Source organism: Flavobacterium selenitireducens, from assembly GCF_014748335.1.
Lineage (GTDB): Bacteria > Bacteroidota > Bacteroidia > Flavobacteriales > Flavobacteriaceae > Flavobacterium > Flavobacterium selenitireducens.
Map to the genome: position 1 here is coordinate 288,358 of NZ_JAAVIY010000002.1, position 57,671 is coordinate 346,028.

Annotated in this window: 55 protein-coding genes and 1 tRNA gene (2 of these 56 only partly in view); 22 read left to right on the forward strand and 34 right to left on the reverse strand. The window is 48.8% G+C overall.

Annotation, left to right across the window (positions count from 1 at the left end):
- From HC229_RS04795 to HC229_RS04820, 6 genes are all read left to right on the forward strand, one after another.
- Positions 1-50 (forward strand) — tRNA-Leu (locus tag HC229_RS04795) (it extends 30 nt beyond the left edge of the window).
- 443 nt (positions 51-493) lie between these two features.
- Positions 494-2,611 (forward strand): sigma-54-dependent Fis family transcriptional regulator, encoded by a 2,118-nt coding sequence (locus tag HC229_RS04800; protein ID WP_191019325.1) that lies wholly within the window; start codon positions 494-496, stop codon positions 2,609-2,611.
- Between the two features lie 245 nt (positions 2,612-2,856).
- Positions 2,857-3,606 carry an SDR family oxidoreductase gene (locus HC229_RS04805; protein WP_191019326.1) on the forward strand — a complete coding sequence of 250 codons (750 nt, stop codon included), beginning with the start codon at positions 2,857-2,859 and terminating at the stop codon, positions 3,604-3,606.
- A gap of 326 nt (positions 3,607-3,932) precedes the next feature.
- Positions 3,933-4,406, forward strand: coding sequence for a carboxymuconolactone decarboxylase family protein (locus HC229_RS04810; RefSeq protein WP_223845523.1), 474 nt, complete (start codon positions 3,933-3,935; stop codon positions 4,404-4,406).
- Positions 4,403-4,582: a hypothetical protein gene (locus tag HC229_RS04815; RefSeq protein WP_191019327.1), complete on the forward strand. Its 180-nt coding sequence runs from the start codon at positions 4,403-4,405 to the stop codon at positions 4,580-4,582. Before HC229_RS04810 ends, HC229_RS04815 begins: the two co-directional genes overlap by 4 nt.
- Positions 4,583-4,695: 113 nt before the next feature.
- Complete coding sequence (locus tag HC229_RS04820) at positions 4,696-5,367, forward strand: succinate dehydrogenase cytochrome b subunit (RefSeq protein ID WP_191019328.1); 672 nt, start codon at positions 4,696-4,698, stop codon at positions 5,365-5,367.
- 85 nt (positions 5,368-5,452) lie between these two features.
- Here HC229_RS04820 and HC229_RS04825 read toward each other — a convergent pair whose 3' ends face one another.
- Both HC229_RS04825 and HC229_RS04830 read right to left on the reverse strand, forming a co-directional pair.
- Positions 5,453-5,884: a DUF3828 domain-containing protein gene (locus tag HC229_RS04825; RefSeq protein WP_191019329.1), complete on the reverse strand. Its 432-nt coding sequence runs from the start codon at positions 5,882-5,884 to the stop codon at positions 5,453-5,455.
- A gap of 4 nt (positions 5,885-5,888) precedes the next feature.
- On the reverse strand, positions 5,889-8,030 hold the full coding sequence (locus HC229_RS04830; protein ID WP_191019330.1) for a glycoside hydrolase family 97 protein: 2,142 nt from the start codon (positions 8,028-8,030) through the stop codon (positions 5,889-5,891).
- Between the two features lie 398 nt (positions 8,031-8,428).
- Between HC229_RS04830 and HC229_RS04835 the strand changes: the two genes are divergently transcribed.
- On the forward strand, positions 8,429-10,411 hold the full coding sequence (locus HC229_RS04835; protein ID WP_191019331.1) for a tail fiber domain-containing protein: 1,983 nt from the start codon (positions 8,429-8,431) through the stop codon (positions 10,409-10,411).
- Here the strand turns inward: HC229_RS04835 and HC229_RS04840 are convergent, their stop codons facing one another.
- Together HC229_RS04840 and HC229_RS04845 are read right to left on the reverse strand one after the other, a co-directional pair.
- Entirely contained in the window at positions 10,412-10,660 is a 249-nt protein-coding gene (locus HC229_RS04840) for a hypothetical protein (RefSeq protein ID WP_191019332.1), read from the reverse strand.
- Between the two features lie 24 nt (positions 10,661-10,684).
- The gene (locus HC229_RS04845; RefSeq protein ID WP_191019333.1) at positions 10,685-11,683 is read right to left on the reverse strand and encodes a GntR family transcriptional regulator; all 999 of its coding nucleotides are present in this window, start codon (positions 11,681-11,683) and stop codon (positions 10,685-10,687) included.
- A gap of 100 nt (positions 11,684-11,783) precedes the next feature.
- On the opposite strand from HC229_RS04845, the gene HC229_RS04850 reads away from it, so the two are divergent.
- The 8 genes from HC229_RS04850 (at position 11,784) to HC229_RS04885 (ending at position 18,409) form a co-directional block, all read left to right on the forward strand.
- A complete protein-coding gene (locus HC229_RS04850; protein ID WP_191019334.1) occupies positions 11,784-12,836 on the forward strand; it encodes an aldose epimerase family protein in 1,053 nt (350 codons plus the stop codon).
- Between the two features lie 2 nt (positions 12,837-12,838).
- Positions 12,839-13,921, forward strand: a complete 1,083-nt coding sequence (locus HC229_RS04855) for a glycoside hydrolase family 53 protein (RefSeq protein ID WP_191019335.1) — start codon at positions 12,839-12,841, stop codon at positions 13,919-13,921.
- 87 nt (positions 13,922-14,008) lie between these two features.
- Entirely contained in the window at positions 14,009-15,106 is a 1,098-nt protein-coding gene (locus tag HC229_RS04860) for a glycoside hydrolase family 53 protein (protein WP_191019336.1), read from the forward strand.
- Positions 15,103-16,302: a galactokinase gene (gene galK / locus HC229_RS04865; protein ID WP_191019337.1), complete on the forward strand. Its 1,200-nt coding sequence runs from the start codon at positions 15,103-15,105 to the stop codon at positions 16,300-16,302. The genes HC229_RS04860 and galK overlap by 4 nt, the downstream gene beginning before the upstream one ends.
- 154 nt (positions 16,303-16,456) lie before the next feature.
- Positions 16,457-17,512 (forward strand): UDP-glucose--hexose-1-phosphate uridylyltransferase, encoded by a 1,056-nt coding sequence (locus HC229_RS04870; RefSeq protein WP_191019338.1) that lies wholly within the window; start codon positions 16,457-16,459, stop codon positions 17,510-17,512.
- A gap of 85 nt (positions 17,513-17,597) precedes the next feature.
- Complete coding sequence (locus tag HC229_RS16595; RefSeq protein WP_223845524.1) at positions 17,598-17,798, forward strand: response regulator transcription factor; 201 nt, start codon at positions 17,598-17,600, stop codon at positions 17,796-17,798.
- Entirely contained in the window at positions 17,795-18,040 is a 246-nt protein-coding gene (locus HC229_RS04880; RefSeq protein WP_191019340.1) for a hypothetical protein, read from the forward strand. The genes HC229_RS16595 and HC229_RS04880 overlap by 4 nt, the downstream gene beginning before the upstream one ends.
- A gap of 30 nt (positions 18,041-18,070) precedes the next feature.
- A complete protein-coding gene (locus tag HC229_RS04885) occupies positions 18,071-18,409 on the forward strand; it encodes a hypothetical protein (protein WP_191019341.1) in 339 nt (112 codons plus the stop codon).
- Between the two features lie 7 nt (positions 18,410-18,416).
- Here the strand turns inward: HC229_RS04885 and HC229_RS04890 are convergent, their stop codons facing one another.
- The 16 genes from HC229_RS04890 to aspS form a co-directional block, all read right to left on the reverse strand.
- Complete coding sequence (locus HC229_RS04890; RefSeq protein WP_191019342.1) at positions 18,417-19,787, reverse strand: NADH-quinone oxidoreductase subunit N; 1,371 nt, start codon at positions 19,785-19,787, stop codon at positions 18,417-18,419.
- Positions 19,788-19,801: 14 nt separating this feature from the next.
- Complete coding sequence (locus tag HC229_RS04895) at positions 19,802-21,238, reverse strand: complex I subunit 4 family protein (RefSeq protein ID WP_191019343.1); 1,437 nt, start codon at positions 21,236-21,238, stop codon at positions 19,802-19,804.
- A gap of 3 nt (positions 21,239-21,241) precedes the next feature.
- Positions 21,242-23,143 carry an NADH-quinone oxidoreductase subunit L gene (gene nuoL / locus HC229_RS04900; RefSeq protein WP_191019344.1) on the reverse strand — a complete coding sequence of 634 codons (1,902 nt, stop codon included), beginning with the start codon at positions 23,141-23,143 and terminating at the stop codon, positions 21,242-21,244.
- Between the two features lie 6 nt (positions 23,144-23,149).
- Entirely contained in the window at positions 23,150-23,470 is a 321-nt protein-coding gene (nuoK, locus tag HC229_RS04905; RefSeq protein WP_191019345.1) for an NADH-quinone oxidoreductase subunit NuoK, read from the reverse strand.
- A complete protein-coding gene (locus tag HC229_RS04910; protein ID WP_191019346.1) occupies positions 23,470-23,985 on the reverse strand; it encodes an NADH-quinone oxidoreductase subunit J family protein in 516 nt (171 codons plus the stop codon). Before HC229_RS04910 ends, nuoK begins: the two co-directional genes overlap by 1 nt.
- Positions 23,985-24,524, reverse strand: coding sequence for a NuoI/complex I 23 kDa subunit family protein (locus tag HC229_RS04915; RefSeq protein WP_191019347.1), 540 nt, complete (start codon positions 24,522-24,524; stop codon positions 23,985-23,987). Before HC229_RS04915 ends, HC229_RS04910 begins: the two co-directional genes overlap by 1 nt.
- A gap of 230 nt (positions 24,525-24,754) precedes the next feature.
- A complete protein-coding gene (gene nuoH, locus HC229_RS04920) occupies positions 24,755-25,807 on the reverse strand; it encodes an NADH-quinone oxidoreductase subunit NuoH (protein WP_191019348.1) in 1,053 nt (350 codons plus the stop codon).
- On the reverse strand, positions 25,807-26,850 hold the full coding sequence (locus tag HC229_RS04925) for a 2Fe-2S iron-sulfur cluster-binding protein (protein ID WP_191019349.1): 1,044 nt from the start codon (positions 26,848-26,850) through the stop codon (positions 25,807-25,809). Before HC229_RS04925 ends, nuoH begins: the two co-directional genes overlap by 1 nt.
- A 71-nt stretch (positions 26,851-26,921) precedes the next feature.
- Positions 26,922-28,286 carry an NADH-quinone oxidoreductase subunit NuoF gene (gene nuoF, locus HC229_RS04930; protein WP_191019350.1) on the reverse strand — a complete coding sequence of 455 codons (1,365 nt, stop codon included), beginning with the start codon at positions 28,284-28,286 and terminating at the stop codon, positions 26,922-26,924.
- Positions 28,261-28,815, reverse strand: coding sequence for an NADH-quinone oxidoreductase subunit NuoE family protein (locus HC229_RS04935; protein ID WP_191019351.1), 555 nt, complete (start codon positions 28,813-28,815; stop codon positions 28,261-28,263). Before HC229_RS04935 ends, nuoF begins: the two co-directional genes overlap by 26 nt.
- 14 nt (positions 28,816-28,829) lie before the next feature.
- Entirely contained in the window at positions 28,830-30,065 is a 1,236-nt protein-coding gene (locus HC229_RS04940; RefSeq protein WP_191019352.1) for an NADH-quinone oxidoreductase subunit D, read from the reverse strand.
- Positions 30,066-30,067: 2 nt separating this feature from the next.
- Positions 30,068-30,598, reverse strand: coding sequence for an NADH-quinone oxidoreductase subunit C (locus HC229_RS04945; protein WP_191019353.1), 531 nt, complete (start codon positions 30,596-30,598; stop codon positions 30,068-30,070).
- A 3-nt stretch (positions 30,599-30,601) separates the two neighbouring features.
- Positions 30,602-31,159 (reverse strand): NADH-quinone oxidoreductase subunit B, encoded by a 558-nt coding sequence (locus HC229_RS04950; RefSeq protein WP_269808147.1) that lies wholly within the window; start codon positions 31,157-31,159, stop codon positions 30,602-30,604.
- A gap of 74 nt (positions 31,160-31,233) precedes the next feature.
- Complete coding sequence (locus HC229_RS04955; protein ID WP_191019354.1) at positions 31,234-31,599, reverse strand: NADH-quinone oxidoreductase subunit A; 366 nt, start codon at positions 31,597-31,599, stop codon at positions 31,234-31,236.
- A 314-nt stretch (positions 31,600-31,913) separates the two neighbouring features.
- The gene (locus HC229_RS04960) at positions 31,914-32,111 is read right to left on the reverse strand and encodes a cold-shock protein (protein WP_191019355.1); all 198 of its coding nucleotides are present in this window, start codon (positions 32,109-32,111) and stop codon (positions 31,914-31,916) included.
- Positions 32,112-32,233: 122 nt separating this feature from the next.
- Entirely contained in the window at positions 32,234-33,988 is a 1,755-nt protein-coding gene (aspS, locus tag HC229_RS04965; RefSeq protein ID WP_191019356.1) for an aspartate--tRNA ligase, read from the reverse strand.
- Positions 33,989-34,543: 555 nt separating this feature from the next.
- Between aspS and HC229_RS04970 the strand changes: the two genes are divergently transcribed.
- Positions 34,544-35,524 carry a TlpA family protein disulfide reductase gene (locus HC229_RS04970; protein ID WP_191019357.1) on the forward strand — a complete coding sequence of 327 codons (981 nt, stop codon included), beginning with the start codon at positions 34,544-34,546 and terminating at the stop codon, positions 35,522-35,524.
- Positions 35,525-35,690: 166 nt separating this feature from the next.
- A complete protein-coding gene (locus HC229_RS04975) occupies positions 35,691-36,032 on the forward strand; it encodes a toxin-antitoxin system YwqK family antitoxin (protein ID WP_191019358.1) in 342 nt (113 codons plus the stop codon).
- 45 nt (positions 36,033-36,077) lie between these two features.
- On the opposite strand, the gene HC229_RS04980 is transcribed toward HC229_RS04975, so the two are convergent.
- From HC229_RS04980 to HC229_RS05015, 8 genes are all read right to left on the reverse strand, one after another.
- Positions 36,078-37,640 (reverse strand): PepSY-associated TM helix domain-containing protein, encoded by a 1,563-nt coding sequence (locus HC229_RS04980; protein ID WP_191019359.1) that lies wholly within the window; start codon positions 37,638-37,640, stop codon positions 36,078-36,080.
- Between the two features lie 5 nt (positions 37,641-37,645).
- Positions 37,646-37,930 carry a hypothetical protein gene (locus HC229_RS04985; RefSeq protein WP_191019360.1) on the reverse strand — a complete coding sequence of 95 codons (285 nt, stop codon included), beginning with the start codon at positions 37,928-37,930 and terminating at the stop codon, positions 37,646-37,648.
- Positions 37,930-38,265, reverse strand: coding sequence for a hypothetical protein (locus HC229_RS04990; protein ID WP_191019361.1), 336 nt, complete (start codon positions 38,263-38,265; stop codon positions 37,930-37,932). Before HC229_RS04990 ends, HC229_RS04985 begins: the two co-directional genes overlap by 1 nt.
- A gap of 72 nt (positions 38,266-38,337) precedes the next feature.
- On the reverse strand, positions 38,338-40,818 hold the full coding sequence (locus HC229_RS04995; RefSeq protein WP_191019362.1) for a TonB-dependent receptor: 2,481 nt from the start codon (positions 40,816-40,818) through the stop codon (positions 38,338-38,340).
- A gap of 281 nt (positions 40,819-41,099) precedes the next feature.
- A complete protein-coding gene (locus tag HC229_RS05000) occupies positions 41,100-44,285 on the reverse strand; it encodes an efflux RND transporter permease subunit (protein WP_191019363.1) in 3,186 nt (1,061 codons plus the stop codon).
- A 12-nt stretch (positions 44,286-44,297) separates the two neighbouring features.
- Entirely contained in the window at positions 44,298-45,362 is a 1,065-nt protein-coding gene (locus HC229_RS05005) for an efflux RND transporter periplasmic adaptor subunit (protein WP_191019364.1), read from the reverse strand.
- 4 nt (positions 45,363-45,366) lie between these two features.
- Complete coding sequence (locus HC229_RS05010) at positions 45,367-46,707, reverse strand: TolC family protein (RefSeq protein ID WP_191019365.1); 1,341 nt, start codon at positions 46,705-46,707, stop codon at positions 45,367-45,369.
- Positions 46,708-46,714: 7 nt separating this feature from the next.
- Entirely contained in the window at positions 46,715-47,308 is a 594-nt protein-coding gene (locus HC229_RS05015; protein ID WP_191019366.1) for a TetR/AcrR family transcriptional regulator, read from the reverse strand.
- A 150-nt stretch (positions 47,309-47,458) separates the two neighbouring features.
- Between HC229_RS05015 and HC229_RS05020 the strand changes: the two genes are divergently transcribed.
- Both HC229_RS05020 and HC229_RS05025 read left to right on the forward strand, forming a co-directional pair.
- Entirely contained in the window at positions 47,459-48,427 is a 969-nt protein-coding gene (locus HC229_RS05020; RefSeq protein ID WP_191019367.1) for a polyprenyl synthetase family protein, read from the forward strand.
- Positions 48,424-48,780, forward strand: a complete 357-nt coding sequence (locus HC229_RS05025; protein ID WP_191019368.1) for a hypothetical protein — start codon at positions 48,424-48,426, stop codon at positions 48,778-48,780. The genes HC229_RS05020 and HC229_RS05025 overlap by 4 nt, the downstream gene beginning before the upstream one ends.
- Position 48,781: 1 nt before the next feature.
- Here the strand turns inward: HC229_RS05025 and HC229_RS05030 are convergent, their stop codons facing one another.
- The 3 genes from HC229_RS05030 to HC229_RS05040 form a co-directional block, all read right to left on the reverse strand.
- Positions 48,782-49,210: a hypothetical protein gene (locus tag HC229_RS05030; protein ID WP_191019369.1), complete on the reverse strand. Its 429-nt coding sequence runs from the start codon at positions 49,208-49,210 to the stop codon at positions 48,782-48,784.
- A 132-nt stretch (positions 49,211-49,342) separates the two neighbouring features.
- Complete coding sequence (locus tag HC229_RS05035) at positions 49,343-50,134, reverse strand: glucose 1-dehydrogenase (RefSeq protein ID WP_191019370.1); 792 nt, start codon at positions 50,132-50,134, stop codon at positions 49,343-49,345.
- Between the two features lie 236 nt (positions 50,135-50,370).
- Positions 50,371-50,943, reverse strand: coding sequence for a hypothetical protein (locus HC229_RS05040; RefSeq protein WP_223845525.1), 573 nt, complete (start codon positions 50,941-50,943; stop codon positions 50,371-50,373).
- A 115-nt stretch (positions 50,944-51,058) separates the two neighbouring features.
- Between HC229_RS05040 and HC229_RS05045 the strand changes: the two genes are divergently transcribed.
- From HC229_RS05045 to HC229_RS05055, 3 genes are all read left to right on the forward strand, one after another.
- On the forward strand, positions 51,059-53,833 hold the full coding sequence (locus tag HC229_RS05045) for a 2-oxoglutarate dehydrogenase E1 component (RefSeq protein ID WP_191019372.1): 2,775 nt from the start codon (positions 51,059-51,061) through the stop codon (positions 53,831-53,833).
- Between the two features lie 86 nt (positions 53,834-53,919).
- Complete coding sequence (odhB, locus tag HC229_RS05050) at positions 53,920-55,173, forward strand: 2-oxoglutarate dehydrogenase complex dihydrolipoyllysine-residue succinyltransferase (RefSeq protein WP_191019373.1); 1,254 nt, start codon at positions 53,920-53,922, stop codon at positions 55,171-55,173.
- 618 nt (positions 55,174-55,791) lie between these two features.
- A complete protein-coding gene (locus HC229_RS05055) occupies positions 55,792-55,992 on the forward strand; it encodes a hypothetical protein (RefSeq protein ID WP_191019374.1) in 201 nt (66 codons plus the stop codon).
- A 71-nt stretch (positions 55,993-56,063) separates the two neighbouring features.
- Here the strand turns inward: HC229_RS05055 and HC229_RS05060 are convergent, their stop codons facing one another.
- The 3 genes from HC229_RS05060 to HC229_RS05070 form a co-directional block, all read right to left on the reverse strand.
- Positions 56,064-56,963, reverse strand: a complete 900-nt coding sequence (locus tag HC229_RS05060; RefSeq protein ID WP_191019375.1) for a DUF4476 domain-containing protein — start codon at positions 56,961-56,963, stop codon at positions 56,064-56,066.
- A gap of 131 nt (positions 56,964-57,094) precedes the next feature.
- Positions 57,095-57,598, reverse strand: coding sequence for an STM3941 family protein (locus HC229_RS05065; RefSeq protein WP_191019376.1), 504 nt, complete (start codon positions 57,596-57,598; stop codon positions 57,095-57,097).
- A gap of 16 nt (positions 57,599-57,614) precedes the next feature.
- Positions 57,615-57,671, reverse strand: partial view of a retropepsin-like aspartic protease gene (locus HC229_RS05070; protein ID WP_191019377.1) — the end only. The gene runs 390 nt beyond the window's last position; 57 of the gene's 447 nt are visible here — the last part of the coding sequence; its start codon lies off the right edge, out of view; the stop codon is at positions 57,615-57,617.

Sequence of the window (57,671 nt, forward strand, 5' to 3'; positions counted from 1 at the left end):
GTCTCAAACACCTGTGGGAAACCGTGCCGGTTCGAGCCCGGCCCCGGGTACAAAACCTCCTTTTTGGGAGGTTTTTTTATTTGGTGCGGGCTCAAACCTTTTTAGGTTGCCGGCCAAAACCTCCTTTTTGGGAGGTTTTTTTATTTGGCGCCGGCTCAAACCTATTTAGGTTGCCGGCCCCGGGTACAAAACCTCCTTTTTGGGAGGTTTTTTTGTTTGGTGCGGGCTCAAACCATTTTAGGTTGCCGGCCAAAACCTCCTTTTTGGGAGGTTTTTTTGTTTGGCGCCGGCTCAAACCTATTTAGGTTGCCGGCCCCGGGTACAAAACCTCCTTTTTTGGGAGGTTTTTTTGTTTTGGGCTGGGTCAAACTTTTGGGTTTACGGGATCAAAGCAACCGCACCAACTCTCATCCTATTTCCGTAAATTAGTGCCGCCGATTCTTCCCCAACGCATTTCCAAACAGCACGTTATCAATAAGTCGGCTTTCCGTTTATGGACAAAAAACAGAGGACAACGCAAAAGAACGCAACCGATAATTCGTCACTTGAGCAGCAAAGTCTCATTTTGCTCGACCTGGCTAAGGACATCACGAAAGTCCGTGAAAAGAACGATCTCATCATCCTTTTTACGAAGCGGATCAGGGCGTTTTTCGAGTTCACGCACACCATCGTCACGCTTATCGATCCCAAAGACGAAACCTACACACCGTTTCTTCTCGACAATGAGCGTTCGCCGATACGCGATCACGACGCATACGACGGTTTGACCCAATCACATTTCAACCTCAACGAACCGTTCATAAAAGCCGTCCTGGCCTCCGACGGGCCTGTTTCATTTTACCTCAACGATGTGATGGACCAACCTCAAAGCCCTTCTTTTCTCAAGGTCAATTACGATAGGGGCGTGCGTGAAATTTTGATGGCGACACTCTGGAACGAAGAAAAACCGATGGGTTTTATCCACATTTACTCAAACAACACCAAAACCTTTACGGAGGAGTTCCGAAACATCATCAAAGGAATTGCGCCCCAACTTTCCGTGGCCGTGTCGAATATCATCAAGAACGAAGAGCTTCAGAAAAAAGAATCCGAAAAATCCTTCCTGCTCGATTTCAGCCAGGACGTCGCAGCCGTACGCGATAAGAACGATCTCCAAGCGGCGGTACGCAATGCGTTGTCCAAACTCAATTCGTTGCGTGGTTACGTCATCCGAAAAATCAACGACGACAACCAAACGATGAGCACGTATCTTTATGACACAAGTTTGGAAATATCAGATCAGGCGCTGCTTTCCGAAGTACTGCAATCGAAGTTTCCGATAGACGACGGCCTGCAAAATCGCGTATTGGAAAGTTACATTCCGTTGCTGTTCAACATCGATATCGAAATCAACAGAGGCGTTACTTCGAAATACCTCAAGCTTTGGAAGCAAGTCGGATTTCGCAGTCTCGTAGGCATTGCGTTGCGTCACGCAGATGTCAATCTCGGGATTCTCTGGCTCGCCACGGACGAAGTCAACGTCCAGCTCCTGAAAGGAATCTGCGCCCAGATCTCGACGGCGATGGCAAATATCATCGCCAACGAAAAAGTGCTGCTTTACAAACAGCAACTCGAACAGGAAAATGTCTATCTCAAAGAGCAAATCAAGAGCATCTACAACTTCTCGGACATCATCGGGTCAGGGGAGGCGATGCAAATCGTATATCGCCTGATGTCGCTTGTCGCCGATTCAAATTCTACCGTGCTCGTCCTCGGAGAAACCGGGACAGGAAAGGAGCTTATCGCGCGTGCCGTCCATAACGCATCTCCGCGAAAAGACCGTCTGATGATCAAGGTAAATTGTGCCGCAATGCCTGCCAATCTTATCGAAAGTGAACTTTTCGGACACGAGAAAGGCGCGTTCACAGGAGCTGTCGAACGCCGGATCGGAAAATTCGAATTGGCCAACAACAGCACGCTTTTTCTCGATGAGATCGGAGAAATGCCGCTCGAGGCCCAGGTCAAACTATTGCGTGTGTTACAGGAGCGCGAGCTCGAACGCGTCGGCGGCAAGGACACGATCAAGGTCGACGTCAGGATCATCGCCGCCACCAACCGCGATCTCGACGAAGAGGTCAAGGCGGGCCGCTTCCGGTCCGACCTTTTTTACAGGCTGAACGTATTTCCTATCGAACTGCCGCCTTTGCGCGACCGCATGGAAGACATCGAGGCACTTGCAAATTTTTTCGTGTCCAAATACAACAAGAATTCGGGCCGCCACATCACGCGCATTTCGCCGGCGGCTTTCCAGCAATTGCGCAGTTACCTTTGGCCGGGGAATGTGCGCGAACTTGAGCACCTTATCGAACGCAGCGTACTGATGGCTTCGGACAATACGTTGCGGGAAGTTTATATCCCGAAGCGGACGGATTCCAATACGGTCAAACCTCAAATTTTCGACCGTACCTATGAACAAATGGAGCGTGATTTCATCATATCGACGCTTAAGCGCTGCCGCGGAAAGATCTCCGGCCCGGGCAGTGCGGCCGAGGTGCTCGACATTCCCGGCAACACCCTGCATTCCAAAATGAAAAAGCTCAAAATCGAAAAAGCCGATTACTTCAAGGCGTAATTTCCGATCGATATACCCGAATCCCGTTTTCCTCGAAGACGGGATTTTTTTGTGACATCCTGTAACGGCCCGCTTTCCTCAAATAACGTGATGACAAAAGTGCTTTCACTGAATAAAGTGAAATCTGACAAAAAGCAATTCAGTTAAATAAATGATTGTCAATGTGTTACTTGGGTGGCACGGCGTTTGGCTTATGGGAAGTAATCAATGCGAAAATCGTATCACAACTTAAAAACAATGAAATCATGAAAATTTTAATTATTGGGGCGACAGGCCTTATCGGAAGCAAAACAACCGCAAAATTGCGCGAGCTGGGACACGAAGTGATCGCCGCGTCGCCTTCAACCGGAATCAATACCGTAACCGGCGAAGGTTTGGCAGAAGCTGTCAAAGGAACCGACATCGTCATCGACTTGTCCAATTCACCCTCGTTCGCAGACAAAGACGTCATGGAATTCTTCGAGACTTCAGGAAAGAACCTCCTTGCCGCCGAAATAAATGCCGACGTAAAACACCACATCGCCCTTTCGGTCGTCGGGACAGACCGTTTACAGGATAGCGGCTATTTCCGCGCCAAGCAGGTACAGGAAGATCTGATCAGAAAATCGGGCATTCCGTTTACGATCATACATTCCACACAATTTTTGGAATTCCTTGGCGGAATCGCCGCTGCCATAAAAGAAGACACTTTGACGCTTTCGACGGCTAAAATCCAACCCATCGCAGCCGAGGACGTCGCCACCTTCGTTTCCGAGATCGCGCTCGAAAATCCGGAAAACGGCATCGTGGAGATCGGCGGGCCGGAGCGGTTTGCCTTGGCGGAAATCATGCGACGATACCTCAAAAAAACAAACGATCCACGCGAAGTGAAAGCCGATGCGAACGCGCTGTATTTCGGGGCCAAAATTGATGACCTGACGTTGGTTCCCGACGACGACGCACAACTCGGTAAGCTCACTTTCGAGCAATGGTTTCCGAACCGCCCACAAAAATAACCAGGCACTGTTGTCCGTCCTAACGAAGATGACGGATGCCAGGTTGCCGAGGCGGTTGTAAACGGGCTTGCACTTTCCATCCGTTCGTGCATTCGGATAGCCCAACGTCGGACGCATTATCCGTGCGAAAATCCGGCCAACAACACGGCAATAGGCGGACAGCGAAACGCCATACTGAAAATCAAGAAAATGAAGACAAACGACGCAATGGAGTGCGCAGCTCCCACAGACAACAATCAACAGACAACGATCAACAGACAACAACCAACAGACAACAACCAACAGACAACTATCAACAGACAACAATCAACAAACACCATCATCTTATGCAATCAAGACTTAATTTTTTCGACAAAGGGAAAGACGCTGTGAAACCACTCTTCGGCATCGGTGCATACGTAGCCAAATCTTCAATTGAACAACCATTGCGCGAGCTTATCGATGTTCGCGTCTCCCAAATCAATGGTTGCGCGTACTGCCTCGACATGCATTACAAAGAAGCGCGCCATCATGGCGAAACCGAGCAGCGTTTGTACGGTCTGAGTGCCTGGAAAGAAGCGCCTTACTATTCCGAACGCGAACGGGCGGCCCTTGCTTTTGCCGAGGCGATTACCACAAAGCCATGTATCAGACAAAGTATACGAACTCGCAATCGCTCAGTTTTCCGAACAGGAACTTGTCGACTTGACGATGGCGGTGACGGGAATCAACACCTGGAATCGCATTATGATCGCGTTCCCGACAGCCGTGGGCTCGTACAAAGTAGGTCAATTCCATTAATCCAAAACACGAAGCGATGAACTTTTTGAATTTTTTGATCCAGAAAAGCGTCCTGAAGCCTTTTAGGAGCGAATTCGGGCCGGATCACCTCGTGCCTGCCCACCATCACGACGCGACCGAGGGTTGTGAGTATCTCGAAGAAACCGTGCACATGTACGAGGATGATTTCGAAGCCACCGAATTCGGTGAATATTGACTGCAAACTCTAATATTTTAAATCATGCAAGAATTTCTAGTAGTGGTCCACAGCGATTTCACAAGTACCAATCGGATATTCGGGCCACGCCTTTTTTGTTAAACATCTGAATTATGGGATGGTTCATTCGACTTGTTACGAGTTCGGTCGGCAAGAAAATCACGATGGCGTTGACGGGTTTGTTTCTGATCAGTTTTTTGGTGGTGCACGCGGCCGTCAACGGGCTTATCTTTTATAACGACGGAGGCGAAACGTTCAACATAGGCGCGCATTTCATGGGAACGAATCCGATAATACGCACGCTCGAAATCGTGTTGGTCCTCGGTTTCCTGATCCATATTTTTCAGGGATTGTACCTTTGGAAGAAGAACCGCAATGCGCGTCCGGTGCGATACGCATACTCAAAACCGGTTCCCCGAACTACTTGGTACAGTCGCAGCATGGCGTTGTTAGGCACGCTGATCTTGTTGTTTCTGATCGTTCACACTACGAATTTCTGGATTCCGAATCGAGTCAACCAATTCAAATACGGGAAAGAATTACCTCTTTACGAAATGATGCTCGAGAAATTCAGCAATCCGTTTGAAGTCATTTTGTATGTCCTGGGATGTTTTTCGCTTTTCTGGCATTTGCTGCATGGCTTTTGGAGCGCGTTCCAGTCGCTCGGACTTTTGCACTACAAATACAATGGGCTTATTAATTTTTCGGGAATCTGTTTCGCGATTTTGATACCGTCGATTTTAGCATTGATGCCGGTCTCGATGTATTTCGGATGGATAAGGTAATGTCCGTGACGAACGATTTTATGTGAACGAAGCGGTGCATATTTGTCAAACCAACAAAAAAGCCCCTTCGAAAAGAGGCTTCATTTCAATCGGTTTTGACGCCGTCTATTTTAAACGTTTTTCCTTCTTTGGCGACGATGGGACGTATGAGCGCTTTGTCGTCCTCAAAACCCATGTCGTAGGTAACGCGGAAGATATTAAACGTCGCCGCAGGTTCGATCGTTAGCGTCTTGAGCCATTCGATGTCGAATTCCTGTGCGCTTACGAACAGGTCGTAATCCAATTCTCCGGACAATGTCGCGTATTCCTTGAGGAATTTCGTCGTCAGGTACTTTTTGAGGATCGCCTGGACTTGTTTCGCATCTACAGGTTCCTTGGCATTCGCGGTGATATACTCCGTGTAAAACGCTTTTAGCATATCGGTTTTGGCTTTTTGGTCGCTGGCTTTTTGTGCCGATGCGCTTCCCGAAACCATGATTCCGACAAAAAGAAAAACGGCAGAAATATAGTGTCTCATCCGATTATAGTTTTTTGATTCCTTTTGAGTTTTCAGACGTGGCCGGAACGATCGAAATCGCATATCCGCCGCCGGCAGCAACCCATTGCGACAGTTTCGATTTGCTGTTTACAAGTACTTTCCGTATCGCATACGACTGCGGATTCGTCTTGAAATGCGCATCTTTCCCGTCGGAATAAATCGTCGCCACATAACTTTTTCCCTTGTCGAGGAAATCGAAGTTGATTTTTGACGTCCTAGCCTCGTTTCCGCCGACACTTCCCACGAACCAATCCTGTTTGCCTTTTGCTTTTCTGGCCGCCGTCAGGTATTGACCCGGTTCGGCTTCAAGGTATTTCGAGTCATCCCAATCGATCGCGACGTCCTTGATGAACTGGAACGCGTCGAGGAAACGGTTATAATTTTCCGGCAAATCGGCCGCCATCTGCAAAGGCGAGTACATCGTCACGTAAAGCGCGAGTTGGTTGGCGATCGTAGCGTTTACGTGTGAGTTGTTGTCCGGATTGAGTTTTGTCAGGTCCATCTCGAAAATTCCCGGCGTGTAATCCATCGGGCCGCCGAGCAAACGCGTGAACGGAAGCAACGTAACGTGATTCGGCTTTGAGCCTCCAAACGATTGGTATTCGGTTCCCCTTGCGGATTCGTTTCCGATGAGGTTCGGATACGTTCTCGCAATTCCCGTCGGACGCACCGCTTCATGAGCGTTCACCATGATCTTGTAATCTGCAGCTTTTTCGATCGCATATTGGTAATGGTTGACGATCCATTGGCTGTAATGGTTTTCGCCTCTTGGCAATATATCGCCTACATAGCCCGATTTCACGGCATCGTAACCGTTGTCGTTCATGAATTTATACGCTTTGTCCATATGTCTTTCGTAATTCCTTACGGACGAAGACGTTTCGTGGTGCATGATCAATTTGACGCCTTTCGATTTCGCATACGCATTCAACGCCTTGACGTCAAAGTCAGGGTAAGGCGTCACGAAGTCAAAAACGTAATCCTTGGAATGACCGAACCAGTCTTCCCAACCTTGGTTCCAACCTTCGACGAGCACGCCGTCAAACCCATGTTGAGCCGCAAAATCGATGTGTTTGCGCACGTTGGCGTTGTTGGCGCCATGCCTTCCGTTTGGTTTCAGTTTCGTGAAATCGGTTTTGCCGAGCTCGACCGTCGGAATTTCGTCGGTATACGCCCAAGAGGATTTGTTCGTGATCATTTCCCACCAAACGCCGACGTATTTCACAGGATGTATCCACGACGTATCCTCGATTTTACACGGTTCGTTGAGATTATAGGTCATTTTGGACGCTACGATATCGCGGGCGTCGTCACTGGCGATGATCGTTCGCCAAGGAGAGACGCAAGGCGCCTGCAAATACCCTTTGTCGCCTTTCGCATCGGGCGTAAGCCATGAAGTGAAGGTGAAAGTTTTCGGGTCGAGGTTGAGGTGCATCGTCGAATAATTGATAAGCGCCGCCTCGTGCAGGTTGATGTAGAGCCCGTCTGAAGATTTCATCATCAGCGAGGTTTGCACGCCCGTGTTCGAAAACGAAGTTTGGGACAGATTTGCCGTCACCGACTTTTTCATCAGACTTTCGATCTCAGAGAGTTTCGACGTCGTAAAATCGTATTCCTGGGTGTCGTAATCGCCTGGAATCCAGAATGCTGTGTGGTCACCGGCCATCGCGAATTCGGTCTTTTCTTCCTTGATCACGAAATACGTGAGGTTTTTTTGGGTCGGAAACTCATACCGAAAACCCAACCCATCGTTGAACAATCGGAAACGCACGATCATGGAGCGGTCTTTCCCGTTTTGCTTGAGCGTCACGGCCAACTCGTTATAATGGTTCCGGATTGCTTTCACCTCGCCCCAAACCGGTTTCCAGGTTTCGTCGAACGTGGCGGTTTTGGAATCGGAAACCGCAAAATCGTTGAGAAGCGATTTGTCGTCTTTCTTGAGTTCGAGCCCCAATTTACTCGTCTTGACAATCGCTTTGCCTTTGTAATCGAGTTTGTAAGTAGGAACGCCACCCGATGCGAGCGCGAAATTCATGACGAAGTTACCGTCCGGCGACTTGAGTTGTTGGGCCGAAACCGAACAAATCGTCAAAGCCATAAGGAAAGCGAGGATTGTTTTTTTCATCTGGTTTTCAATAGAGGTTTGGCCAAAGGTAGCGAAATCGATATTGGCTCAAAAGCGAAAACGTGTCGGGAAGTCCGTCCTAAAGCCTTTCGGATGCAAAACTTATGAACGAAAACTGCTTTAAAATTTTTCGTATGTCAATATGTTAGGTTTTGACGCATGTCCGATGACAAACACAATCGACAAAAAGCAATTTATGGTGGATTTCGTCGGTTCGATGCGAGGCCAGGATGATCGTCGTAATGATTTATTTACCAAAAAATCTTATTAAAAAAAGCTTGTTTACCGCAGTTTTAAGCATTTTTGTCGAATAAAAGCCATTGGGATTCAGTTTGTTGACGGAACATATATATTTGTTACACCAAACATTACAGAAAACCCTAAATCTGCCCATTACGATGAGAACTTGCTTTTTTCTTTGGCTGCTGCTTGTCCTTAATTCACAAGCGCAAGTAGGCATTGGCACGGCTTCGCCAAACGCCCAGCTCGATATTGTGGCTTCTGATTCGGCGGCTCCTGGAAACAACGACGGATTGCTCTTACCTCGCATTTCGGCATTTCCCCTCGTGAATCCATCCGCTTCTCAAAACGGCATGCTTGTTTTTCTTACCACGGCTTCAGGCTCCAGCCAGCCTGGATTTTATTATTGGAATCATCTGGCTAACGCGTGGACGGGACTTTCTGGATCGAAAGGTTGGGAAACTTCCGGAAACGCCAATGCGATCAGCGGCACCAACTACATCGGAACCTCGAACGCCCAGGACATCGATTTTCGGACGAACAACACCATGCGCATGCGGCTTACCCAAAAGGGACAACTTGAATTGCTGAATACGGGACAATCGGTCTTTATTGGCGACCAGGCCGGCGAGCACGACGATGCGACCTGGAACCGAAATGCATTCATAGGCTGGCAGGCTGGATTTTCGAATACGAACGGAAGCAACAATACAGGCATCGGCTACCGGACGCTTTACAACAATACGGTCGGCAATTCGAATCTGGGTGTCGGAAGCAGCGCCCTCACGGCCAATACGGTCGGAAACGGCAATATCGCAATCGGGCACGAAAGTCTAATGGCCAATACCGTCGGATCCAGCAATACTGCGGTCGGCTTGCACGCCATGATGAATTCAGTTTCCGCTTCGTGGAATACCGCTTTGGGCATAAATACGTTGAAACTCAATACGACCGGCGACGGTAATACGGCTTCGGGTGCCAATGCGCTCATGGCTAATCTCTCGGGCGACTCCAACACCGCTATCGGTGCGAACAGCCTCTTGCAGAACATCAGCGGAAATTCTAATACGGGAATCGGTTTTTCGGCGCTTCACGAGAGTGAAACGGGCAATATGAACACGGCCATCGGCACGTCGGCAATGTATTACAACACGACCGGTTCCAACAACACCGCTATCGGTGCCGCGGCGCTGATCAACAACCAAAGCGGCAACGGCAATTCGGCTGTCGGACAATATGCGCTGAGGTGGAACGTGAGCGGCGACCACAACAGTGCCTTCGGACGTTTGGCCCTGAGCGAAAACATTTCCGGACAAACCAATACCGCAGCCGGTTTCGCCTCGATGGGCACGAATCAGTCGGGAAGCAACAATACCGCACTTGGCAATATGTCGCTTCGCGTGAATCTCGCCGGAAACGCCAATACGGCCGTCGGAACATCGGCTCTCTACAACACCGTCGGCAGCAATAATACAGGCGTCGGAAATTCGGCGCTTATCGCCAATACCAGCGGGTCGAACAACACGGCTTTGGGCAACAGCGCAAACACATCGGTCGGGACGATCACCAATGCTACGGTCGTGGGTAATGCGGCCATTGTAAACGCTTCGAACAAAGTACGGTTGGGCAATACGTCGGTTGCGATAGTAGAAGGTCAGGTCCCGTATTTCAATCCTTCGGACGCCCGATTCAAGAACGACGTAAAACCGAACGTTCCCGGATTGACTTTTATCATGAAACTACGACCGGTGACGTACCATTTCGACAGTGTAAAATTTGAACGCCACCTGACCCGGGACCTTGCCGATAGTTTAAAGATGAAGGTTCAAAACGTCCGTAAAGACGAAGCGTTGCACACCGGATTTCTCGCCCAGGAAGTGGCTCAGGCGGCAGATGCTATCGGATATGAGTTCGACGGCCTGCACAAGCCCGATGCCTCAAACCCGACCGACAACTACAGCGTGGCATACGGGCAATTCGTGGTTCCGCTTGTAAGATCGGTTCAGGAGCAGCAAGATGAAATTGAGCGGCTTAAGGCAGAGAACGCCTCGCTGCGCACGATTTCCCAAAATCAGCAAAAGCGAATGGATGCGATAGAAGCACAACTATCGGCTTTTGAAAAACGCAATGGCGTGAAGTGATTAATCCTGGGTACCTTCCCAACAAATCGAACCATCGGTAACATTGCCCATTTCGATGTAGTGATTGTAGGTCGATTCGGTAACTTCAATCGTCCCGACATTGTTTTGCGTTGGACCGTAAGTGGCGAAGTACAATCCGCCGGTTGCGCTGAGGTTCCAGAGTTTGTTGGTGCACACTTGTTCGCCTTCCTTGTCGTTATCACAGGAAAACAGGAATACCATAAGCAAGGCAGCGACTATTCTTTTCATGAGTTTTTTTGTAAAGGTCGCGTATCAGAGCGAATTCCGCAATATTAGCGAACATTTGTTGGCAACGCTTTTCTTGCGTCCGTCGAGGATGAGCTTTGCCATAAGTTTTCCCATGGTTTCGAAGTCGGTAGAAATCGTGGAAATCCCGCGCTCGACCACTTTTTTCAACGGCGTCTCGTTATAGGAAACGATTCCGAAATCGATGCCCGACGACAATTTTTGCTTTTTCGATTTTTCTATGACTTTCACGAGATCGCGGTCGTTCGGGATGATGTAAACCTCGCCTTGTTCGATATTGCGGTTGTCGAATTCGGATATGATTTCGTAGTCGAACCGGAAATCTTCACAAAAATTCACGAATCCCTGCTTCATGCCCAACGGCTCGCGAAAACCCGGAAAGATCAGGATGAGTTTGCAGTATTGGTCGATGCGGCCCTTTCCTTCTTTAAGCGCATGGTAGATGTCCGACACGAAATTCTGGTGAACGCCGGGATAATTGGCCAGGGCGTCGCTCGTTTGGTCAAGGATAAAAACTTCAGAAGTCGGCAAGGTAGCGATGCATTGAGCCGCATTTACCAAATTGGCCGGCATGATCACGTATTTGGTGTAAATTCCGTTGTTGTCTTCGATGAGCTTGGCGAACATTTTCTCGTTGAAATGATGGAACGAAATGTCGACCTGTACGTCTTTTCCGATGTTTTCAAGAAACGCATTATACAAATCTTCCTTGAACGAATTGAGTTCGTCGAACAGCAAAAAAATCTTCTCGCGTATGCTGACCTCAGTGCTTTTGACATAATATCCTTTAGCCGGTATGGCCAGGATGATGCCGCGTTTCTTCAATTCTTCGTAGGCGAGCAGGACCGTATCACGCGAGAGCCCGAATTCGAGGCACACTTTATTGACCGACGGCAAACGGTCGCCTTTGACCAAAATTCCTTCTGAAATGGCCTTTTCAAGCGATGCAATGATCTGTCGGTACTTTGGAACTCCGGAATTGTTTTGTATCGAAATAAGTTTCATGCAATGAACTTTGTTTGCAAATATATAAAAACTGGTAGGTATCGGTATGGAATTTTTTGATCAAGGGTTAATTTTGGATTTCACAATCGGCAACAAAATCATGAAGCTAAAACAGATATCCAACTTTGTAGAACCCATTTTTGAGAAAGTGTTTGGTTTTGCAGATGATACGAAAACGGCCGGTCTGTTCACGCTCCAAAATGCCAAAGGCCTTCGGCTGCGCATTACAGATTATGGCGCGACGGTAGCTTCGCTCGAGGTTCCGCTCAAGTCCGGCGAACTGGTCGATGTCGTTTGCGGATTCGATTCGGTCGAAGATTATATCGCGTCGTATGCGCTTCCGTCAGCACCGTATTTCGGGACGACGATCGGTCGCTACGCCGGAAGGATCGCTGGCGGACGCTTCAGCCTCAACGGAAGGCAAATCGTCCTCAATGCCAACAACGGCTCCAATACACTTCACGGCGGAATAACAGGATTTGGGCAAAAAATATGGGAAGTCAGGCGGAGGTCGCCGGGAAATAACCCTTCGATCACTTTTGGGTTGACAAGCCCTGACGGAGACGAGCATTTTCCAGGTGAACTCACGATTGAGCTTACTTATACGTTGACCGACGAAAACGAAGTCATACTGGAATACAAGGCCATCACAAATCGCGATACGGTGGTGAACCTGACGCATCACAGTTATTTCAACCTCGACGGACACGACAGATCGGTGCTCGGCCAGCAACTTTCGGTAAACGCCAATAAAATCCTCGAGGTCGATCCTGAAAATATCCCGACGGGCCAATTTGTCGACCTCGACGGCCACGCTTTCGATTTTTCATCGGCCAAAGACGTTCCCGAATCGATTGACAACACTTTTGTACTTGATAGTGATTACGGTCTGGCCGCGACGCTCTTCAGCCCAAAAAACCAACTTAAAATGTCCGTTTTTACGAATCAACCCGGCGTGCATATTTACGTTGGCGGGAATTGCTTCGGAAAGCTGGAAGGCAAGAAAGGCGCGAATTACCACGCATCGAGCGGCATCTGTTTCGAGACCCAAAACTATCCGGATGCGCCCAACCACAAACACTTTCCGAGCGCCACACTCGAAAAAGACTCTATTTATCACCACAAAACCATCTATAAATTCCAATCTTATTGACTATGAAAAAATACTTCATTGCGTTGGGCCTTGCCGCGATTTTCGCCTTGCCCGCGTGTTCGGGAAGCGATGATTCGGGTTCGGGCAGCGTAAACGACCCGGTTGCGGACGAATTCATCCGCGCGGCTGATATCTCGACATTGCCTGAAATCGAAGCCGAAGGAACGGTATTCTACGCAGGGGAAACCGCCGAAGATCCGGTAACGACGCTCAAAAACGCGGGAGTGAACTGCGCCCGCATCAGAATCTGGCACAATCCTTCGAACGGCCATTCCGGCATACAGGAGGTCAAGGCGTTGGCTCAACGTGTTAAAAATGCGGGCATGAAAGTTTGGCTCACCGTCCATTATTCCGATACATGGGCCGATCCCGGTCAGCAATTGGTTCCGTCGGCATGGAGCGCTTTGTCGTTTGACGAGCTTAAAATCGCTGCCGAAAACTACACGTCCCAAATCCTGACCGAAATCGATCCCGACATCATCCAGATCGGGAATGAAACCAACGACGGTTTGCTTTGGCCTGCAGGCAGATTGTCGGCGAACGAAACACAGTCGGTGGCGTTGTTTCAGGCCATCAGCCAAAAAATCAGGACGCAATCGCCCGACGCGAAAATCATGTTGCATTACGCCGGGATTTCGGGAGCCGAGTGGTTTTTCAGTAAAATGTCCGACATCGACTACGATTACATCGGATTGTCGTATTATCCGGTTTGGCACGGTTCAAACGTTGCGCTGTTGACAAACCTTATCGACACGCTGGGAGCTTCCCACGACAAAAAAGTGCTGATTGCCGAAACCGCTTACCCGTTTACATTAGGATGGAACGATTGGACGAACAACATCGTGGGCGAGCAAGGCCAGCTCGTCCCGGGTTATCCGGCTACACCGATTGGACAAAAAGGGTTTTTGAGGACGATTCGCAATATCGTAGATGCCTCTCCTCACGGACACGGTTTCGCTTATTGGGGAGGAGAATGGATTGCATTTCGCGGAACCGAAGCCACGAACGGCTCGACGTTTGAAAACCAGGCGCTTTGGGATTTCGATCACAAAAAGTTGCCCGTTATGGACGCTTTCAACCCGTAAGGCGAATTTTGCTTCGCCATGAGGATTGATCCGCCAACGTCACGCCAAACAAACGACACTAAAAATCAAAAGCGATAAAACTGACACATGAAAAAAATTCTTATGTTACTAATGCCGTTCGTAGCGATTGCGCAAACCAAGCCTGTTTATTTGGGCGCTGATTTGTCGTACGTCAACGAAATCGAGGACTGCGGCGCCTATTTCCAAAACAAAGGCAAAAAAGTCGACCCGTTCCAGCTTTTTGCAGACAAAGGGTCCAACCTCGTGCGTTTGCGGTTATGGCACGATCCGAGCATCAATTCGTATTCCGGTTTTGCCGACATCAAAAGGTCCATTAAACGATCAAAAGCGACAAAAACGGCGGTGTTGCTCGACTTTCACTATTCCGATGTTTGGGCCGATCCCGCCCACCAGGAAATGCCAAAGGCTTGGAAGGGCGCGAAAGATTTGAAGACGCTCGGCGACAGCATCTACAATTACACGTTGAATACGCTGCTGAAACTCCACAAAGAAAACCTGCTCCCTGAAATGGTCCAGGTGGGCAACGAAACCAATAGCGAAATCCTGCAACCCACAGAAAAGGCCAAAGACGATATCGACTGGAAGCGCAACGCATTCCTGTTCAACAAAGGGATTTCCGCCGTTCGCGAAGCCTCGAAACGCACCGGACGCAAAATCGAGATCATGCTGCACATCGCACAGCCGGAAAACGCGCTCAAATGGTTTGCGGAAGCCAAGACAAATGGAGTCGTCGATTACGACTGGATCGGGATTTCGTATTATCCGCTGTGGTCGGAGTACAAATTCGACCGCGTTCCCCAAGCGATCAAAACCTTGGTGGACACTTACAAAAAACCGCTTTTGGTCGTGGAGACGTCTTATCCGTACAACATGGAAAATGTAGACGGCGCGAACAATATCCTCAATGATAAGGCGCTTATCGACGGTTATCCCGCCACGCCCGCCGGCCAAAAAAAATATATGGTAGATTTGACTCAAATCGTGCTCAAAGCCGGTGGAAACGGCGTGATTTACTGGGAACCTGCCTGGGTGACCTCGAGTTGCAAAACGCTTTGGGGACAAGGCTCGCATTGGGAAAACGCTACGTTCTTCGACTCCAAAAACAACAATGAAGCGCTCGAAGCCTTCGACTTTTACGACCTCAAACAGTACAAGATAAAGTGAAAAAGAAAAAGCTCATAGAAAACACGGCCTCGCATTTCGCCCAGGTTTTCAATGCCCAGCCTGCCCATATTTTCCTGGCGCCGGGGCGCATCAACATCATTGGCGAGCATGTCGATTACAACGACGGCTACGTGTTGCCGGCCGCGATCAACAAATACATCTGTTTTGCGGTTTCGGCCAACGATTCGGGCGAGGTGAATTTCGTGGCGAAAGATCTGTCGGATGCCCATCATTTCCGACTATCGGACGAGATAAAGCCCATCGACAAAATGTGGGCGAACTACATGCTCGGCGTACTTTCCCAACTCAAGGAAAAAGGATTGCGACTGCAAGGATTCGACGTCGTTTTTTCGAGCAACATCCCAATGGGAGCTGGGCTTTCGAGTTCGGCGGCTTTGGAATGTGGCTTCGGTTACATGCTCAATAAGTTGTTCAGCCTCGGGTTGTCCAAAAAGGAAATCGCGCTAATCGGGCAACAATCCGAGCACACGTTCGCCGGCGTAAACTGTGGCATCATGGATCAGTTCGCTTCGGTTTTCGGAAAAAAAGACCACGTTTTCAAACTGGATTGCAACACGCTCGAACACGACTACCACCCGGCCGATTTCACCGAATATTCCGTATTCCTGCTCGATTCCAAAGTAAAACACACCCATCTCACTTCCGGTTACAACGACCGCCGACGCGAGGCTGCCGAAGGGTTGGACATCCTCAAATCGAAATTTCCGCAGGTAAAGACGTTTCGCGACCTAACCGTCGCTCAGGTCGATGCGCACCAGGAAGAGCTCGGCGATGTGCGTTACAGGCGTTGCCATTTTGTCGTCGGTGAGATCGGCCGCGTTCTCGAAGCCGTCGAAGCTTTGGAGCGTTCGGACTTCAAAAAATTGGGTAACTTAATGACCCAAACCCACCACGGACTCAGCAAGGAATACGAGGTAAGCTGTGAGGAAATCGACTTTCTCGTCGATCGCGCGCTTGCCGAAAAAGACATCCTGGGCTCGCGAATGATGGGCGGCGGTTTCGGCGGCTGCTCGATCAACCTCGTCAAAAAAGGCGCAAAAAAAGAGGTGGTCAACCGCATTTCCGAAGCGTATCAAAAGCAATTCGATATCGAACCCGCCGTCTACAAAGTCAAGATTTCGGACGGATGCAAAGAGTATAAAAAATTTAAGGGCGCTGCGACGGCTGGGGAATAATCCCGATAATCACATCATCCGGAAGGCCGTCGCCGGGCTGTCCGCTGTATCTTTTGCCAAACCTTAAAGGTTTTGAAAACCTTGGAGGTTTCCAGCAAAAGGATGCCGCTTCCATCCCTAGCGCAAAACAGTGTCCCAAACAAGATCCTGACCAATGAAAGAGTTCAACCATAACAACGATCCGCACCGCCGCTACAACCCGTTGATAAACGAATGGGTTTTGGTGTCTCCTCACAGGGCAACCCGTCCGTGGCAGGGGCAAACCGAAGAAGTCAACCAGGAAACGCGCCCGGAATTCGACCCGACCTGTTATTTGTGTCCCGGCAACGTGCGCGCCAATGGCGAACAAAATCCTGCCTACGAATCGACTTACGTATTTGACAACGACTTTGCGGCACTCAAACAGGAGGAACTTCATTTCGAGGAAAACCCAGACGAGTTTTTCTTCAAAGCCCAACCGGAGCGCGGCATCTCTCGTGTCGTTTGTTTTTCGCCCCGTCACGACCTCACCTTGCCCGAAATGGATTTGGAAACCATCGAAAACGTCGTCAAAACCTGGCAGTTCCAATATGAAGATCTCGGGAAGATCGACTTTATCAACCACGTCCAAATATTTGAAAATAAGGGCGCGATCATGGGATGCTCGAACCCGCATCCACACGGGCAAATTTGGGCGCAGTCGTCCCTTCCGACTTTGGTTCGGAAAACGCAGGACAATCTTTCGGCATATTACCAAAAGCACGGCAAGACGTTGCTCGAAAATTATCTGGAACAGGAACTTGAAAAGAACGAGCGCATCGTCATCGACAACGAGCATTTCGTGGCTTTGGTTCCGTTTTGGGCGATCTGGCCGTTCGAGACCATGATCATTAGCAAACGACCGGTTTCCAAAATCACCGATTTTACGCCGGTTGAAGTTTCGGATTATGCGAAGACACTAAAAGAATTGACCTCGAAATACGACAACGTCTTCAACACCTCGTTCCCTTATTCATCAGGAATCCACCAGGCGCCGACAGATGCGAAAGAGCATCCGGAATGGCACTTCCACATGCATTTTTATCCGCCTTTGTTGCGTTCGGCATCAGTGAAAAAATTTATGGTCGGATATGAAATGATGGGAGAATCCCAACGCGACATCACGCCCGAAAAAAGCGCCGAATTGCTAAGAAGCTTATCTTCGGTACATTACAAAGCGAAGGACGTTTGATCGGCATATGACAAAATGCGTATTTCGCGAGCGCTTTGTTATCTTTATCATTGTGAGGAGATTCCGATGACATGAGAAAACGCATTTGCATACTGGAAGACGACCGCGATTTGCGCGAAGCGAAAAGGAAATCCTCGACCAGCTTTCAAAAGGCCAAATGAACAAGGAAGTGGCTTATCACTGCGACATCAGCGCGGGAACCGTTCGCAAGCACATCCAGAATATCTACGAAAAAATGCACGTCAATACGCGTATCGAGGCGGTCAATCTGTACTTAAAACGATGAGGTTTGTATGGCTGCTTTTTGTGTTCTTTAGCCTTCCGGTTTTAGCACAGGTGTTGCCTGAAACCAAAATGGCATCGGAATACCGGCAATGCACATCTAAAAAATGCCGTCTCAAAACGTCTTTTTCGTTGGCGGAATATTACATGGAAGCTGACCAGATCGCCAAATCCCAGCAATGGCTTGAGATTACCAAAGAGCTCAATCGCGTCCATGCCCGGGATACGATGTCGTATTATATATAAAGCCTTCAGTCCGAGTTTTTCTTCTATTACATGGGGCTTTTCCAGTTTGTCGTCCAGGAAGCCCAGAAAGCGCTTACCGTCGCAAAAGTCCAAAACGACTGTATGTTGATCGCGGACGCTTACCTTTTCATCGGGATCAATCATTTCGAGATGAATCAATTCAGCAAGGCAGAAGTCGCGTTATATGGTGCCAAGCGCTATTTCGCGAAGAATTCTCGAAAACGGCTGCGGTTTTTGGTGCGCAACGAGCATATCTACAACAATATCGCCCGGTTGAAACTCGCCCAAAACCGATTGGATTCCGCGGTTCAGGTAAAGGCAGTGCACGAAAAAAAGGCGTCCAAAACGGGCGCCTTTTCATTTATCTGAGAACAATTTACTTGATGAGATTAATTACCGCCGAAGGATACAAACCGATCGCAATATTAAGCAAAATCGCCACAACACCGACGGCGTAGAACAAGAACGGAACCGGTTTTTTGTCCTCGGTTGGCTCTTGCGTATACATTGCTAAAATTACTTTGAAATAATAGCCGACACTGATGATCGAGTTAATCACGGCTGCGATGACGACAATCAGGTATCCGGCCTGGATATTTGAGGTGAACAACGCAAACTTTGCGAAGAATCCTGCGAAAACAGGAATTCCGGCCATTGAAAGCAAGGCGGCGGTCAGTACGGCGGCCAGCACAGGGCGCGTTTTGCCGAGACCGTTAAAATTGTAGGTATCTTCGTTGGACTTGTTTCGCGTCACGTACAAAACAATTGCGAACGCAGCGATTCCGGCAAGGGCGTAAGCCGAAGCGTAATACAGCAACGTTCCCGCCGATGTCTTGATGTTGAGCAAGGTCATCAACATGAAGCCTGCGTGGGAAACACCCGAAAACGCAAGCATTCTCTTGATGCTCGCCTGGCGCAGCGCCATAACATTGCCGACCGTCATCGAAGCAATCGAAATGACCATGATCACGATCTCATATTCATAGTAAATATTGGCGTTCATGCCCGTGAGCAATTTGTAAAACGTAGCCATGGCCACCACTTTTGCAAGCGTGCTCATCAAGGCGGTAGTCAACGTTGGGGAACCTTCGTAAACGTCCGGGGCCCAGAAGTGGAATGGAACGGCAGCGATCTTGAACAACATCCCGATGCTAAGCAAAACGATTCCGATAAAGAACCAGTCCGGCAATTCAGCAGATCCGGTCAGTTCCGAAATCTCGACGATATCGAACGTTCCCATCGCTCCGTAAATCAGGCAAATTCCGAACAAAATGATACCGGACGCGAACGATCCCAAAAGGAAATATTTCATTCCGGCTTCGTTGCTCCTTATGTTGAGGCGCTGGCTTGCGGCCAAAATGTATAGCGAGATCGAAAGCACTTCGATTCCAAGAAAGAACATCGACAGGTTGCCGAACGACACCATTGCGACCGCTCCCGCGAGCATAAACAATTTGATGGAGACAAAATCCGAAATCTTGGTTTGCGCATCCCGGTAAAAGTCGCCGCTTAAGGCGATCAGGAAAATGCCGAGAACGACGAAAAGTGCAGAAAAAGAAACCGAGAAATCGTTCGTCACGATCATGTTGCTGTAGTGGCTCTCGACTTTGCCGTAATCGGCTACCGTGATGCCCAATGTTCCCAAAAGCCCGACGATGGTCAATGGAATGATCGCCTTTCGCACATTTGCGATCTCCAACAAAAGGCATAAAACACCTAATCCAGTTATTGCCAGTAATGTATTCATGTCTTATTGTGGAATTATGACTTTAGGGTATAATTTAAAATTTGTTGGATGCTCGGCGTGATGAGGTCGTTGATTGGTTTCGGATACATCCCGAAGAAGAACAGAACACCAATGATGACCGCCATTGTCAATCCTTCCTGGAACGTAAGGTCGGCGAAAGGTTTTGCATTCGTTTCCCCAAGCATGACGTTCTGGAACATCTTGAGCATATAATAAGCGCCTAAAATGATCGTAAGACCGCCGATTATCGCAAACCAGATGTCGATCGTGGACAAGGCGTACAAAACGGTGAATTCTCCGACGAAGTTAAATGTCGTAGGAAGCGCCACCGACGCCAGCACCAAAATCAGGAACATCGAGGTAAATTTCGGTGCCTGCACGCGAATTCCGCCCATTTGGGAAATGTCGCGCGTTTGGTATCTTCTGTAAATCACTTCGGCGGCGAAGAACAATCCGACGATCACAAAACCGTGGGAAATCATCTGGAGGACGGCTCCGCGAACTCCGTCGACAGTCAATGTGTAAGCGCCGGCCGCGATGAGCCCGACGTGAGCCAAAGACGAATACGCGAGTAGTTTTTTGAGGTCTTTTTGGCGCAACGCCACGATCGATCCGTAAATCGTTCCCGCGATCCCGAAGATCAGGAAAGTCGCCATAAATGCTTTTGCCGCGTAAGGCGCGATCGGCAATTGCCAACGCAAAACGCTGTACAATCCCATTTTGAGCATGATTCCGGAGAGTAGCATCGTTCCGGCTGTCGGCGCTTTTTGGTAAACCGCGGCCTGCCACGTATGGAATGGAATCAATGGGATCTTGATAGCGTAAGCGGCGAAGAATCCGAGGAAGATCCAGAATTGCTCCTGGTCCGAAAGGCGAAGGTTGCTCAGGTTTCCGACAAGGAAATTCCCGGCTTTTGTATACAAATAGGCAAATCCGGCAAGCATGAAAAGCGATCCCGCGAACGTGTAAATAAAGAATTTCACGACCGCTTTCTGGCGCTCTTTCGCATCGCCATTGCCCCAATTAAGCGCGATGAAGTAAATCGGGATCAATGCAAGTTCCCAGAAAATGTAATACAGGAAACCGTCGGCGGCAAGGAACGTCCCGGCCATGGCGAATCCCATGAAAAGAATCAGCGAATAGAACGAGCTTGGGTTTTTTACCTCGCTTCCGAAAGTCGAGTAGATGATGATCGGCAAAAGCGACGTCGTAAGCAATAACATCGCCAGCGAAAGCCCGTCCCCGTTGAGGGCGAAGTAAATCTGCGGATTTTCCATCCACGTCGCCAGGACATTTATGGATTTGCCTGCGTTGTAATCCGAAAGCAGCACGATGGATGCGACCAAGCTGAGAATGCCGAACGCCAAAGCCACTTTCCCGGCAGATTTACCTGAGAAAAGGGTTACGAGGGTTCCCGCCAAGAGTAAAATCAGAACAATACTTACATCCATTATTTAAACGATTTTGTTGAAGAACAAATAGGTGATGATGGCCACCACGCCAAGCGTGAAAGCAAACAGGTAGCGGCCGATGCTTCCGTTGTGGAGCATTTTTCCAGAATCGCCGATAGCGTTGGTTGCTTTGCCTAATCCGAAGACCAATCCGGAAAGCGCCGACTCGAACGTATCGCGAAGGAAAGTCGAGATGGCATTTATCGGTTTTACGAATAGTGCGTCGTAAACTTCATCAACATAATATTTGTGGTATAACAATTTGTGGAAGCCCGTCATTTGCGCATCTGCAGGCGGCACTTCTCCTTTTTTGAGATATTTTGCGTAAGCGATCCCGATCCCGATTAGCCCGCCGACAACCGCTAGGCCCATAAGCATGTAAGCCGTTGCGTCAAGATGGTGTTCGGAATGTCCGCCGTAAGCGATGATCGGCTCGAGGTAATGGCTGAGCCAACTGTTTCCGGGCAATGAGATCAAACCTCCGACGGTCGCCAAAATGGCCAGAACGATAAGCGGAAACGTAATCAAGGCTGGAGATTCGTGCAAATGGTGTTTTTGCTCGTCGGTTCCCCGGAATTCCTTGAAGAACGTGAGATACAAAAGTCGGAACATATAGAACGCGGTCATGATCGACGCAAGAGAGGCGATCACCCAAAGCGCTTTGTTTTCATGGAAGGCCGTCATGAGGATTTCGTCTTTTGAAAAGAATCCGGAAAACGGCGGAATTCCCGAGATCGCAAGCGAAGAAATCAGGAACGTGATATAAGTTACCGACATCCATTTTTTAAGTCCGCCCATGTTGCGCATATCCTGTTCGCCGTGCATCGCATGGATGACCGAACCCGAACCGAGGAACAAACATGCCTTGAAGAACGCGTGCGTGATAACGTGGAAAACCGCAACTTCATAAGCGCCAAGTCCCAAAGCAAGGAACATTAACCCGAGTTGGGAGACGGTAGAGTAGGCGAGGACTTTTTTGATGTCGTTTTGCACCAATCCGATAGTCGCAGCAACCAAAGCCGTGAACGCTCCGACGATCGCAATGACCATGTTGACGGTTTGCATGTCTGCAGAGGAGATTCCGAAAAGGAAGTTGAGACGCGTGATCATAAAAATTCCCGCGGTCACCATCGTCGCGGCGTGTATGAGTGCCGAAACCGGAGTCGGGCCCGCCATCGCGTCCGGCAACCAAGTGTACAACGGAATTTGTGCCGACTTTCCGCAAGCACCGATAAACAATGCCAGAGCGGCGAGCGCGAGCATCGTGTGGTCGACTTCCGCTCCGCTCATGATAGCCGATTTCAACGCAGCATAATCCAACGTGCCGAAAAGGTGTCCCAACAAAAATATCCCGATAAGGAAACCCAAGTCGCCGATGCGGTTCATGATGAAGGCTTTTTTCGCCGCGTCGTTGTAATCCTGGTTTTTATACCAGAATCCGATAAGAAGGTACGAACACAATCCGACGCCTTCCCATCCTATGAACATCACCAAAAGATTGCTTCCGGTAACGAGCGTGACCATGAAAAAGATAAATAAGTTCAGATAAGCGAAGAACTTGTGGCGGTTTTCGTCGTCGTGCATATACGAAACCGAATACAAATGGATCAACGACCCGATTCCGGTGACGAACATGAGCCACAACAGCGACAATTGGTCGAGTACGATCCCGAAATCGATGCTGAATTTACCAAGTTGTATCCAATCGAAAAGCTTGACCGTTACGGGCTGTGCCGTCTGGTTGATTTGGACGAAGTAAAAATGCGTGACAAGAAACGATACGAATACCGCGAACGTCGCAAGGTAGCCGGCGCCGTTGTGGCCCAGTTTCTTTCCAAAGAACACGTTGAAAAGGAATCCCGCAAATGGGGCGAGCAATAGAAGTAAAATGTAAGCTATGTCCATTCCGGCTTATCCTTTTAGATTTTTCAAATTATCGAGGTCGATCGATCCCAGGTTTCGGAATATCGATACGACGATCGCAAGTCCAACGGCGACTTCGGCCGCAGCCACAGCCATCGAGAAGAATACGAAAACCTGTCCCTGAGCGTCCTGATGATAGGTCGAAAAGGCCACGAACAATAGGTTTACGGCGTTCAGCATGATTTCGATCGACATGAAAACGATGATGGCGTTCCGTCTGTACAAAACTCCAAAAACACCAATGCTGAACAAAATCACGCTCAGGAAGATGTAGTTTTCAATACCGATCTCGTTAAGAATGTTTCCCATCAGTTCTTCTCGGTTTTTTCACGTTTAGACAATAATACGGCCCCGATCATCGCGACCAAAAGCAGTACCGAAGCGAATTCGAACGGCACCATATACTCATTGAGCAACACCTGGCCCAATACTTTGATCGATTGGTAATCGACGCCCGTTTCGTCGTAAGGCCCGACGATTGGCTTGGTTTGGATAAAAACCGCAAGCAACACCAAAGACGTCAGAATAAAGATGATTCCTGCGGCCAATCGCGTGACGCGCGGTTTGTGCACTTCGTCTTCCTTGTTGAGGTTCATGAGCATGACCGTGAAAAGGAACAAAATCATGATCGCCCCGGAATACACGATGATGTGCACGACAGCCAGGAACTGCGCATTGAAAAGCAAGTAATGTCCGGCCACGGAAACAAAGCACAACACGAGGTAAATCGCGCTGTGGATCGGTTGTTTTGTGAAAATCGTCAGGAAAGCTGTCGCCAGCGTGATTGCCGAAAGAATGCAGAAAATGAGTAAAACTGTCGACATTAGTTCTTGTTTTTAGAATTCGCCATCGCCATTTCAAGCGGCATGACCAATTTGTCCTTTCCGAAAATAAAATCTTCGCGGTTATAGCTTGCCGGAACCAAAACCTTCGATTCCGTAAGGTAAATCGCATCTTTCGGACACGCCTCTTCGCACAATCCGCAAAAAATGCAGCGCAACATGTTGATTTCATAAACCGACGCGTATTTTTCTTCCCGGTACAAATGCTTTTCGTCCGGTTTGCGCTCGGCCGCCGTCATCGTGATCGCTTCGGCAGGGCACGAAAGCGCGCACAATCCGCAAGCCGTACAGTTTTCACGACCTTGCTCATCGCGCTTCAACATGTGTTGACCGCGCCAGATAGCCGCCCGCGTACGAACTTCTTCAGGATATTTCACGGTTACTTTGCGCGTGAACAAGTGCTGGATCGTAATCCACAAACCTTTCACGATCGCCACCAGATACAAGCTCTCCCAAAAAGACATCTTTTTGTTTGAAACTTCCTTTTTGCGTCCTGACAAGGACATTGTCTGTACTAACATACTTTCTAATTTAGTGCCGCGTAGTTCGCGAATTGTCTTGCCTGTTTGGCTAGCGCCCCGAATCGCAGCTGTATTTTTTTATTCTTAAACCCGATGACTACATTTTTATTAGCCGCGAATTCGCGAATTGTTTTTTGAAGCTATTCCGGCTGTCCGCTATATCTTTTCCAAGCTAAAGAAGCTTGAAAAAGGATGCCGCTTCCATCCGGGCTAGGCTGCTTTCTCCGATATTAAAATCCGAGCGCCGCCGCAATCTCGTGTCTTACCATGACCAATCCCGTAATTACGACATTCGCGATTGCCAATGGAATCAAACCTTGCCATCCCAAACGCATCAACTGGTCATAACGGAACCTTGGTATCGTCCATCTCACCCACATAAAGAAGAAGATGAACGCACATATTTTGGTGAACAACACTATGATTCCAATGATGTTAGCCGGGTTTACGCCCCAATTTTCGATGGCCCATTCCATGCCCGGATAATTGTATCCGCCAAAGTAAAGCACGGCCAAAATCGTGGACGAAATGAACATGCTCGCATATTCCGCAAACAGGTAAAAGCCCATTCTCATAGACGAATATTCGGTGTGGTAGCCGCCAATCAATTCCGCCTCGCATTCCGCAAGGTCAAATGGCGTGCGGTTGGTTTCGGCAAACGAGCAAACCAGGAAGATGATGAATCCGAGCGGTTGGTAAAATACGTTCCAGTTCATTCCCGCTTGAGAAGCCGAAATGTCGGCCAGGCTCAGTGAACCTTCCATCATCAGCAAGGCGATCAACGACAATCCCATCGCAATTTCATACGAAATCATCTGGGAAGCCGCACGCATGGCACTCATAAGGGAGAATTTGTTGTTCGACGCCCAGCCTCCGATCATGATGCCGTAAACACCAATAGAAAGCACGCCGAAAACGTATAGGATCGCAACGTCGACATCAGTGGCTTGCAAAATGACTTCGCGTCCGCCGATGATCAATCTGTCGCCCCACGGAATTACCGCGCTCGTCATCAAGGCCACGCTCATCGAAACGGCCGGCCCGACCACAAACAGGAATTTGTTTGGCGTGTTCGGAAGGAATTCTTCTTTCGAGAACAATTTCAAACCGTCGGCCAAAGGTTGCAAGAGCCCGAAAGTTCCCGCCCTGTTCGGCCCGACGCGATCCTGCAGCCAGGCGGCCACTTTGCGTTCGGCCCATGTCGAATACATCGCCGCCAACATCGTGATCGCAAAGATGGTGAAGATGAAAATCGACTTTTCTATGATGATTGCAGTCTCCATTATACGTTTCCTTCTTTAAATACTTCTTGTTCTTCGGGGCGCAGCGGTCGCGACGGCATCGAAATCTTGACGCGGTCCTGCTCGCGTCCCAACAGGATTTTTTCCTCGGTTTCAATTACGACAGGCGCAATTTTACGCGTGTAATTGTTGGCGTTGATCACCGAATCTTTCTCGAAGCGGCGCGGGCCTTCGATGACCCAATCGTTTACGTCCTTATGGTCGAAGCGGCAGGAGTTGCAAATGAATTCTTCTACTTCATGGAATTCGTCTTTGCGTCCTGTTACTCTCTGGATCTCGTTTCCGAACATCCAAACGGTTGTCTTTCCGCAACATTTGTCGCAATTTCTGTGAGCGTTGAACGGTTTGTTGAACCAAACGCGCGACTTGAATCGGAAGGTTTTATCCGTCAAAGCGCCAACAGGACAAACATCGATCATGTTTCCGGAGAACTCATTGTCGATCGCTTTGGAGATACAGGTCGAAATGTTCGAGTGATCGCCTCGGTCCAAAATTCCGTGAACGCGTCCATCCGTCAATTGGTCGGCGACCATGACACAACGGTAGCACAAAATGCAACGGTTCATGTGTAGTTGAATGTTCGGGCCGATATCTTCCGGCTCGAACGTCCTTTTTTCTTCGATATAACGCGTTTGCGATTTTCCGTGCTTGAAGCTTAGGTTCTGCAAATCGCATTCTCCGGCCTGATCGCAAACCGGGCAATCGAGCGGGTGATTGATCAACAGGAATTCGGTTACGGCTTTGCGTGCGTCGGTTACTCTTTCGGATGCGGTCGAATTGACTTCCATTCCGTCCATGACGCCCGTCACGCAAGACGCGACAAGTTTCGGCATCGGGCGCGGATCCGCCTCGCTTCCCTTCGAAACCTCGACGAGACAGCAACGGCATTTTCCGCCGCTTCCTTTGAGTTTGGAATAGTAGCACATGGCCGGAGGAACCGATTCTCCTCCTATCATGCGCGCCGCCTGCAGGATCGTGGTTCCTGGTTCGACATCTATCGATTGACCGTCTATTGTTACTTTCATATTCTTAGTTGTTTGTTGATAGTTGATAGTTGAGAGACGATTTGTCTGCCAACTGACAACTTTCAACTATTTCAAACTGCCTGTTTTGCAAGCAGATGTCTGACTTTCTCAAATGGCTCTTCCGTGAAGTGATCGCGATTTTTCACTTTTTCCGGGAAGCGCACGTGGTATTCAAATTCGTCGCGGAAGTGGCGTATCGCAGCCGCAACCGGCCAGGCAGCCGCATCTCCAAGCGGACAAATCGTGTTTCCTTCGATTTTGGCCTGTATGCTCCACAGCAAATCGATGTCTTCCTCGCGTCCGTGGCCGTTTTCGATTCTGTGCAGAACTTTCTCGAGCCAGCCTGTTCCTTCGCGGCAAGGCGAACATTGGCCGCAGGATTCGTGATGGTAAAAACGGGAAAAATTCCAGGTGTTGCGAACCACACATGAGGTGTCGTTATAAACGATGAATCCGCCGGAACCGAGCATGGAACCGGTTGCGAAACCGCCGTCTGACAACGATTCGTATGACATCAGGCGATCTTCGCCCGTTGCTGTTTTGTAAATTAAATTGGCTGGCAGGATAGGAACTGAGGAACCTCCGGGAACGAATGCCTTCAATGGCCTGTGGGACGACATTCCGCCAAGGTATTCATCGGAATTCATGAATTCGTAAACCGACAATCCAAGCTCGATTTCATAAACGCCGGGATTTTTGATGTGGCCCGAAGCTGAAATCAACTTGGTTCCCGTCGATCTTCCGATCCCGATTTTTGCGTAATCCGCTCCGGAATTGTTGACGATCCAGGGCACGGACGCAATGGTTTCAACATTGTTGACAACGGTAGGGTTCGCCCACAAACCGGAAACCGCAGGAAATGGCGGCTTGATGCGAGGATTTCCTCTTTTGCCTTCGAGTGATTCGATAAGCGCGGTTTCTTCCCCGCAAATGTAAGCGCCGGCTCCGCAGTGAACGTAAAGTTCGAGATCGTAACCCGAGCCTTTTATGTTTTTCCCGAGCCAACCCGCGGCCTTCGCTTCGTTTATGGCTTTTTCAAGGATTCTGAAAACCCACATGTATTCGCCTCGGATGTAGATATACGAAAGGTTCGCTCCCAATGCATACGAAGACGTAATCATTCCTTCGATCAAAAGATGCGGGATGTACTCCATAAGGTAGCGATCCTTGAACGTTCCGGGTTCAGACTCATCGGCGTTGCAAACCAAATGTCTCGGCTTTCCCGATTTCTTGTCGATGAACGACCATTTCATTCCGGCAGGGAAACCCGCGCCTCCACGACCGCGAAGGCCTGACGTCTTGACTTCCTCGACGATTTCGTCGGGCGTCATTCTCAGGGCTTTTTCAACCGAAGCGTAACCGCCGTTTTGGCGATAGACTTCGTAACCCTTGATTCCGGGAACGTTTATTTTATCTAGTAATATCTTCTGTGCCATGGTTGGTCATGTTGATTTTGCCTGCTCGGCAGTCTTCGATGAGTTGGTCGATTTTGGCCGGAGTCAAATGTTCGTGATAGAAATCCCCGAGCTGCATCATCGGTGCGTATCCGCAAGCGCCAAGACATTCCACGCCTTTTACGGTGAACATTCCGTCCGCAGTGGTTTTTCCGACTTCAATCCCGAGCTTGTCGCAAGTGTAATCCATCAGATTCTCTACGCCGTTGATCGCGCAGCACGATGTCTGGCAGAATTCGAACATATACTTCCCGATGGGTTTCAGGTTGTACATCGTGTAAAAACTCGCGACTTCGTAAACCTCGATCGGTTGGATGCCGATGATCTCCGCAACCTTGTCCATCAACTCGACCGAAAGCCAGTTGTCGTGCGCGTCCTGTACTTCGTGCAGAATTGGCAACAACGCGGACTTTCGCTTGTCGTCAGGATAGTGGCCCAACAACTCGTTGATGCGCGCCATCAAAGCCTCGGTTATGTTTATGTCTTGATGTATTCTAATCGAACGATCCATCTTTTGTGTTTTAATTAGGCGTCGAGCTCGCCGGCGATTACGTTAAGGCTCGAAAGCGTCGCGATGGCGTCAGAGAGCATTTGTCCCTGGACCATATCGTTGAACGCCTGGTAATAAATAAAGCACGGGCGGCGGAAATGCAGGCGGTATGGCGTGCGGCTGCCGTCGGTCGTGAGGTAAAATCCTAGTTCCCCGTTTCCGCCTTCTACGGCGTGGTAGACTTCGGTAACCGGAACCGGAACTTCGCCCATTACGATCTTGAAATGGTAAATGAGCGCTTCCATATTGTGGTAGACGTCTTCTTTCGGAGGAAGGTAATAATCCGGAACATCCGCATGGAACGGGCCTTCCGGCATTTTATCGATCGCCTGGCGGATGATCTTCAGCGATTCCCAGACTTCTGCATTCCTGACGCAAAAACGGTCGTACGTGTCGCCCGACTGTCCGACGGGAATGTCGAACTCGAAATCCTCGTAAGACGAATACGGCGTCATGATGCGCACGTCATAGTCGATTCCGGCCGCGCGAAGGTTTGGGCCCGTGAATCCGTACGAAATCGCTTTTTCGGCAGAAATCGGCCCAACGTTGATCGTGCGGTCCATAAAGATCCTGTTGCGCGTCAAAAGGTTTTCGAATTCCGTCCAGATTGGCGGGAATTCCTTTAGCAACAATTCGATCTTTTCGAAGACGAGAGGCGTCCAATCGCGCTCGAAACCGCCGATACGGCCCATGTTCGTCGTGAGGCGCGCCCCGCAAATCTCTTCGTATATCTCGTAAATTTTTTCCCTGTACTGGAACACGTAAAGGAATCCGGTCAACGCTCCCGTATCGACTCCCAAAACGGAGTTGCAGATGATGTGGTCGGCGATGCGAGCCAATTCCATTACGATCACGCGCATGTATTGAACACGTTTCGGAATTTCTATGTTCAACGCTTTCTCGACCGTCATCCACCAACCCATATTGTTGATCGGGGACGAGCAATAATTCATGCGGTCGGTTAGTGGCGTGATCTGGTAAAACGGGCGGTTTTCGGCGATTTTTTCAAATGCGCGGTGAATATATCCGACGGTTCCTTCTCCATCGAGGATGCGTTCTCCGTCCATTAAGAGGATGTTCTGGAAAATCCCGTGAGTCGCAGGGTGCGTTGGCCCAAGGTTGAGGATAGAAAGTTCGCTTCCGTCCTCGTTTTCACGTCGCTTGATGACGTCGGCAAAACGCTGCTCCGGTGGTAAAAGTAGGTCTGACATAATTACGACTGGGTGTAGTTATCGGTTGTACGTCCGAAGAAACGGTCGTCTTTGTCGGTGCGCCCGCCATCTTCCATCGGAAACTCCTTGCGCATCGGAAACGAAACCATCTCGTCCATATTCAGGATGCGCTTCAATTGCGGATGTCCTTTGAAGATGATACCGTAAAAATCATATGTTTCGCGCTCTTGCCAGTTTGCGCCAAGGAACAAAGGTGTCGCACTGTCGATTTCGGGCGCGTCCCCATTGAGGTAACACTTGATGCGAATGCGTACGTTGTCGATCCAGTTGTGCATGTGGTAAACCACTGAGAACTGTCGGCTTTTGTCGGCATCCGGGAAATGCATGCCGCAGATGTCCGTCAGGAAATTGAAACGCAGTGTGGCGTCGTCCTTCAAAAAGCCCATGACCTCGAGAATCGATTCGGAATCGACCTCAAACGTCAGGATGTCGTGAATATGGACGAAATCGCTAACCGATCCGCCGAAGCGGTCCGAAAGCGACTGTATGATTGTATTCTGTTCTAATGCCATCGATTACGATATGTTATAGGAGGCGAGCAGTTCCTGGTATTCAGGAGAGCTTCTGCGGCGAACCGATTCGGTTTTGACCATGTCCTGCAAGCGGAGGATGCCGTCGAGGATCTGCTCCGGTCTCGGCGGGCAACCCGGCACGTAAACGTCCACGGGAATGACCTTGTCTATGCCTTGCAGAACGGAGTAGGTGTCGAAAATTCCTCCCGAACACGCGCATGCGCCAACGGAGATAACCCATTTGGGCTCGGCCATCTGCTCGTAAACCTGGCGAAGGATTGGCGCCATTTTCTTGGCGATCGTTCCCATAACGAGCAGCATGTCCGCCTGACGTGGCGAAAAACTCATGCGCTCTGACCCGAAACGCGCTACGTCGTAATGAGACGCCATCGTGGCCATGAACTCGATTCCGCAACACGAAGTCGCAAACGGCAATGGCCAAAGCGAATTGGCGCGCGCCAAACCGACTACCGAGTCGAGTTTCGTTGCGAAAAATCCTTCTCCCGAATAGCCGTCAGGCATAGGGGCGTCGCTGTTTATTTTGTTGTTCTTGTTTTCCATTTCTGAATGTTTTTATGTAACCGACCGAAATTCCTGCTTCATCATCTCCAATTCACTCTTCAGCAGTTAAAAACTTATTCCCACTCCAGACCTTTTTTACGGATCACGTAAACGAAACCTGTAACGAGCAATCCCATGAAAATCATCATCTTGAGCAAGCCTTCGAGCCCCATTTCCTTAAAATTCGTGGCCCATGGATACATAAAGATCACCTCGACGTCGAAAAGAACGAAGAGAATTGCGACCAAAAAGTATTTTACTGAAAAAGGAATCCGGGCGTTACCAACCGATTCCACGCCACATTCGAAGTTTTTGTCCTTGTTGAGTGATTTCCTTCTCGGGCCGAGGAAAGACGACACGATGACGGTCATGACCACGAATCCGACGGCCAATCCCATTTGCATCAGGATAGGAAGGTAATCTGTTTGGGTGCTTTCCATAAGAAAAATCCGCTTTTGAATATCTGCAAAGATAACCGCACAGGTAGAAATACACAAACCTGAGCCATCGTACACGCGTAGCGGACGCTAATTTTTATTCATTATAAATAAGGGTGTTGTGTTTTGAAGTTGGAAGTTTAAAGTTTGAGGTTTAAAGTTGGTGTTTGACAGCTGCGGACGATGGGGGAAATGTACAAATTTCATAAATCCCAATCGACAAATATCGAATGTCGTGCACCCGAATAACGACGTTGAGGTCAAAAAAAAGCGCCTCCGAAGAGACGCCTGAACCTTGTAAAAATAAACTATGTAGATTATCTTACTAACGTTACCTGAGCCGCGATTTTTCCTTTGCGGCCTTCTTCTTCCTCGAAATTGACTTTGTCGCCTTCGCGAAGGTTTTCTGCTTTTACGCCTGATGCATGAACGAAGATGTCTCTTCCTGTCTCATCGTCTGTAATGAATCCATATCCCTTGGACTCGATGTAAAATTTAATTGTACCTGTACGCATTGTTAAACGGATAAAAGTTAATGCTAACAAATGTAAACTTTCTCGGTTTAAAATTAATATGCGCGTTAAAAAAAATACAATAATTACCGATTATCGGACATTTGTTCAGAATCGATGCGAAATCACAATTTTAAATCGAGCTTGATCTGCAATTCGTTCAATTGCACGGGATTGATATTCGAAGGCGCGTCGATCATGACATCGCGTCCGGAATTGTTTTTAGGGAAAGCGATAAAGTCGCGTATGGTTTCCTGTCCGCCCAAAATCGCCACGAGACGATCGAGTCCGAACGCCAGGCCACCGTGAGGCGGAGCTCCAAACTGGAACGCGTCCATCAAAAAGCCGAATTGATTGCGCGCTTCCTCTTCGGTAAAGCCCAAATATTTGAACATCAAAGCCTGTGTTTCCTTGTCGTGGATACGGATCGAGCCGCCTCCGATCTCATTTCCGTTCAACACCATATCGTAAGCGTTTGCACGGACTTTTCCCGGATTGGTCTCAAGCAGGCTCATATCTTCCGGTTTAGGAGAGGTAAACGGATGGTGCATCGCGTGGTAACGGCCCGATTCTTCGTCGAATTCCAAAAGCGGGAAGTCCACGACCCAAAGAGGAGCGAATTCGTCCGGCTTTCTCAACCCGAGTCGCGTCGCCAATTCCATTCTCAAAGCGGAAAGCTGCGTTCTCGTTTTATTGGCGTTGCCCGATAAGATGAAGATCATGTCGCCCGCTTTTGCCTGCGTCGCTTCGGCCCATTTTTGCAAATCGTCCTGATCGTAGAATTTGTCTACCGACGATTTGAAAGTGCCGTCCGCATTGCACTTCACGTAAACCATTCCGCTTGCGCCGATTTGGGGACGTTTTACCCATTCGATCAAAGCGTCGATTTCCTTTCGCGTCATTTCGCCGCAATTCGGAGCCGCGATCCCGACGACCAATTCCGCGGCGTTGAAGACCGAAAACTCTTTGTGTTGGGCAACTTGATTCAGCTCTCCGAATTCCATCTTAAAGCGGATGTCGGGCTTGTCGTTCCCGTACGTTTTCATCGCGTGATCGTAGGTCATTCTCGGAAATTTCTCCACATCGACTCCCTTGATCTCTTTCAAAAGATGGCGTGTCAAACCTTCAAAAGTGTCCAAAATATCTTCCTGCTCCACGAATGCCATTTCGCAGTCGATCTGGGTGAATTCCGGCTGTCGGTCGGCGCGCAGATCTTCGTCCCGGAAACATTTCACAATCTGGAAATACTTGTCCATTCCGCCCACCATCAACAATTGCTTGAACGTTTGAGGTGATTGGGGCAACGCGTAAAATTGTCCCGGGTTCATACGTGAAGGAACCACGAAATCGCGTGCGCCTTCAGGAGTAGACTTGATAAGGTAAGGCGTTTCTACTTCGCAAAAATCCTGGGCCGACAGATATTTTCGCACTTCCATCGCCACCTTGTGTCGAAACAACAAACTGTTTTTTACCGGGTTGCGCCTGATGTCGATATAGCGGTATTTCATGCGCAGTTCTTCGCCACCGTCGGTTTCGTCCTCGATCGTGAATGGCGGCAACAGCGCTTCGTTCAAAACGTTGAGTTCCGAAACCAGGATCTCGATATCGCCGGTCGCCATGTTCGGATTTTTCGATTCGCGCTCAATGACTTTGCCTCTCACCTGTATCACGAATTCGCGCCCAAGTGAGCGGGCTTTTTCAAACACTTTCCCATCGGTGCGCTCCGAATCGAAAATCAGTTGGGTGATCCCGTAACGGTCGCGCAAATCGACCCACGACATAAAACCTTTGTCGCGCGATTTTTGCACCCATCCGGCAAGCGTAACTTCTGTATTGATGTGCGAGGCATTGAGTTCCCCGCAGTTATGGCTTCTGTACATTTTGAAAAATTTGCTGCAAAAATAGGCATTTTGACCCAATGTAAACGTTTGAGTTTGGGTTGGAGATTTAACAAAAAGTACATTTTTCATGTAATTGCAATATTCGGCGAAATCCGAACTTTGCGACTATAGGGAAAGGGTAGTGGCGTCCCTACGAAAAAAGGGAAATTTACCGATACAGAAAAAACGTACTTTTTGTTAAAGTCTTGTATCTATTTTTTAGGAGCTGTTCCCGCTGCCGCTCCAAGCTTTCTTGAAAATGCTTGTTTTTCCGCGGCTGCGTCGAGCTTCCTCCGGTCGCTGCCGCAACCGCGAAAAACAGGCGCATTTTTGTCGAAAGGCTTTCTGCTTGCATCGGGGCTAATTCCGGTTCATCAAACCAGGTTGCGTCCGCAGTTCGACTAAAGTGTCCGTCATTTATCGAAAATCGTCGATAGGCACACATTGATCACCGTCCACTAGCCATATCCGACCATCCACACTAAAACTTTTCCTAAACAAAACGGCAAATCGATTAAAATACTACATTTACGTCTTTGATATAAATCCAACAACATGAAAAAACTATTGATCGCGCTATTGGCCTCGTCTGCGGGCTTGTACGCACAGGACAATAAAGTGAAATTCACGGCAGAAATCGCCAACCGCAATTCCGACTCGATCGTGATCCAGGGTCGTAATTTCAAGAAGGTAATTAAAGGTAAGGACGGGAAGTTCTCCGATTCGTTCGATGCGCCCCAGGGCTTTTACCAAATCGGGGATGGAACAGAAGTCACCCAATTGTACCTCATCCCAGGTTCTGATATAAAAATGACGATCGACGCCAAGATGTTCGACGAAACCGTCAAATATTCAGGGAAAGGTTCGGCAGAGAGCAACGTGATGGCCTATCTCGCACTCGAGCAGGAAAAACTTGAGCCGCTTATGGAAAAAGGCGATCAGCAAGGATTTACGGCCGGATTTGACAAATTGTCCAAAGACGTCACAACCAAGCTTGCCAACAAGGAAATCAACGAGCAGTTCCGCACCCAAATGACGATGAGCCTTACCCAAAACAAGGCGCAACTCGACAAGATGTTCGCCCAAAAAGCGGAAATCAATAAATTGGTCGGGTCGGTTTCTCCTGATTTCGACTACGAAAATCACAAAGGCGGCAAGACGAAGTTGTCTTCGCTTAAAGGAAAATACGTGTACATCGACACTTGGGCGACATGGTGTGGGCCTTGCCGCGCGGAAATTCCGAGCTTGAAAAAGGTGGAGGAAAAATACCACGGCAAGAACATAGAGTTTGTCAGTGTTTCCATTGACGCTCAAAAAGACCACGACAAGTGGAAGAACTTCGTGACCGAAAAGCAACTCGGCGGCATACAAGTATTCGCTGACAAGGACTGGAATTCAGATTGGGCAAAAGCGTACGGCATCCAGTCGATTCCAAGATTCATCCTGGTCGGGCCAGACGGAAAAGTCGTCGATGCCGATGCTCCAAGGCCATCCGATCCAGGTTTGGTAGCCAAATTGGACACGTTGGTCAAGTAATAAAAAAACAACGATAACCTGAAACCTCGCGTCATTGCGAGGTTTTTCGTTTTCCAATGTTAAGTTTTCTTCAATGTTACGTAATTGTTAAGCGAAAGTTTGGTTTGTGTAAAGTGGTTTGATACATTTGTGAGAGAAGATTGTAAAACCATTAAAACCTACTATAATGAAAAAGTACTTTATTGCAGCGGCTGTGTTGGTTTCGGCCATGGTTTCAGCCCAGGAAAAAGAACCAAAACTTGAAGCTATCGGAGAAGTGGTTAAAGCGACCTACTTTCACGACAATGGCCAAATCGCCCAACTGGGTTATTTTAAGGATGGCAAAGCTGACGGAAAATGGATTGCTTATGACCTCAACGGAAATAAAAAATCAATGGGAGAATACACTCAAGGTCAAAAAACCGGGAAGTGGTTCTTCTGGAACGATAAATCGCTTAGCGAAGTAGATTATTCCAACAGCCGCGTATCCAACATACAGAGTTGGAACCAGGCTGTCGCCAAAAACTAAATTCATCTCAATAAAAAAGGCTGTCGTTACTGACAGCCTTTTTTTTTATACGGTTTCAACCGCCGCTTTTTTCGACGCGCGGTTCACTTTGAGATAAGCGTAAAGTGTCACGAGCGAAAGTCCGATCCAGAAAACATCGACGAAGAAAACAGAGAACATTCCCTTTGAGTGTGCAATCCAGAACCAATTCCCGGTTGCGATTCCGTTGGCGATCGGGATGATGAGTCCTAAAATGCTTCCGGAAAGCAACGCATATTTGTTCGTAAAGGCGAGGTCTTTTCTAAGGTAGAAAAATATGGAGAGCAACAGCCATCCTATGAAGTAAAACCAGTGCAGGAAATAAATGTCCGTAGACGGATTGCACTTCACGGCTATGAACGTCGCGGCCGTAATCGGATACATGCTTAGTGAAACCGCCAGGTAAATCCGGACGACGGTCAGATTGAAACGTTTTTTCTTGGAATCGGTTTTCTTTTTATCGCGTGCAACCAACCACAACATCACGCCCGAAATAATGACGAAACAGGTAATGATGCCCAGGATGAAACTCACGATCTTCATCGAATAACCAGCGTAATCGCCGTAGTGGATGCGATACAGAAAGTCGCGCGTACCGTCGAGGTAAGACGTCGGGCCATATGGATCCTGCGTCGCGATGATTTTCCCGTTTGCATCGAAGACCACCTTTCCTAAACCGGTAAATTTTTCCGTCCTCGGGATCGCGCCCCGAACCGTAACCTGCATGTTCGCGTCTCCGTAATGCTGGATTTCGAGTGCCGTCATATGGAAATCCCTGAACTGTGCCGTAGCGGTTTTCGCAAGCGCGTTGATATCGAGTGCAGGCGTGACGCGCTTATCGGCAAATTCGGTCTGCATGTTCATAAAGCCGAGTTCCTGGTAGAGTTTTTCCGAATCGTTGTCGTAAAGCGTCATCACGCTCGGCGCGACAAGGAAAATGTTGATCAGGAAAAATGCTCCCGTAAGGGCGTAGACGAATTGGAACGGCAATCCGATCATTCCCAAACCGGTATGAGCGTCGGTCCACATTGTCTTGAGTTTTTCCTTCGGCCGGAATGTGTAGAAATTAGACACGATTTTCTTCCAATGCACCAAAACGCCCGTTATGATGGCGAACAGGAAGAACAACGACACGAATCCCGCGATGTAATATCCGACAGGGTAAGGAATCTGCGCGAGAAAGTGCAATCTGTAAAGAAATTCGCCCAACGAATAACCTTCGTAATAATCCTTTATGCCATAAGTGTCCGTATCGACATAAACATATTCGTGTATGCGCGCTTTCTTTGGAGCCAGCGAATCTTTCGTCGGATCCATATGGGCGATCATCATTTTCTCGGCATACGGACGACTCAATTCGAAGGTTCTTCCCTGCATCACGAAAGCCGAGTCGATTACCTTTATTGCACGGTTAAAGTCGCCATACAGCACTTCGTCCATCTCGGTTTTCTTGTTGTGCTGCCAGTTGTTGATGTCGTCCCTGAAAAACGAGAACGATCCGGCGAAGAACATCACGAAAAGCACGACGCTGATCACAATTCCGCTAACGGTGTGCAAGTGAAAAAAAATATTGTATTTGCGGTTTTCCATGAAATCTAGAGATGTGCTGCGTAAGTGATGCCCGCGAAAACGGCGCTTAAAACAAGAAAGATTCCCCAAACTTTCCAACCGTTGTTGGCCACGAAAGTAAGGATCATCAGCGTTACCCATAACAGGAATGCGGTATAAGCGCTTGTGATGGTCACGATATTTTTGTCGAGATACGACGCCAACATCAGGTGAAAAGTCATCGTTACGAAATAACTGCCTATGATGGCGGCCGTAATCTTAGAAAATCTCGGCCAGAACGTCGCGGTAAGGTATTTTGGATTTGCCGGCATTATACAAGGTTTAAAAGTTCGATTGCCAAAGCCAGCGCAAACGCGATTCCGGCGGTTTTGAGGGTTATGATTTTCAGGGGCGACAAAAGTACGATAAGACTTCCGAACGTCATCAGCATCACGAAGAATACGAAGGTTCCGGCGCCAATTCCTTTATCCGTCACCAAGACGAGAAGCGCCGCGATGAGCAGCAGCAATCCCGCGATCCTGGCATTCGGGGCGTTACTCCTCAGCCAAAGCTCGATTTTCGTATCTCCGGTAAGTACGGCTTTTTGGGAGGTGTTGTAACCGGCAAAGAAGCCAAGGAAAGCCAGTAAAGCGCCTATCGTGATCATGATGTTTACTTTATTTGCGATTACCGCGAAAGCCCCGACGCGAATCGGGGCCCTGCAATAACTAACGCATTATTAAAATTTGTAAGCCAATCCAGCCAATACGGCTCTCATGTTTCTTGGGTGAACGGTAGACCAGCCGTCATAGGTGGCCCTATTGGTAAGGTTGTCGCATTTGACGGTCAGCGTGAAATGTTCTTTCGTATAGAAAAGCGATGAATTCAGCACCATATAAGACGGAAGCGTGAAAGTTCCCGCTACGTTGCGGTTCATGATGCGGTTTTCGTCGGCGTAATTTCCACCGAATCCGGCACCGAATCCGTTGAGAGTTCCTTTTGTGAATTTATAGCTCGCCCAAAGGTTTACGAGGTTGCGCGGTCCGGCGCTTTCCGGACGCTTTCCTAAAAAGTCGGGATCTCCTTTTGTAAGACGTGAATCGACGTAGCTGTAACCGAATGTCAAATTCAAGCCTTCGATTGGACTCGCCTGGATGTCGGCTTCAAAACCGCGGTTCTTCTGCTCCCCGTCCTGGCGGTTGACCTGATCGCCCGGAATTCCGTCCGTCGGATCGAGATCTTCCAAAAGCACAGAGTAAACAGCGTCGCTTACGCGGATGTCGAAATAGCTGAGGCTAGCCGTAATCTTGTCGCCAAGCAGGTTCAGCTTTGTCCCGAACTCGAATTGCTTGGCGTGTTCCGGATCAAAAACGCGTTGCACAGGCAAACCATTGATGCGGTCGGCGCCCGGAGCCGTGTTCGTAAAGCCGTCCATATAGTTTGCAAAAACCGATACTTTGTCGAGGATCGGTTGGTAAACCACGCCAAACTTCGGAGAGAAAGCAGTCTGTGCCTGAGGATTGCGTTGGTTGGCATCGGCATAATTGAAGAAACGGTCGATTCTTCCCGACAACATAACCGATAAGGCCGGCGTGATGTTCAAAACGTCCGACGCATAAACGCTGTAAACTTCCTGTTTTGTCTTCGAAATGTTCAAAGGTGCGCTTTCGAGCAAAGCATCTGTAGCAGATTTGGTCAATACGCCGCTGTCATCGACAAATGTAGTAGGATCGGTATTGCCGAGTACGGCGTTGAATTGGTCAAGTGCATCCCCGATGTAGACGAAACCGTTCTGGATGTATCCCGAGCTGTTGTCGGTAACTGTCCTGTTGAAGTAGTCCAACCCGACGACGATGCGGTTCCTCATGTCGAAGACCTTGAAATCCCCGATGAAATTCTGTTGGATGTCCGTCGTCTGTCCCGTATTGTCCTGGTAGTTCAGGTAACGCGCGAACGTGACGCCTTCGGTGATCGGAAGGAATTGCGAACCTTCGTACAAATAAGAATAGTAACCTTTTGCTTTGGATGCGCTGCGACTCAAAACCGTCTGGGAAGTCCAGCTGTTACTGAGTTTGTAGAACATCTGTCCTTGGATGTTGTAAGAAGGTGTCTCGATCGACAATTGGTTGCTCGTGTAAGAGCGCTTGTTGTTGTAACCCAATTGATTCATGTCGTTTACGCGCAACGGTGCATTGCGGTCAAAGAACAACATCGTCGGGTTCGTCGCTTCCCAGTTCAAAATTTCTGCATTCACAAGGAAAGACAGGCGGTCGTTGACTTCATAAGACAAAGATGGCGCTACGAAAAACGATTTGCGGAAACCGGCATCCTGGAAACTGTCCTCTTTATGGAATGCCGAATTCAAGCGGAAGTGGATTTTCCCATCGGCGTCCAAAGACGTGTTGATGTCAGCCGTGATGCGGTTGAGGCCATAGCTTCCGGCTACGTAAGCGATCTCGCCTCCAAAATATTTGTACGGGCGTTTCGTGTTGATGTTGATCAAGCCGCCGTAAGAGATTAGGCTGCTGCCGAAAAGCGTCCCCGACGGCCCTTTGATAACCTCGATGCGTTCGATGTTCTGTGGGTCGAGCGAGCTGTTGGTCAAGCCTGGCAAACCGTTTACCATTGTCGGTTGTACGGCGAATCCGCGAAGCGAATAATAGCCGGCTCCGTCTCCTCCACGACCGGTCGAGACCCAAAGTTGGGTAATCCCGGGAGCGTTTTTCAATGCGTCGTCTATGTTGGTCACGACTTGTTCTTTTAGCAATTCAGCTGAAATCGTGGTGTAAACCTGTGGATTTTCGATGTTTTTCAACGGCATTTTCGAAACCACGACGCTCTCTCTGCGCGCAAATTTGTTCGTCTTTCCGTTTTCGACCGTTACGTCGGCCAATTGTTCGGTCGTGGAAATCAATTCGAAGTTCTCGACGATTTCCGATCCTGCCGACAGCGTGATGTTCTTTTCCTTAGACCCGAATCCGACAAACGAAACTCTCACTACGTAAGTGCCTGGCTTTAGGTTTTTGATTTCGTAATTGCCGGCTGCGTCAGTGACCGTGCCGATCTGGGTGTTTTTCAGGGTTACCGAAACGTTGTCGGCGGGAGCTGCCGTCGACAGGGTAATCTGCCCCTTTATCGTTGCCGTTTGGGCCAAACCAGTAAAGGCGAAGCACAAAAGCGAAAGTATTAAAATGAAATGTTTGGTGGAGATGAAGTTCATGAGGTTCAATTTTTCGGATGCAAAACTATGACCGCAAATCCACTTTACCAAGATTTATTTTTATTTATTCTAAATAAGAACGTCTAAAACGGCATTTTTTCGAATCCGTCATTTTTTTAACCGAATAAAATCCGAACTGAAAATCCGACGTTTAATTTTTTAAGGAATTGCCCAATTAATCGACGTTTTTTTGACGCGAAAATCCGGATGGGATCTGATGAAAGCAAAAACCGCCAAAGTTTTCACTCCGACGGTTCTCAAAAAAAGTGTGGTATTTAAACTTAATGTGTGTGCTTGTTCGTAAAACCATCGTCGCTGACTTCTGTCGGAGTATATTCCTCCACCATGAGTTCGGCATAATCGTTTTGTTCCTTGCCTTTGCTTCTCCAGCGCAACAACGTGTCGAAACCGGAATACACGACCGGAACGATGATCAGCGTCAGGAACAAAGACGAGATCAAACCTCCAATGATGACCCAAGCCAAACCGTTGTTCATTTGGGCCGCACCACCTGTGGCGATCGCAATCGGGATCATACCGAAAACCATCGCGATCGTCGTCATCAAAATCGGGCGAAGACGGGCGTGGTTGGCCTGGATTAACGCGGTATAGGTCGTTTCTCCCTCGGCTTTTCGATGATTGGTAAAATCCACGAGCAGGATGGCATTCTTACACACGAGCCCGATGAGCATGATGATACCAAGAATCGTAAAGATGTTCAACGAATTGTTGGTCAGGGCCAATGCGAACAACGCCCCGATAAACGAAAGCGGAACAGAGAACAAAACCACGAACGGATACACGAAACTGTCGTAAAGAGCGACCATTACAAGGTAGACGAGGATGATCGCCGCGAGCAAGGCCACTCCAAGGGTTCCGAAACCTTCGGCGGTATTTTCCATTTCGCCTCCCCAAATGTAATCGACACCGGCCGGGCGTTCCAATTTAGTGAACTTGGCTTCCCATTCCTGGGCCAACGTCTGAACCGAAATACCAACGTTTTGCGCCTGTACCGAAACCGACGCACTTTTATCGCGTCTCTCGAGCAAACTAGGGCCCGAACCTTCTGTAACCGTTGCAAATTGGGAAAGTTTGACCTGTTGCCCGTCGTTGTTCACAAAGGTGAGGTCGCGCACATTGTTGATATTAGAGCGGTCGAATTCGTTGAAACGGATGTTGATGTCATATTCGTACTGGCCCGCGCGGAACTTTCCGTCGGTATTTCCGTTGAACGCGGTCTGCATCGTCAATCCGACGGTTTGCAAATCGAGGCCCAACAACGACATCTTGTCGCGATCCACCTGGACATTGACCTCAGGCGAACCCGTTTCGGAGGTTAGTTTGATCTCCGTCGCGCCCGGAATTTTGGCGAGCTCGGCCGCGGCGGCGTTGGCGAATTTCATCGCGCTTTCTACGTCGTTTCCGGTGAAAGTCAGCATCAGCGGCGCTTCGTCGGCACCACCCATGATACTCACGGGAACCGTTTTGACCTGCGCTCCGACCAGAATTTTTTGTAATTCACGCTTGGTTTTTGCCGCGTAAATGAACGTGTTGTCTTCGCGCTCCTGGGCATCGGTGAGCATTACGGTGATTTCCGATTTATAAGGTGTCGTTTGTGAACCCGCAAATCCTGACGAGGTTTGTCCGACAGTCGTGATCAGGCTCGTCACGTCTTTTTGCTTGTTCAGGTATTCCTCCGCCTTCTGCGTCATGAAATTACTTTGCTCTACAGACGCGTCTTTCGGAAGTTCGAGCTGGACGATGAACTGACCGCGGTCGAGTTTAGGGAAGAAGTCGCCTCCGATGAAACCGGCTCCGACCAACGTGATCGATGCTGCGAAGAGTCCCAAAATAATGAGTAAAGACGAAATTTTTCTCCATTTTGACGCAAGCGACCATTTGAGGATTCCGGTTACCCAATTCGTAAAGCGATCCAATCCGCGTTCAAACCCGAGAATGATGCGTCCGAAAAGGTTCTTGCCGGTAATGTGCTCGAGTTTTCCGAATCGGGACGAAAGCCACGGAATAAGTGTAAACGAAGACAGCAACGACAACAATGTAGCGATTACGACCGTGACGCAAAACTGCGTAATGATGTTCGATACCAAGCCCGAACTCATCGCAATCGGAAGGAACACGACGACGATCACAAGCGTGATGGCCGTTACCGTGAACCCGATTTCCTTGGTTCCTTCGTAGGCGGCACGCACCCGGTTTTTGCCCATTTCCATGTGGCGGTAAATGTTTTCGAGTACCACGATCGCGTCATCGACGAGGATTCCGACCACGAGAGAAAGCCCGAGCAAGCTCATGAGGTTGAGCGTATATCCCATCAGGTAAATTCCGATAAATGTCGCAATCAACGAAGCCGGGATCGACACCATGACGATGAATGCGTTTCTCAAGCTGTGAAGGAAGAACAACATCACGAACGCCACGAGGATGACCGCGAGGAACAAATCGTGGATAACGCCATCTGCTGCAACGAGCGTAAATTCAGAAGTATCGTTGGCCACTTGCAGCTTCAAGCCTTCTTTAGCGTATTCTTTTTCGATATCCGTAATCGCCGTCCGGACGTCTTCACTAAGCGTTACAGCGTTGGCGTCGGTTTGCTTGATGATCTGGATCGCGATCGCGCTTTTTTGGTTGACGCGTGCGATTTTCTCCACTTGTTTTTGGGAATCCTGAATGTCGGCAACATCGCCCAGACGGATCTGCAAACCATTTTGGCTCGAGATCACGAGATTGCGCATTTCCTCTACATTGCGGTATTTTCCGGAAAGGCGGATCAACATTTTGCTGTCGCGCGTCTGGAGGTTACCTGTCGGAAAGTCAAGGTTCGACGACAACACAGCTTGTTGCACGGCTGGAATCGACAACCCGTAACCCTTTAGTTTTTCCTGGTCGAGGCTTACCTGGATTTCGCGTTCCTGCCCGCCGACGAGCGTCACTTGTGCGACTCCGTTGACGCGGGCCAAAAGCGGTTCGATCTTTTTGTCGAGGAGATCGTAAAATGCGGCCTCATCCATATTGGCCGTGGCGCCAAGGGTAACGACAGGTAAATCCGAAATGGAGAACTTCGTAAGCGACGGCGGATCTACATCTTCCGGCAAATCCTTTTCGATCGCATTGATTTTACGCTGGGCGTCGTTAAGCGAATAATCGGCGTCAGCCTCGGGTTCAAGCGTCACCATCACGAGTGAAAGGCTCTCGTACGATTTCGTTTCCACTTTTTTGACAAGCTCGAGAGACGAAATCGCGTCCTCTATCTTGCGGGAAACCGTATTTTCTACTTCAGACGGGGAAGCACCGGGATAAATGGTCGAAATGGTCACGACGTTCATCTCGAATTTCGGGATGAGCTCGTAGCTGAGGTTGGAGAAGCTGAAGAGCCCGCCCAACGTCAGGATGATAAACAGCACGATGATGATCGTGGGCCGTTTTATGGAAATTTCTGCGATTTTCATTTGTTGTTGGGCTTATTTGATGATGTTGACTTTGGCACCGTCGGTAAGGTTGATTTGACCCGAGGTGACCACGATTTCCCCATCTTCGATCCCTTTCAAGACTTCCACCTGGGTGCCCAGGATACGACCCGGCGTGATTTTGCGCAATTTTACTGCTCCGTTTTTGACCACGAAAACCTGTCCGGCGTTCACACCTCCGACGAAAGCCGTGCGCGAAATGGCGCGTATGGGTTTTTGTGCGCTTCCTTTCTGGACGAATTCGGCCGTTCCGTACATTCCGGCTTTCAATTCGTTGTTCGGGTTGTTGGCGATTTCGATTTCGATCGGGAATTTCAGCGAAGCATCGGCTTTTGGCGCGATGAACGTGATTTTTCCGGAAAATTTCCTGTCCGGATAAACACTTGCCTTGACATCGACACTGTTGCCCAATTTCAAAGAGGGAATCTGTCCTTCATCGACGGTTACCGTCAACTTCAGCTTGGACACGTTCACGAGCTCGAACAATTCCGTTCCCGGAGAAACCACCGATCCCGGCTCGATCATGCGCTTGTTCACGATCCCGTTTATCGTTGACTTGATCGTCGCATCGCCAAGGCTGATGTTGGCCTGGTCCAATTGCGCCTTCGCGTTGGCCAACGTCACTTTCGATTGGTCGAGCTGCTGCTTGGTCACACCTCCGGATTTGAACGCGTTTTCGTAGCGCTGCGCATCCGCCAAAGCGTTCTGGTAAGAAGCACGCGCGCTGGTCACGTCTACCGAAAGCTTGTCGCCTTTGATCACCGCAAGGGTTTGCCCGATGCGAACCGACGAACCTTCATCGACAAGTACTTTGACGACGCGCCCCGAATTTTCGGCAGAGAATTTCAGCTCCTGGGACGGCATGAACGTACCGTTGGAGACGAAATCGGTGGAAAGGTTTTTCGTGGAGACGGTATCGACGCGAATGGCGATGGTCGCATTCTTTTCGGATACGACGGCCTGTTCGTTCTCGTTCTTGGCCTTGTTGTTCGTCAAAACGTAGGCGATAAGTGCCACGACCGCGATGATGACGACAATATAGATAAGTTTCTTTTTCATGATTTTATTGGGTTAGTGTCTTTAATTCTCCTTTTGATTTGATGAGTTGGATTTCGGCCTTTTTGTATTCGAGCAACGCGGTGTTGTAGTTATTCTGGGCTTCTGTGCGCGCGTTTTCCGAATCGAGAAGATCCGTCAAAGTGGCCAATCCGTTGTAATAATTGTTTTGGGTATCGTTGAGCACGCTCACGGCAAGCGTCACGTTTTCCTGTTGGTTTTTGAGTGTCGCCAGATTGTTTTCGAGCTGGGCCACGGCGTCGTAATATTCCTTGGTGAGCGAAAGTCGCGTATCGAGGATGTCTTCCTGGTGCTTGCGAAGCGCGACATCGGCCTTATTGACTTTGGCTCTCGTTCCGAAACCAGCGAAGATCGGCACGCGTAAATTCAATCCGATGGCAGAATAATCGGTCCAATACACTCCGTCTGCCGGTTTTCCGCCCCAAGGGAATTCGTTGCCCAAACCTTGGTAATTGTAATTCGCAGACAGCGCAAGCGTAGGATAAAAGCCCGCTATTTCCGCCTTTTTTTGGTAAGTCAACAACTGTTCTTCCTTCTTCATAAGCTGGAATTCCGAGCGTTGTTCGACGTTGGGAACTTCGGTCATTGAAAGCGGGTTTACCTGTACGTCCTCTTTGGTAAGCACGATTTGTGTCTCGATAGGCATTCCCATGTAAAATTTGAGCGCGTTTTCGGCGAGCTGCACGGCATTCCTGTTTTGCTGGATTTGCGTTTGGATATTGTTCAGGTTGACCGTCGTCCGGTCGAGATCGATGCGTTTGGCCAAACCGTTGTCAAATTGCCCCTGTATCACGTCTCGCACTTTCTTGTTGTTGACGTAATTGCTATCCGCCACGGTCAGTCTCTCGCGGGCGACAAACACTTCGTAATAGGCATTGGCAACGCGTTCGATGACCATTTCGTCGGTAAGTGCGGCGTTTATCTGATAGAATTCCCGCGTGCTTTTAGCTGCCTGGAGCCCTGTAAAGACACTCATATCGAAAATATTCTGTGTAAGGGAAACACCCGCCGTCGAATTCCACTTCTGTCCAAAAGGGACGAGCACAATGTCGCCCGGCTGGCCTCCGAAGAACTCCGCAGGAAGCGCGCTGTTCTGTAGAATAGCGTTATAGGTCAGGTTTCCGTTTGCCGAAATGTTGGGAAGTGCCTGCGCGCGAACTTCCTGGATCTGGTAGCCAGCGTTCTCGACATCGAGCCTCGCTTTTTTGGAGTCGGCCTTATTCTGCAAAGCAAAGCTGATGGCCTCTTTTAGCGTCAAGGTTTTCGGCTGTTGGGCGCGAACACCGAAACCTATGCTAAGGATCGCAATTAATAGGATGTTTCTCATTGGGTATTTAGGTATTGATTGCTAATTGTTTCTCTAGTTCCGCGACGCCTTTTGGTGTACCGATGGCGCGGGTGTGGTAAATCAGGGCGGCGAGTTCGAGCACTTTTGCATCTTTTTCGAACATCGTCGTCTCGTTGATACGCATGATGAGCGTCCAGTAAAACCGCATGGAGTTTTCAATGTCGACGTCGCTGCGATAGTAACCTTGGGCAATTCCTTTCTCGATATTGTGGCGCATATATTGGAAACACTCGTGTTCCTCGCGATCGATGACCTGTTGGTAAATTTCCGGGTAATGCTTCTTAAGCTGGTAAAGCGGTGATGCGTCGGCGGCCTGGAAAATGCCTTCGAAAATGTTGCGTATCTGGAAATTCTCCTCTACAGGATTATAACCGCTCGAGCCGATTTCGGCAATTGTCGCAATTACGTGTTGATGTACGGATTGGGTAGATTCCGCGATAAGCACTTCTTTATTGATGAAATACTTGTAAATGGTTTTTTTCGAAATGCCCATATCGTTCGCGATATCATCCATGGTAATGCTCTTGAAGCCATACTTCAGGAACATTTCGGCCGCTCTGGTGATAATCTTCTCTTTCATTTCCTGGGTTTGAAAATCAGGTGCAAATCTATGATGGAAACTTTTTACACAAAAATAGTTTCCAAAGTATTTACAAATTTTTAACATTGACTGTTTTGGCGGCTTTTTGCCAGACGCACACAAAGGGTTACCTTAGCGCGAAATTTGCGTATGCACACCATTGACCAATACCGCGATTTTTTCGTCGCCTATCTCAAAAAGCAAACATTGCGAAAGGATCCGATCGGGCTTTACGGGCCGGTCGATTACATCATCGGGTTGGGAGGGAAGCGCATGCGTCCGATACTGACGCTCATGGGAGCTGAAGTTTTCGATACCGATTTTGAAGAAGCCTTGCCGGCGGCACTCGCCATCGAAATGTTCCACAATTTTTCGCTCGTCCACGACGATATTATGGACGACGCCCCGTTGCGCAGAGGAAATGAGACCGTTCACGAAAAGTGGAACCTCAATACCGCCATTCTTTCCGGAGATGCGATGTTGATCCTGGCCTACCAATATTTTGAACAATACGAGCCTGAGATTTTCCGCGACCTTGCAAAGTTGTTCAGCAAGACGGCTCTCGAGGTCTGTGAAGGCCAGCAATGGGATGTCGATTTTGAAACCCGCAACGATGTCACGATTCCCGACTATCTCAAGATGATCGAGAACAAAACCGCCGTTCTCGTGGGCGCGGCTTTGCAAATGGGCGCCATTATCGCGCGCACGTCCGAAGCGAATAAGAAACTGATTTACGAATTTGGCTGTAATCTCGGCATCGCTTTCCAGTTGCAGGATGATTACCTCGATGCCTTTGGCGACCCGGTTACCTTCGGAAAACAGGTGGGAGGCGACATTATCGAGAATAAAAAGACATATCTCTACCTCAAAGCCATGTCTTCGGCCACCGAAAGCCAAAAGCTGCAGGCATTGTATGCGACCAGTCCCGAAGACAGTTCGGAGAAAATAGCATCGGCGAAAGCGATTTTTGACCAAACCGGCGCGTCGGACGAGACTCAAAATGCGATTCGCGACTATACGTTCAGGGCATTTGAAACCCTTGAAAAAATGGATATTTCCGACGATAAAAAGGCGATATTGCGCACGTTCGGCGAGAATTTAATGAATCGCGAAGTATGAGTTTCGTCCCCCCGATTTCAACCGATGCCCTGCTTTCGGAAGCCGAAAGAGAGGAATTGTACCTCAAGCTCGTCGAGCAACTCAACAAAGACTTCAACCTTGCGAATGATCCTGTCGATTTCCCGCGAAGTACTTCTCCCAACGAACTCAAGATTCAACTTCACGAAAAGATATACCGTCTGATCCAGTACAAATTTGCGGAATATCTCAACTTGCTCTACATTATCGACGTTCCCGAAAATGAAGTAAAAAGCCTCGACGGATCGGACATCGTGGAACTTTCGCAACAAGTATCTTTTTTGATCCTTAAACGCGAATGGCAAAAAGTCTGGTTCCGGCACAAATTCTCCTAACTCATTTCGCTGCCAGAATCGTCTCATCGCATTCTTCCTGGCCGGTCTGGGACTCGCATAACCATTTGCCGTCGACCTGGCGGGGCGCGCCTTCGAGACAGGAACAAACGATGCATTCCGCAGTTTTTACCGAATAGAAGTAATTCTCGCGTCGCGTCAGTATCGTTGCGGCTTTCGTATCATTCTCGTACGATTCCGCGTACAGATAATAATAGGTCGAATCTGTTACGGCGTCGCGGTCTTTCCTGATTTTGAATGTAGATAATCGCGATCGGATACCGTTTTTTTCGAGTTTGGCATTCCAACTTTCGGCTAGTTCAGTTTTGTTGAGAATTTCAAAATGGCCGGCGTATACGATACCGGTTTTATGCATTTTCGATGACTGGCATCCGAAGATAAGCAGTGCTAATGGCAGATAACAGCATTTCATGGCGTATAGATTGAACCGTAAAATTACGAGGTGAAGCTCAACGCGAATTACAGTTTTTCTGCCGAAATTGTTAAAAGAAAACGCCCATCTTGCCTAATTAAGATGGGCGCGTCATTTCGAATACTTCCAAAATCAGGAGTTTCCGTATAGATTGGATTCGCAACCGTCTATCGCGATCGTCTGGCCATTCACATAGCTGCAGTCGTCGCTGAGGAGGTAGGCGACGAGTTTCCCGACTTCTTCCGGTTGCCCTAAACGGCGTGTCGGATTGCGTTGCGCATACTCTTTTTCTGCGGCGGCAGGATCCGAAGGGTTGACCTGCTTGAACGCCTCGGCGACCATAGGTGTCAGGATGGCGCCGGGAGCAATTGCATTCGTAAAAATATTGTCCTTTCCGTATTCGATCGCAGCATTTTTAGTCATGCCCGAAACGGCGTGTTTGCTTGCTACATAAGGTGTTTGGTTGATTACGCCGCGGATTCCGCCAACGGATGCGACATTGACGATCCTGCCGCCACCGTTTTTTTGCATGACCGGGATCACGTAACGCAATCCGAAATAAACGCCCGTCAGGTTGATATCGACGACTTTCCTGAACACCTCCACATCGTATTCAGTAAGTGGCGCCTGTTTGCCTTCGATTCCGGCGTTGTTGTAAAAGCCGTGTATTGCGCCAAATTCGTTAACGGTCCTATCGACATAATTTTTGACGGCCTCTTCGTTTGAAGCATCGGCGACGACCGTCAGGATTTTAATGTTCGGAACTGCATTTTGAATGTCCGATTTTGCCTTCTCAAGTGCCTCTTTGTTATAATCGACGAGCGATAAATTTGCGCCTTTTTCAGCAAGTACTTTCGCGGTTGCCAACCCAAGACCCATCGCGGCCCCGGTAATAATCACTGTTTTTCCATTAAATGAACTCATGGTATAAATATTTAGTTCCGTAAAGTTCGGGATCGGAAAACCGGTTTGTGTTAAGGAAAGAGCAATTAACTTAAATTAATGATTCAAATTGAAGCAATGAGTAATGAGTCGATTGCGGCTGGGTTTTCTAGCCGGAAAAATGTCTGCGGAAGCAAGTTTCAAAACTACCGAAATCCACAACGATCCGCGACAGAAAAACGCTGCGATTCGTCAGACCGATCCGTGACCGATCCTGCTCAGAAATAGACCCTGACAAAAGGCATCCAGGAATCTGCATAAACGGTTTTGTCGGCATCGAAGAGCAAATTATATCGAATTCCGACCGTGACGTTTTGCGTCCGATATCCGGCCCCGACGAACAAACCCGTATTCCAGAAATCATCGTGTATGGTCCCATCCTCAAAATGCTCGATTCGGGAATTGACGCGCAGTTGCTCGAGTTCGAATGACAATTGCAATTGCTCGATGGGCATCACCAATGCGATGAGGCTTCCGCCATAAATCCAGGAACGGTACTCATCTATGCTTGAACTATAATCGCAAAACCGCACGTAGTTGCCCGTAATCCCAACTCCGGCCGCGAAATATCGGTTGAAATTGTAGATCGCGCTCGGTGCGACGGCGATGTCCGTATAGCCGTTTCCGATGCCCAACCCGAGCCCGCCGCCTACCTGGACGCGTCTCCAGAAATCGGACGGCATTTTGGCATTTGCTGAATAGGTCGAGTCCTGCGCCATTACATCGATTGAGGCAAAAACGCAAAAAGTGGCGACAACGAGCCTAAACCGAACGGGAACAAGGAATTTCATGGGATTGCGATGCATTTTTTAATATCTATAAAAGTATCTAAAAAAGCATACAGATTTGGCCAATTATCGTACTTTTGCGGAACTATTTTCAAAACGTAGTCACATTCCAAACATTATGGATAGGTTTTCATTCCTGAACGCAGCGCACACCGAATTCTTCGCCGAACTTTACGACCAATATCTCGAAAATCCCGATAGCATCGAGCCAAGCTGGAGAAGCTTTTTCCAGGGTTACGACTTTGGGACGAGCGCTTATGGCGGTGTCAGTCCGGTACAGGAAATGGCCTCGGCGGCTGCCTCGAACCAGGATTTTTCCCAGATTTCAGAAAAACTTCAAAAGGAATTCAACGTCCTTAAACTCATAGATGCCTACCGCACGCGTGGCCATTTGTTCACCAAGACGAATCCGGTGCGCGAGCGTCGCGTTTTTTCGCCATCGCTTGACCTCTCGAATTTTGGTCTGTCGGATGCCGATCTTCAAACGACCTTCGATGCGGCAAAAGTCATGTATCTCGAGCCGACGACGCTCGAGGATATACTCAAGCACCTGAACCGGATTTATTGCCAGTCGATAGGCGTCGAATACATGTACATCCGCGATCCGGAAGTGCGCACCTGGATACAGGAACGCATTGGCGTGAACGACAACCGTCCGAAATTTTCGACGGAGCAGAAAAAACAAATTTTGTCCAAGTTGAACGAGGCAGTTTCTTTCGAGAATTTCCTCCATACGAAATACGTCGGCCAAAAGCGTTTCTCGCTCGAGGGTGGCGAATCGCTTATCCCTGGAGTGGACGCCCTTATTGAGGCTGCGGCCGAAAAAGGTGTCGAGCAGTTCGTCATGGGAATGGCGCACCGCGGTCGCCTGAACGTTCTGGCCAACATCTTCAACAAACCGACACAAGATATTTTCTCGGAATTTGACGGGAAAGATTACGACGACGATGCATTGTTCGACGGGGACGTGAAATACCACCTCGGTTTGACTGCCGATCGTCGGACGCAAACCGGGAAATCGATCAATGTCAACCTCGCGCCAAATCCGTCCCACCTTGAAACGGTAGGAGCCGTCATCGAAGGGATCACGCGCGCCAAACAGGATCGCTATTTCCCGAACGATGCTTCGAAAGTACTTCCGATTGCCGTCCATGGTGACGCCGCGATCGCAGGTCAGGGCATCGTTTACGAAATTGTCCAGATGGCGAAGCTTGACGGATACAAGACTGCGGGTACGATCCATATCGTAATCAACAACCAGGTCGGTTTTACGACGAATTATCTCGATGCGCGTTCGTCGACCTATTGTACCGACATTGCAAAAGTGACGCTTGCACCCGTGCTCCATGTCAACGCAGACGATACGGAAGCCGTAGTTCATGCGATGTTGTTTGCCCTCGATTACAGGATGAAATTCGGAAGCGACGTCTTCATCGACCTTCTCGGATACCGAAAATACGGCCACAACGAAGGGGACGAGCCTCGTTTCACCCAGCCGAAGTTGTACAAACTTCTCGCAAAACACAAGAACCCGCGCGACATTTACGCAGAACAGTTGAAAGCCGATGGTATCATCGACGACAGTTTTGTAAAGGGCCTCGAAGAAAAATACAAAGCGATGCTTGAGGAAAACCTTGAGGCTTCGCGTAAGAAAGACCTGACGATCATCACGCCTTTCATGCAAAACGAATGGCAAGGTTTCCACCAGGCAGACCAAGCCGAGATGCTTGAGCACGTCGATACGAAATTTGACAAGGAAAAACTGACGGAAATCGCCAAACAGATTACCGAATTGCCGTCCGACAAGAAATTCATCAGCAAGATCACGAAGCTCATCAACGACCGCAAAACGATGTGGGAAAGCGACAAACTCGATTGGGCGATGGGCGAATTGCTGGCATACGGAACGCTTATTTCCGAAGGTTACGACGTGCGGATTTCAGGACAGGACGTCGAGAGAGGAACCTTTTCTCACCGCCACGCTGTCGTGAAGGTCGAAGATTCCGAAGAAGAAGTGATCCTGTTGCAAAACCTCAAGGAAGGCAAGGGCAAGTTCAACGTGTTCAACTCGCTTTTGAGCGAATATGGCGTCGTCGGATTCGACTATGGATACGCATTGGCAAGCCCGAAAACACTGACGATCTGGGAAGCGCAGTTCGGGGACTTCTCGAATGGGGCGCAAATCATGATCGACCAGTACATTTCGGCCGCCGAGGATAAATGGAATAACCAGAACGGGCTCGTGATGTTGTTGCCTCACGGCTACGAAGGGCAAGGCGCCGAGCACTCGTCTGCGAGGATGGAGCGCTACCTTCAGCAATGCGCGAACGAAAATATGTATGTTGCCGATGTCACGACTCCGGCGAACTTTTACCACTTGCTGAGACGTCAGATGAAAACGACGTTCCGCAAACCGCTTATCGTATTTACGCCTAAGAGTTTGCTGCGCCATCCACTTGTGATCTCGACTCAGGACGAATTGGCTAACGGCCACTTCCACGAAACATTCGACGATATTACCGTTAACAAGAAAGAGGTGAAATCACTTGTATTTTGTACGGGTAAATTCTATTACGATTTGCTGGCCGAGCGCGAAAACCTCGGACGCAAAGACGTCGCTTTGGTCAGGATCGAGCAGCTGTTCCCGCTTCCGATCGAGCAACTTAAAGAAATTATCGCCTCTTATCCGAACGCCGACGATTACGTGTGGGCACAGGAAGAGCCGAGAAACATGGGCGCGTACAGCCACATGCTCATGAACTTCGACCTGGTCAAGTTGCGTGTAGCTTCATTGAAAGCCTACAGTGCGCCGGCCGCCGGAAGTTACGCACGTTCGAAGAAACGTCACGCCGCGGCTATTGCGATGGTTTTCGACAAAAATTTGTTTAATTAAAAGTTAGAGGTTAAAGATTTGAAGTTTAAGGTTCATGCGTAACTTTAAACCTTGAACTTTAAACAAAAACATTAAATTCTATATCGATGATTTTAGAAATGAAAGTTCCTTCGCCGGGCGAATCGATTACCGAAGTGGAAATCGCAACCTGGTTAGTGAAAGACGGCGATTACGTCGAGAAAGACCAGGCAATAGCCGAAGTTGATTCGGACAAGGCGACGCTTGAATTGCCTGCCGAAGCTGCCGGAATCATTACACTTAAAGCCGAAGAAGGCGACGCTGTCAAAGTCGGGCAGGTCGTTTGCCTGATCGACACGGACGCGGCAAAGCCAGACGGCGGATCGGCTCCAGCCGAAGACAAAAAAGAAGAGTCCAAGCCCGAAGCTCCAAAGGCAGAGGAGCCTAAAAAAGAAGAACCTAAAAAAGAAGAACCAAAAGCTGCCCCGGTCGCGACTTCTTATGCCTCAGGTTCGGCTTCACCGGCTGCGAAGAAAATTCTCGATGAAAAAAATATCGATGCCGCTGCCGTTTCCGGAACCGGAAAAGACGGCCGCATCACCAAAGACGACGCGGTAAACGCGACTCCGTCAATGGGAACGCCAACCGGAGGAAACCGTTCTTCCCAACGCGCCAAACTGTCGATGTTGAGACGCAAAGTTGCCGAGCGATTGGTTGCGGCCAAGAACGAAACCGCAATGCTCACGACGTTCAACGAAGTCAATATGACGCCAATAAACAATGTGAGAAACGAGTTTAAAGATGCGTTCAAAGCCAAACACGGCGGCGTTTCTTTGGGTTATATGTCGTTTTTCACAAAGGCCGTAACGAGAGCGTTGCAATTGTTCCCTGACGTAAATTCGATGATCGACGGCGACCAAAAAATCACATACGATTTTGCCGATATTTCGATCGCGGTTTCAGGCCCGAAAGGCTTGATGGTTCCGGTGGTCAGAAATGCCGAAGCGCTTTCGTTCCGCGGTATCGAATCTGAGATCAAACGTTTGGCCCTGCGCGCACGCGACGGACAGATCACGGTTGACGACATGACAGGAGGAACGTTCACGATCACGAACGGCGGTGTTTTCGGTTCTATGCTTTCGACACCTATCATCAACCCGCCTCAGTCAGGAATCCTCGGGATGCACAACATCATCGACCGCCCGATTGCCGTAAACGGACAGGTTGAAATTCACCCAATGATGTACGTGGCGCTGTCTTACGATCACCGCATCATCGACGGACGCGAATCGGTCGGATTCCTGGTGGCCGTCAAAGAAGGATTGGAAAATCCGGTAGAGCTTTTGATGAACGGAGACGCTAAAAAAGCGCTTGAATTGTAGATTTCTATTTAGTTCATATTTGAAAAACCCGCTTCGATTGGAGCGGGTTTTTTGTTTGTATCAATGCGGCAAATCTGCTATTTGAGCAGTAACTTTTCAACGGACACTTCATTTTCGTCTCTTTCCAATTTCGCAAGATACATCCCTTGCTTGGGTCCGGAAAGGTCTATTGCGGTGTCTGCAGTTATGTCTTGGGAGTTGAAAACCAATTTCCCCCGTAAGGTCATAAATCGCGAGCGAGCGATAGGAACCGTCATTCAGCGAGTGTTGACCGCCATTCATGTCGGTGACGTCGAAACCTGGGGCGATTGCCCCGTTTGGCAACTGACCTTGTGCAGTACACGAAAGGACAAATACGCCTAGCCAAATCACAATGTTCTTCTTCATAGTTTTTTGATTTATCAATAAACAGTTTAAAATAGATTACCCTAGTTTTATCGGACAAATAAGCATCATGTGATTCCTCGGTTCAATTGAAGAACGATCGGAAGATCCGGTAGGGCTTTAAATCGCATTGTTCTATTTAGTTCCTACGGGTATGAAAAGCCGAATTGTACGAAAATCCATAATAAAATATAAAGACGGGCCGTTATCTTTTAATTAATCAAAAAACGAAACATGAAAAAAGCTATTTTCAACATTCTTACCGCTTCAGCAATTTTGGCAACAATCGGCTTCCTCATGGACGGAGACGCCAAGGAACCAAGCATGTTCCTGCGTTTCGCCGAATTTTTCGGAATGGTCGGTCTTCTCTTCGGATTGATCGCAACGGTTTATTTCCCATCGCGATTCGTCTATGCGAACATCCGCAAGCGATAGTAAGCCAACGTCAAAAAAAAAACAGCTTTAGGATTTCTCTTAAAGCTGTTTTTTTTTATCGGGAAATGCGGTTATCGATTCGCCACGAATTCCGTCAGTTCATCCGTACTCGAGCTATAGGTGAACACGTCGTTCACTTTGTAATAATTGTTCGGATCGGTGCAGAACGGGAAAGCGTGCTTGGCAAGGTTCAGTCGGTTGTCTTCGAACTTGAATTCTAAGCACATCTTGGCTACTTGGGCCGCGCTCATGCAGTTGTTCGAAACCATCTGTTTAGCCGTTTTAAGCCTCGTATCTTCGAAAGTCTGCTTGCGAAGGCTTGACAGCATATCGTCGAGCTGGCGGGGCGACATCGCATAGCCGTCGCGGCAGCCTCTTGGCCTCCTGCGATCTTCCTCCGGAACAGACATTGTCGTCGTGGTGGTATGGCTGATGGTTTCGGTCATTTGAGGTTCCTGGATCGAAATATTGACGTTCATTCCGGGAGCGCTCATGCCCATAGATACGCCTCCAGCGGGTTGGGCGTTCGTAGTGGTCGTGGTCACGGTTTGGGTAACACGCGGTTGTGGCTGGCCGTAGTGCATTACGTAAAGACTTGGCGGAGGCGTGAAATCCGGTTCGATTTCCGCCATGCTGAAGAAATTCATCTTCATCTTTGACGGACTTTTCTTATCGCGCCTGATTTTGTAAGTAACGTCCATAAAGTGGTCGTCGACATCGGTAAGTGCGAGATTGTTTGTCGTGATTTCCTTTTTGGATTTGTCTTCGAAAATGATCTTGGCGCTGTAGTAAGGTTGTGGCAGGTCTTCAACGCGGAGGTTGGTTTGCGCCACATCATTGATTTTTTCACCGTTGAGGATCAGGAAAAACTTGTCGCCATCTTCAGAGAAAATCGTCAGGTGGCCGTAGTTTTGGGCATTTCCGATAAAAGACAAAAGGAGAAATAGGAGGGAAGTAAAACTCAATTTCATAAAGTTAGGGTTTGATTAGGTTTTGGCGATTACAAATCGGATGCCAAGATTAGCGATTTTCTGACAATCTGAAACAAAAAAAATCCCGACTTTATTTAAATCGGGTAATTTTAACTATTGTTTTACGGATTTTATTTATCGTGGTTATCGCGTAATTGGTTCAGTTTTTCGACAATTTCACGCGGCTTTCCCTCGAGAGGCGTCAGCAATAAGTTGATTTTGAGCGGTTGTCGGCCGTCTTGCGGTTTCGAGAACGGGCGCACTTTAATTTTTGAGGCGAGGCTTTCGTCCGACGACGTTCTGAGTGTGACTTCCGCGAAATGCTGGCTGCTGAAAATTGTACCTGCCTTTTTGTAAACGATGCTTTCAATTGCCGACCAATCGATCGGCTCCGTCAGGCTCATGCGTTCGTAAAGGCCATTCCGATCGGCCGAAAGTTGCACGCGCCGATCGAAAACCTGCGATAGTCCCGCCAGTAAAGTGAAGCCGAAAAGCACCGCATTTACCCATCCGATCGCTTGCTTGCCGGACTCGCCCGACGCGATCAGGTAGACGCCCATCGCCAGTAAAAGCGACGATAAGATCACGAGTTTTAGCGCTTTGAACACCGACTTTTTGAGTTCCATTTTTTCCATGAGGCCAAAATAACGATTATACGTGTTTTTTCAGGTAAAGCGTCTGGCTCGCGTAGTCGATGATCGCCTTGCC

Bases quoted from the DNA above. Each gene is read 5' to 3' on its own strand.
- HC229_RS04800 (WP_191019325.1), top strand. From the start codon at position 494: ATGGACAAAAAACAGAGGACAACGCAAAAGAACGCAACCGATAATTCG.
- HC229_RS04805 (WP_191019326.1), top strand. From the start codon at position 2,857: ATGAAAATTTTAATTATTGGGGCGACAGGCCTTATCGGAAGCAAAACA.
- HC229_RS04810 (WP_223845523.1), top strand. From the start codon at position 3,933: ATGCAATCAAGACTTAATTTTTTCGACAAAGGGAAAGACGCTGTGAAA.
- HC229_RS04815 (WP_191019327.1), top strand. From the start codon at position 4,403: ATGAACTTTTTGAATTTTTTGATCCAGAAAAGCGTCCTGAAGCCTTTT.
- HC229_RS04820 (WP_191019328.1), top strand. From the start codon at position 4,696: ATGGGATGGTTCATTCGACTTGTTACGAGTTCGGTCGGCAAGAAAATC.
- HC229_RS04825 (WP_191019329.1), bottom strand. From the start codon at position 5,884: ATGAGACACTATATTTCTGCCGTTTTTCTTTTTGTCGGAATCATGGTT.
- HC229_RS04830 (WP_191019330.1), bottom strand. From the start codon at position 8,030: ATGAAAAAAACAATCCTCGCTTTCCTTATGGCTTTGACGATTTGTTCG.
- HC229_RS04835 (WP_191019331.1), top strand. From the start codon at position 8,429: ATGAGAACTTGCTTTTTTCTTTGGCTGCTGCTTGTCCTTAATTCACAA.
- HC229_RS04840 (WP_191019332.1), bottom strand. From the start codon at position 10,660: ATGAAAAGAATAGTCGCTGCCTTGCTTATGGTATTCCTGTTTTCCTGT.
- HC229_RS04845 (WP_191019333.1), bottom strand. From the start codon at position 11,683: ATGAAACTTATTTCGATACAAAACAATTCCGGAGTTCCAAAGTACCGA.
- HC229_RS04850 (WP_191019334.1), top strand. From the start codon at position 11,784: ATGAAGCTAAAACAGATATCCAACTTTGTAGAACCCATTTTTGAGAAA.
- HC229_RS04855 (WP_191019335.1), top strand. From the start codon at position 12,839: ATGAAAAAATACTTCATTGCGTTGGGCCTTGCCGCGATTTTCGCCTTG.
- HC229_RS04860 (WP_191019336.1), top strand. From the start codon at position 14,009: ATGAAAAAAATTCTTATGTTACTAATGCCGTTCGTAGCGATTGCGCAA.
- HC229_RS04870 (WP_191019338.1), top strand. From the start codon at position 16,457: ATGAAAGAGTTCAACCATAACAACGATCCGCACCGCCGCTACAACCCG.
- HC229_RS04880 (WP_191019340.1), top strand. From the start codon at position 17,795: ATGAGGTTTGTATGGCTGCTTTTTGTGTTCTTTAGCCTTCCGGTTTTA.
- HC229_RS04885 (WP_191019341.1), top strand. From the start codon at position 18,071: ATGGGGCTTTTCCAGTTTGTCGTCCAGGAAGCCCAGAAAGCGCTTACC.
- HC229_RS04890 (WP_191019342.1), bottom strand. From the start codon at position 19,787: ATGAATACATTACTGGCAATAACTGGATTAGGTGTTTTATGCCTTTTG.
- HC229_RS04895 (WP_191019343.1), bottom strand. From the start codon at position 21,238: ATGGATGTAAGTATTGTTCTGATTTTACTCTTGGCGGGAACCCTCGTA.
- nuoL (WP_191019344.1), bottom strand. From the start codon at position 23,143: ATGGACATAGCTTACATTTTACTTCTATTGCTCGCCCCATTTGCGGGA.
- nuoK (WP_191019345.1), bottom strand. From the start codon at position 23,470: ATGGGAAACATTCTTAACGAGATCGGTATTGAAAACTACATCTTCCTG.
- HC229_RS04910 (WP_191019346.1), bottom strand. From the start codon at position 23,985: ATGTCGACAGTTTTACTCATTTTCTGCATTCTTTCGGCAATCACGCTG.
- HC229_RS04915 (WP_191019347.1), bottom strand. From the start codon at position 24,524: ATGTTAGTACAGACAATGTCCTTGTCAGGACGCAAAAAGGAAGTTTCA.
- nuoH (WP_191019348.1), bottom strand. From the start codon at position 25,807: ATGGAGACTGCAATCATCATAGAAAAGTCGATTTTCATCTTCACCATC.
- HC229_RS04925 (WP_191019349.1), bottom strand. From the start codon at position 26,850: ATGAAAGTAACAATAGACGGTCAATCGATAGATGTCGAACCAGGAACC.
- nuoF (WP_191019350.1), bottom strand. From the start codon at position 28,286: ATGGCACAGAAGATATTACTAGATAAAATAAACGTTCCCGGAATCAAG.
- HC229_RS04935 (WP_191019351.1), bottom strand. From the start codon at position 28,815: ATGGATCGTTCGATTAGAATACATCAAGACATAAACATAACCGAGGCT.
- HC229_RS04940 (WP_191019352.1), bottom strand. From the start codon at position 30,065: ATGTCAGACCTACTTTTACCACCGGAGCAGCGTTTTGCCGACGTCATC.
- HC229_RS04945 (WP_191019353.1), bottom strand. From the start codon at position 30,598: ATGGCATTAGAACAGAATACAATCATACAGTCGCTTTCGGACCGCTTC.
- HC229_RS04950 (WP_269808147.1), bottom strand. From the start codon at position 31,159: ATGGAAAACAAGAACAACAAAATAAACAGCGACGCCCCTATGCCTGAC.
- HC229_RS04955 (WP_191019354.1), bottom strand. From the start codon at position 31,599: ATGGAAAGCACCCAAACAGATTACCTTCCTATCCTGATGCAAATGGGA.
- HC229_RS04960 (WP_191019355.1), bottom strand. From the start codon at position 32,111: ATGCGTACAGGTACAATTAAATTTTACATCGAGTCCAAGGGATATGGA.
- aspS (WP_191019356.1), bottom strand. From the start codon at position 33,988: ATGTACAGAAGCCATAACTGCGGGGAACTCAATGCCTCGCACATCAAT.
- HC229_RS04970 (WP_191019357.1), top strand. From the start codon at position 34,544: ATGAAAAAACTATTGATCGCGCTATTGGCCTCGTCTGCGGGCTTGTAC.
- HC229_RS04975 (WP_191019358.1), top strand. From the start codon at position 35,691: ATGAAAAAGTACTTTATTGCAGCGGCTGTGTTGGTTTCGGCCATGGTT.
- HC229_RS04980 (WP_191019359.1), bottom strand. From the start codon at position 37,640: ATGGAAAACCGCAAATACAATATTTTTTTTCACTTGCACACCGTTAGC.
- HC229_RS04985 (WP_191019360.1), bottom strand. From the start codon at position 37,930: ATGCCGGCAAATCCAAAATACCTTACCGCGACGTTCTGGCCGAGATTT.
- HC229_RS04990 (WP_191019361.1), bottom strand. From the start codon at position 38,265: ATGATCACGATAGGCGCTTTACTGGCTTTCCTTGGCTTCTTTGCCGGT.
- HC229_RS04995 (WP_191019362.1), bottom strand. From the start codon at position 40,818: ATGAACTTCATCTCCACCAAACATTTCATTTTAATACTTTCGCTTTTG.
- HC229_RS05000 (WP_191019363.1), bottom strand. From the start codon at position 44,285: ATGAAAATCGCAGAAATTTCCATAAAACGGCCCACGATCATCATCGTG.
- HC229_RS05005 (WP_191019364.1), bottom strand. From the start codon at position 45,362: ATGAAAAAGAAACTTATCTATATTGTCGTCATCATCGCGGTCGTGGCA.
- HC229_RS05010 (WP_191019365.1), bottom strand. From the start codon at position 46,707: ATGAGAAACATCCTATTAATTGCGATCCTTAGCATAGGTTTCGGTGTT.
- HC229_RS05015 (WP_191019366.1), bottom strand. From the start codon at position 47,308: ATGAAAGAGAAGATTATCACCAGAGCGGCCGAAATGTTCCTGAAGTAT.
- HC229_RS05020 (WP_191019367.1), top strand. From the start codon at position 47,459: ATGCACACCATTGACCAATACCGCGATTTTTTCGTCGCCTATCTCAAA.
- HC229_RS05025 (WP_191019368.1), top strand. From the start codon at position 48,424: ATGAGTTTCGTCCCCCCGATTTCAACCGATGCCCTGCTTTCGGAAGCC.
- HC229_RS05030 (WP_191019369.1), bottom strand. From the start codon at position 49,210: ATGAAATGCTGTTATCTGCCATTAGCACTGCTTATCTTCGGATGCCAG.
- HC229_RS05035 (WP_191019370.1), bottom strand. From the start codon at position 50,134: ATGAGTTCATTTAATGGAAAAACAGTGATTATTACCGGGGCCGCGATG.
- HC229_RS05040 (WP_223845525.1), bottom strand. From the start codon at position 50,943: ATGAAATTCCTTGTTCCCGTTCGGTTTAGGCTCGTTGTCGCCACTTTT.
- HC229_RS05045 (WP_191019372.1), top strand. From the start codon at position 51,059: ATGGATAGGTTTTCATTCCTGAACGCAGCGCACACCGAATTCTTCGCC.
- odhB (WP_191019373.1), top strand. From the start codon at position 53,920: ATGATTTTAGAAATGAAAGTTCCTTCGCCGGGCGAATCGATTACCGAA.
- HC229_RS05055 (WP_191019374.1), top strand. From the start codon at position 55,792: ATGAAAAAAGCTATTTTCAACATTCTTACCGCTTCAGCAATTTTGGCA.
- HC229_RS05060 (WP_191019375.1), bottom strand. From the start codon at position 56,963: ATGAAATTGAGTTTTACTTCCCTCCTATTTCTCCTTTTGTCTTTTATC.
- HC229_RS05065 (WP_191019376.1), bottom strand. From the start codon at position 57,598: ATGGAAAAAATGGAACTCAAAAAGTCGGTGTTCAAAGCGCTAAAACTC.